Source organism: Sphingomonas floccifaciens (assembly GCF_042681125.1).
In the GTDB taxonomy this organism is placed as follows: domain Bacteria; phylum Pseudomonadota; class Alphaproteobacteria; order Sphingomonadales; family Sphingomonadaceae; genus Sphingomonas; species Sphingomonas floccifaciens.
In genome coordinates, this window is the sequence record NZ_JBHUFC010000023.1 from 109,230 (window position 1) to 166,900 (window position 57,671).

Annotated in this window: 45 protein-coding genes (1 of these 45 only partly in view); 17 read left to right on the plus strand and 28 right to left on the minus strand. The window is 64.6% G+C overall.

All coding sequences use genetic code 11. The features are described 5' to 3' along the window. Positions 1–16: 16 nt before the first annotated feature. Positions 17–3,547, minus strand: a complete 3,531-nt coding sequence (locus tag ACFSC3_RS18805; protein WP_380941651.1) for a MobA/MobL family protein — start codon at positions 3,545–3,547, stop codon at positions 17–19. Positions 3,548–3,970: 423 nt separating this feature from the next. Between ACFSC3_RS18805 and ACFSC3_RS18810 the strand changes: the two genes are divergently transcribed. After that, complete coding sequence (locus ACFSC3_RS18810; RefSeq protein ID WP_380941653.1) at positions 3,971–4,891, plus strand: hypothetical protein; 921 nt, start codon at positions 3,971–3,973, stop codon at positions 4,889–4,891. 82 nt (positions 4,892–4,973) lie between these two features. Here ACFSC3_RS18810 and ACFSC3_RS18815 read toward each other — a convergent pair whose 3' ends face one another. From ACFSC3_RS18815 to ACFSC3_RS18840, 6 genes are all read right to left on the minus strand, one after another. Beyond that, positions 4,974–5,981, minus strand: coding sequence for a hypothetical protein (locus ACFSC3_RS18815; protein ID WP_380941655.1), 1,008 nt, complete (start codon positions 5,979–5,981; stop codon positions 4,974–4,976). 232 nt (positions 5,982–6,213) lie between these two features. Then, positions 6,214–7,008, minus strand: a complete 795-nt coding sequence (locus ACFSC3_RS18820; protein ID WP_380941657.1) for a hypothetical protein — start codon at positions 7,006–7,008, stop codon at positions 6,214–6,216. After that, the gene (locus tag ACFSC3_RS18825) at positions 6,995–7,693 is read right to left on the minus strand and encodes a hypothetical protein (RefSeq protein ID WP_380941659.1); all 699 of its coding nucleotides are present in this window, start codon (positions 7,691–7,693) and stop codon (positions 6,995–6,997) included. Before ACFSC3_RS18825 ends, ACFSC3_RS18820 begins: the two co-directional genes overlap by 14 nt. 1,266 nt (positions 7,694–8,959) lie before the next feature. Further along, positions 8,960–9,613 (minus strand): TetR/AcrR family transcriptional regulator, encoded by a 654-nt coding sequence (locus ACFSC3_RS18830; RefSeq protein ID WP_380941661.1) that lies wholly within the window; start codon positions 9,611–9,613, stop codon positions 8,960–8,962. Between the two features lie 30 nt (positions 9,614–9,643). Then, entirely contained in the window at positions 9,644–10,411 is a 768-nt protein-coding gene (fabG, locus tag ACFSC3_RS18835; protein WP_380941663.1) for a 3-oxoacyl-ACP reductase FabG, read from the minus strand. After that, positions 10,408–12,129 (minus strand): class I adenylate-forming enzyme family protein, encoded by a 1,722-nt coding sequence (locus tag ACFSC3_RS18840; protein ID WP_380941665.1) that lies wholly within the window; start codon positions 12,127–12,129, stop codon positions 10,408–10,410. The genes fabG and ACFSC3_RS18840 overlap by 4 nt, the downstream gene beginning before the upstream one ends. A gap of 206 nt (positions 12,130–12,335) precedes the next feature. Here ACFSC3_RS18840 and ACFSC3_RS18845 point away from each other — a divergent pair, with 206 nt between their 5' ends. Next, positions 12,336–13,952, plus strand: coding sequence for a flavin-containing monooxygenase (locus tag ACFSC3_RS18845; protein WP_380941667.1), 1,617 nt, complete (start codon positions 12,336–12,338; stop codon positions 13,950–13,952). After that, positions 13,945–14,841, plus strand: coding sequence for an alpha/beta hydrolase (locus ACFSC3_RS18850; protein WP_380941669.1), 897 nt, complete (start codon positions 13,945–13,947; stop codon positions 14,839–14,841). Before ACFSC3_RS18845 ends, ACFSC3_RS18850 begins: the two co-directional genes overlap by 8 nt. A 1-nt stretch (position 14,842) precedes the next feature. Here ACFSC3_RS18850 and ACFSC3_RS18855 read toward each other — a convergent pair whose 3' ends face one another. From ACFSC3_RS18855 to ACFSC3_RS18885, 7 genes are read right to left on the minus strand one after another with little or no spacing between them, the layout of a single operon-like run. Continuing rightward, on the minus strand, positions 14,843–15,622 hold the full coding sequence (locus ACFSC3_RS18855) for an enoyl-CoA hydratase/isomerase family protein (protein WP_380941671.1): 780 nt from the start codon (positions 15,620–15,622) through the stop codon (positions 14,843–14,845). Then, positions 15,619–16,380: an SDR family NAD(P)-dependent oxidoreductase gene (locus tag ACFSC3_RS18860; RefSeq protein ID WP_380941673.1), complete on the minus strand. Its 762-nt coding sequence runs from the start codon at positions 16,378–16,380 to the stop codon at positions 15,619–15,621. The genes ACFSC3_RS18855 and ACFSC3_RS18860 overlap by 4 nt, the downstream gene beginning before the upstream one ends. A 13-nt stretch (positions 16,381–16,393) precedes the next feature. Further along, complete coding sequence (locus tag ACFSC3_RS18865) at positions 16,394–17,587, minus strand: lipid-transfer protein (protein ID WP_380941675.1); 1,194 nt, start codon at positions 17,585–17,587, stop codon at positions 16,394–16,396. Continuing rightward, entirely contained in the window at positions 17,584–17,997 is a 414-nt protein-coding gene (locus tag ACFSC3_RS18870; RefSeq protein ID WP_380941677.1) for a Zn-ribbon domain-containing OB-fold protein, read from the minus strand. Before ACFSC3_RS18870 ends, ACFSC3_RS18865 begins: the two co-directional genes overlap by 4 nt. Beyond that, on the minus strand, positions 17,997–18,527 hold the full coding sequence (locus ACFSC3_RS18875) for a MaoC family dehydratase (protein ID WP_380941679.1): 531 nt from the start codon (positions 18,525–18,527) through the stop codon (positions 17,997–17,999). The genes ACFSC3_RS18870 and ACFSC3_RS18875 overlap by 1 nt, the downstream gene beginning before the upstream one ends. Before the next feature lie 13 nt (positions 18,528–18,540). Further along, positions 18,541–18,966, minus strand: a complete 426-nt coding sequence (locus ACFSC3_RS18880; protein ID WP_380941681.1) for a MaoC family dehydratase — start codon at positions 18,964–18,966, stop codon at positions 18,541–18,543. Then, positions 18,966–21,470: a TonB-dependent receptor gene (locus ACFSC3_RS18885; RefSeq protein ID WP_380941683.1), complete on the minus strand. Its 2,505-nt coding sequence runs from the start codon at positions 21,468–21,470 to the stop codon at positions 18,966–18,968. Before ACFSC3_RS18885 ends, ACFSC3_RS18880 begins: the two co-directional genes overlap by 1 nt. A 184-nt stretch (positions 21,471–21,654) precedes the next feature. Here ACFSC3_RS18885 and ACFSC3_RS18890 point away from each other — a divergent pair, with 184 nt between their 5' ends. Then, positions 21,655–22,815 (plus strand): acetyl-CoA C-acetyltransferase, encoded by a 1,161-nt coding sequence (locus ACFSC3_RS18890; protein WP_380941685.1) that lies wholly within the window; start codon positions 21,655–21,657, stop codon positions 22,813–22,815. After that, on the plus strand, positions 22,812–24,161 hold the full coding sequence (locus tag ACFSC3_RS18895) for a spinster family MFS transporter (RefSeq protein ID WP_380941687.1): 1,350 nt from the start codon (positions 22,812–22,814) through the stop codon (positions 24,159–24,161). Before ACFSC3_RS18890 ends, ACFSC3_RS18895 begins: the two co-directional genes overlap by 4 nt. A gap of 421 nt (positions 24,162–24,582) precedes the next feature. Here the strand turns inward: ACFSC3_RS18895 and ACFSC3_RS18900 are convergent, their stop codons facing one another. Beyond that, positions 24,583–26,046: a benzaldehyde dehydrogenase gene (locus ACFSC3_RS18900; RefSeq protein ID WP_380941688.1), complete on the minus strand. Its 1,464-nt coding sequence runs from the start codon at positions 26,044–26,046 to the stop codon at positions 24,583–24,585. A 223-nt stretch (positions 26,047–26,269) separates the two neighbouring features. Here ACFSC3_RS18900 and ACFSC3_RS18905 point away from each other — a divergent pair, with 223 nt between their 5' ends. After that, positions 26,270–27,136: a LysR substrate-binding domain-containing protein gene (locus ACFSC3_RS18905; RefSeq protein WP_380941690.1), complete on the plus strand. Its 867-nt coding sequence runs from the start codon at positions 26,270–26,272 to the stop codon at positions 27,134–27,136. 53 nt (positions 27,137–27,189) lie between these two features. After that, positions 27,190–27,738, plus strand: coding sequence for a tetratricopeptide repeat protein (locus tag ACFSC3_RS18910; protein WP_380941692.1), 549 nt, complete (start codon positions 27,190–27,192; stop codon positions 27,736–27,738). A gap of 214 nt (positions 27,739–27,952) precedes the next feature. Here the strand turns inward: ACFSC3_RS18910 and ACFSC3_RS18915 are convergent, their stop codons facing one another. Then, positions 27,953–28,975 (minus strand): cupin domain-containing protein, encoded by a 1,023-nt coding sequence (locus ACFSC3_RS18915; RefSeq protein ID WP_380941694.1) that lies wholly within the window; start codon positions 28,973–28,975, stop codon positions 27,953–27,955. A 94-nt stretch (positions 28,976–29,069) separates the two neighbouring features. Between ACFSC3_RS18915 and ACFSC3_RS18920 the strand changes: the two genes are divergently transcribed. Then, positions 29,070–30,935 carry an alpha/beta fold hydrolase gene (locus tag ACFSC3_RS18920; RefSeq protein ID WP_380941696.1) on the plus strand — a complete coding sequence of 622 codons (1,866 nt, stop codon included), beginning with the start codon at positions 29,070–29,072 and terminating at the stop codon, positions 30,933–30,935. 78 nt (positions 30,936–31,013) lie between these two features. Beyond that, on the plus strand, positions 31,014–32,291 hold the full coding sequence (locus ACFSC3_RS18925) for an amidase (RefSeq protein WP_380941698.1): 1,278 nt from the start codon (positions 31,014–31,016) through the stop codon (positions 32,289–32,291). 37 nt (positions 32,292–32,328) lie between these two features. Here ACFSC3_RS18925 and ACFSC3_RS18930 read toward each other — a convergent pair whose 3' ends face one another. Further along, positions 32,329–34,683 (minus strand): TonB-dependent receptor, encoded by a 2,355-nt coding sequence (locus ACFSC3_RS18930; protein ID WP_380941700.1) that lies wholly within the window; start codon positions 34,681–34,683, stop codon positions 32,329–32,331. Between the two features lie 230 nt (positions 34,684–34,913). Here ACFSC3_RS18930 and ACFSC3_RS18935 point away from each other — a divergent pair, with 230 nt between their 5' ends. Then, the gene (locus tag ACFSC3_RS18935) at positions 34,914–36,191 is read left to right on the plus strand and encodes an MFS transporter (protein WP_380941702.1); all 1,278 of its coding nucleotides are present in this window, start codon (positions 34,914–34,916) and stop codon (positions 36,189–36,191) included. 175 nt (positions 36,192–36,366) lie between these two features. On the opposite strand, the gene hisD (ACFSC3_RS18940) is transcribed toward ACFSC3_RS18935, so the two are convergent. Beyond that, positions 36,367–37,671 carry a histidinol dehydrogenase gene (gene hisD / locus ACFSC3_RS18940; RefSeq protein WP_380941704.1) on the minus strand — a complete coding sequence of 435 codons (1,305 nt, stop codon included), beginning with the start codon at positions 37,669–37,671 and terminating at the stop codon, positions 36,367–36,369. Between the two features lie 78 nt (positions 37,672–37,749). On the opposite strand from hisD (ACFSC3_RS18940), the gene ACFSC3_RS18945 reads away from it, so the two are divergent. The 3 genes from ACFSC3_RS18945 to ACFSC3_RS18955 all read left to right on the plus strand — a co-directional run bounded on the left by ACFSC3_RS18945 (position 37,750) and on the right by ACFSC3_RS18955 (position 42,671). After that, the gene (locus ACFSC3_RS18945; RefSeq protein ID WP_380941706.1) at positions 37,750–38,808 is read left to right on the plus strand and encodes a LacI family DNA-binding transcriptional regulator; all 1,059 of its coding nucleotides are present in this window, start codon (positions 37,750–37,752) and stop codon (positions 38,806–38,808) included. 211 nt (positions 38,809–39,019) lie between these two features. Beyond that, the gene (locus tag ACFSC3_RS18950; RefSeq protein WP_380941708.1) at positions 39,020–41,386 is read left to right on the plus strand and encodes a TonB-dependent receptor; all 2,367 of its coding nucleotides are present in this window, start codon (positions 39,020–39,022) and stop codon (positions 41,384–41,386) included. A gap of 4 nt (positions 41,387–41,390) precedes the next feature. After that, entirely contained in the window at positions 41,391–42,671 is a 1,281-nt protein-coding gene (locus ACFSC3_RS18955; protein WP_380941710.1) for an MFS transporter, read from the plus strand. Here the strand turns inward: ACFSC3_RS18955 and ACFSC3_RS18960 are convergent. The 7 genes from ACFSC3_RS18960 to ACFSC3_RS18990 all read right to left on the minus strand — a co-directional run bounded on the left by ACFSC3_RS18960 (position 42,668) and on the right by ACFSC3_RS18990 (position 48,745). Further along, positions 42,668–43,420 (minus strand): HpcH/HpaI aldolase family protein, encoded by a 753-nt coding sequence (locus tag ACFSC3_RS18960; protein ID WP_380941712.1) that lies wholly within the window; start codon positions 43,418–43,420, stop codon positions 42,668–42,670. The two genes, ACFSC3_RS18955 and ACFSC3_RS18960, sit on opposite strands and share 4 nt — an antisense overlap. Beyond that, entirely contained in the window at positions 43,417–44,562 is a 1,146-nt protein-coding gene (locus ACFSC3_RS18965; RefSeq protein ID WP_380941714.1) for a cobalamin-independent methionine synthase II family protein, read from the minus strand. The genes ACFSC3_RS18960 and ACFSC3_RS18965 overlap by 4 nt, the downstream gene beginning before the upstream one ends. A gap of 23 nt (positions 44,563–44,585) precedes the next feature. Beyond that, positions 44,586–45,350 carry an SDR family NAD(P)-dependent oxidoreductase gene (locus ACFSC3_RS18970; protein ID WP_380941716.1) on the minus strand — a complete coding sequence of 255 codons (765 nt, stop codon included), beginning with the start codon at positions 45,348–45,350 and terminating at the stop codon, positions 44,586–44,588. Continuing rightward, a complete protein-coding gene (hisD, locus tag ACFSC3_RS18975; protein ID WP_380941718.1) occupies positions 45,347–46,672 on the minus strand; it encodes a histidinol dehydrogenase in 1,326 nt (441 codons plus the stop codon). The genes ACFSC3_RS18970 and hisD (ACFSC3_RS18975) overlap by 4 nt, the downstream gene beginning before the upstream one ends. A 434-nt stretch (positions 46,673–47,106) precedes the next feature. Beyond that, the gene (locus ACFSC3_RS18980) at positions 47,107–47,634 is read right to left on the minus strand and encodes a hypothetical protein (protein ID WP_380941720.1); all 528 of its coding nucleotides are present in this window, start codon (positions 47,632–47,634) and stop codon (positions 47,107–47,109) included. Continuing rightward, positions 47,631–48,071: a hypothetical protein gene (locus ACFSC3_RS18985; RefSeq protein ID WP_380941721.1), complete on the minus strand. Its 441-nt coding sequence runs from the start codon at positions 48,069–48,071 to the stop codon at positions 47,631–47,633. The genes ACFSC3_RS18980 and ACFSC3_RS18985 overlap by 4 nt, the downstream gene beginning before the upstream one ends. Before the next feature lie 17 nt (positions 48,072–48,088). After that, complete coding sequence (locus ACFSC3_RS18990) at positions 48,089–48,745, minus strand: hypothetical protein (protein ID WP_380941723.1); 657 nt, start codon at positions 48,743–48,745, stop codon at positions 48,089–48,091. Positions 48,746–49,233: 488 nt separating this feature from the next. Here ACFSC3_RS18990 and ACFSC3_RS18995 point away from each other — a divergent pair, with 488 nt between their 5' ends. After that, positions 49,234–51,471 carry a S8 family serine peptidase gene (locus tag ACFSC3_RS18995; protein ID WP_380941725.1) on the plus strand — a complete coding sequence of 746 codons (2,238 nt, stop codon included), beginning with the start codon at positions 49,234–49,236 and terminating at the stop codon, positions 51,469–51,471. Positions 51,472–51,742: 271 nt separating this feature from the next. Here the strand turns inward: ACFSC3_RS18995 and ACFSC3_RS19000 are convergent, their stop codons facing one another. The 3 genes from ACFSC3_RS19000 to ACFSC3_RS19010 all read right to left on the minus strand — a co-directional run bounded on the left by ACFSC3_RS19000 (position 51,743) and on the right by ACFSC3_RS19010 (position 53,195). Further along, positions 51,743–52,363 carry an SOS response-associated peptidase gene (locus ACFSC3_RS19000; RefSeq protein ID WP_380941727.1) on the minus strand — a complete coding sequence of 207 codons (621 nt, stop codon included), beginning with the start codon at positions 52,361–52,363 and terminating at the stop codon, positions 51,743–51,745. Beyond that, complete coding sequence (locus ACFSC3_RS19005) at positions 52,356–52,790, minus strand: hypothetical protein (protein ID WP_380941729.1); 435 nt, start codon at positions 52,788–52,790, stop codon at positions 52,356–52,358. The genes ACFSC3_RS19000 and ACFSC3_RS19005 overlap by 8 nt, the downstream gene beginning before the upstream one ends. A 201-nt stretch (positions 52,791–52,991) precedes the next feature. Next, complete coding sequence (locus ACFSC3_RS19010) at positions 52,992–53,195, minus strand: hypothetical protein (protein ID WP_380941731.1); 204 nt, start codon at positions 53,193–53,195, stop codon at positions 52,992–52,994. 570 nt (positions 53,196–53,765) lie between these two features. Between ACFSC3_RS19010 and ACFSC3_RS19015 the strand changes: the two genes are divergently transcribed. The 3 genes from ACFSC3_RS19015 to ACFSC3_RS19025 all read left to right on the plus strand — a co-directional run. Continuing rightward, positions 53,766–54,719 carry an SAM-dependent methyltransferase gene (locus tag ACFSC3_RS19015; protein WP_380941733.1) on the plus strand — a complete coding sequence of 318 codons (954 nt, stop codon included), beginning with the start codon at positions 53,766–53,768 and terminating at the stop codon, positions 54,717–54,719. A gap of 1,115 nt (positions 54,720–55,834) precedes the next feature. Then, positions 55,835–57,160, plus strand: a complete 1,326-nt coding sequence (locus ACFSC3_RS19020; RefSeq protein ID WP_380941735.1) for a hypothetical protein — start codon at positions 55,835–55,837, stop codon at positions 57,158–57,160. Positions 57,161–57,365: 205 nt separating this feature from the next. Further along, a protein-coding gene (locus tag ACFSC3_RS19025; RefSeq protein WP_380941737.1) for a recombinase family protein crosses the window boundary here: on the plus strand, positions 57,366–57,671 show its 5' end (the start). The gene runs 1,359 nt beyond the window's last position; the window shows 306 of its 1,665 coding nt (coding positions 1–306); the start codon lies at positions 57,366–57,368; its stop codon lies beyond the right edge, outside the window.

Below are 57,671 nucleotides of genomic sequence, written 5' to 3' on the forward strand. Positions count from 1 at the left end.
GCGTGACGCTTTCGCTTCAGTCTCCACGGTCGCGCCCAAGGGACGGCGACGAGGTGGCTGCCACCCCTGTCTGGTCGATCACCGCCCAGTCTTGTCGTAAGTCCCGATCGGCCGGCAGCGCCATCGCGGCAGCAACCAGAAGAGAGTAGCCGCAGTCGCTCGTCGCAAAGGCGCGAAGACGGTCGAGGGCGTCCTCGGACACGCCTGCGGCCATCAGCTTGCCGCGCTCGATCTTGAGCGACACCCGCCCCTTGACCAGATCATTCATCGGCGCGTTGAGCGCCGTATCGAATGCTGACCGGTTCGCCGACGACAGGCGCTGATAGAGGGTGTGCTGCCGGAAGTTTTCGACGACCTGCCGCCCCACTTTTAGACGCTCCGGTCGAGCATCCGCAGCGGCAGATGGTTCCACGTCGCGTGGCACTGCCGGGTCGGCGGACAACGCCCCAGACCGCCGACGCGCCTGCTGACGAGCGCGCTCCATTGCTGTCGTTTGTGGGCGGGGCTCGACTGTTCGCGGCGCCGGCGGCGTGGCGACTTCATCTGTCGTCCGGATCGTCCGAGCGTCATTGAGCGATACTGAGATTTCCTGGCCCTTGGGCTCCACGTCGTCATTCAATCGAACCACATCTGTCGACGCCGCCGGCACGTCGAGGCCTATCGTGCCGATGCTCGCTGGCGCTTGTTCGATTGTTTCCGTCACGGCTTCAGCGCGCGCCGCTTCTTGGTTAGGGTCAAGGTGTCCTGGCTCGCATACGCCAGCGGCTGGCAGCCCCTCCATCAGCGGCGTTTCAACTGACGAAGGCGTGGGATCAGGCGAAGATTTCAGGTGAATGTCTTCGGCTTGTCGAACCTGTGCTTCAACGACCTCGCGGGGCGGTGCCGCCGCATCGGAGAGCACCGAATCCGGTCGTTTCAGCACCCCGCTTAGATCCTCGCCGGCTCGATCCTTAGCTGAAGGCGGTGGCGACGCACGCCCGTCCGGTGAATCTTGTGTCGATGACGCAGCGGGCGCCGTCGTCCCAGCACTTTCGACCGGGCCAACAGTTGCACTCGACAGCGTCGACTTCACGTCTGCAATGGGCCGGCCCGCCGGCAGTTGTACCACTGACGCTGGCACTTCCCCTGGCCCCTGCCCCACATTATCACGCATCAAGTTTACTAGTGGCGGAGCCGCCTTTGGTGCCGACGCGGATTCGCCAGGACCTCGGGATTCCCCTAGCGGCAGCGACACGAGCGGCGATGATACCGGGGCCGCGGAAGCGACACGCTGCTCGCGGTGAGCGGCCCGCTGGGACAGGTTGAACTGCGCCTGTGCAGCCGGCAATCCGTCGCTGAAGGTCGGGTGATGTCGATAAAGGCGATAGTGCCGTCTGACGGTTCGATGCGCCGGGCCCGGATCGATCCCAAGCAGCGCCCCTTCGCCATGCACGGCGATATGGGCGAGCACCCGTCCGATCTCCTGCTCCTGTCGTTTGCCGGCCTCCTGAATCACGGCGTCGAAACGCTTGCGATACGGTTGCCGGGCCACCAGCGCGCGATCGGCGGCGCGCAGGCCGGTGGCCGCAAATCGCTCGCCATCGCCGCTCGACCGGACAAGGAATACGAAACGGTCTGCAGGGGTCGCCCACTCGGCCGATCGCTGTCGATAAAGATGCTCGGCGAGCGCCTCGAAATGCGCGTCGCCATCGAGCGGTTCGGGATGGCGGGCGGGCAGCAGCACAGTGTCATCCGCCCAGCGCCGGGACGCCGGACGGAGCGTCTCGCGAGTATCCCGCTCCGCAATCGCGATCCCGATCTCCTGATCGATTTCGGCCAGTCGCCGACGGATATCCACGACCTCGCGGCGAGCCATCGTCAGCGCATCATCGTGCGGCTCGATCGCCTCGTTGACCGCGTAGAGATGAGCCTCGGCGAGGTCGTTGCGGGCACGATAGGTTGCGACCGCCCTGGCCTCTGCGGCACTAGCCGAACCGTCCTCGATCGCGGCTAAAGTATCGGATGTTTTGGCAGCCAATCGTTCCGCGGCGGATCGCGCCATCTCAGCAGACAGCTCGCATTCTGCAATCGCCCGCAGCATCTTACCGAGGCGCTCTGTCGCCTCCCCATGCTCACGCCGCAGCTTGGCCAGGGCTGCGTCCTCGTCAGCCGTCGCGCTATCGTCAATCATGCGCAGGGCGGCACGGTGCAGGTCGAGTTCGGCGGCGATCTCCCGCTCGGCTTGCCGCTGACGGCCCGACCAGGCTTTGATCGCATTGCGCCGGTCGATATCTACCGCGAAACCGGCGTCGACGAGCGCCGCTGCGGCGCTGCCCAGATGCTCACCCGGCTCCTGATCAATGCCCATCGCCTCGTAGGTGCGCGGGTCGTAGCGGCGACGGACACCACGGGCGATCAGCCGGTGGTTGACGATCTCGGCATAGGCCTGACGAAGCGCCGCCACGTCAGCGGCCGAGCGCTGTTTGAAACCCAGACGTGGAAGCTCGACCTTTGTCTTCTCTCCTAGCCGAACAGCGAGATCGCCCGCCTGTAACTTGCCGCCTCGAAATTCCCATTGTCCATCGTACCGCTGTCGGCATGAGCCGGGGAAAACGAGGATATGTGGATGACGATTACGGTGGTCGTTGCGATACGTCGGATCGTGTGCCGCGATCGTGTATTTAAAGCCCAGCTTGTCGAGCAGCGCGCCAAAAGCATCGGCGATCGCGCGGTTGTCCAGGTCGCTGAGTTCTTCAGGAAAATCGGCTTCTATCTGCCATTGCAGCACGCCACCCCGTGGTCGGACGTAATGGACCAATCGATCCCTTTTCCTGGCGCCATACCGATCGATGTCCAACGCCTCGGCCCATAGCTGGCCGTCCTCATCCAGTTCGATCCGATGGACGTCGCGCGCCAGTTTTCTGTCGCCTGCCTGCGGTGCTTCTACCGCTTTGCGGAGCGCCTCTCGAACGAGCAAAGGCGTCGTGTCTTCGTTAGCGAGACGCACCAGCTCGGACGGCTCGCCGCAGGCTGGCCGAACTTCCAGAGCCGGCGCCGATGGTGTCGACGCCGCAGCGTTCACCGCAGTCCAGAACCGTTCACGTTCGACCGGATTCGGCGAGATATTGCTGACAACAAAAGCCGTTCGGGAATGACCAAGCGCGCTTTCGTCCGCATCGACGATGTAACGCTCGTTGACCGCGGCCCGGCCGCGACCCGCCGGTTCTGCCGCCGTTACATAGCGCTCGAAGGCCAGAGCGCCGTTCGGTGCCTTTCCCTGCGCCGGCCTGACCTTGCTGATCGATGAGTAAGCAAAGTGAAAGCTCGTCGCCCCATCGCTCGTGCTCGGTCGCCAAGGCGGTGGCGCCGGGAAGCTCAAGTCGATGTCGCGGCGTGACCACCCGGCTCCGCCGCGACGCCGATCCGATGGCGTGTCAGCCTTGACCCGCCGTCCCGGCTTCGCGCCAGCAAGCTCCTCCAGCGCCTGCCGCGAGATCATCGCGCGGATCGCGGCGGTGGCGTGAAAGAGGCGGTCGGTCAGCTGCACGGTGGGCTCACGGGAGTTCATGTCATGGCAATAGGATGACTCCACCGTGCTGCGCCGGCCAGCCCCGCTCGAAAATAATCCTACCGCCTTCCGGAGCGACAGCGGCGGACCCACGCGACAGGCCTGGCGTCGCGTCCACGATCATCGGCCTTTCCAGCCGATTGATCGATCCTTCGGGGTGATGGGCCAGACAGCGCCCCCCATCCGCCGTAGTCGGCAGCGACTACAGTATTGCGCAAATACCTGCCTCTTTCCTCCTTCACTCGCATGCGGGCAGCACATGCGCGCGTACGCGGGACACACGCGTCGTATGTGCCGCGCACGCTTCCCGCCCGCCTCGCGCGCGATCCCCATTTTGCAGGTTGGGTTACCCCGCAGGCCCTCCAGATCGCAGGCATAGCGATGGGGCTTGGCACTCCGCCGGGTGGAATTCGGAGGTAGCAGATGGACGAATTGAACACCAGCAAACTGTCCGCTGAGATAAGACAGGCCCTAAGCTGTGTGATGGCAGAACTGGTCTTGACGGCACAGGAAGATCCGCTCGCGATCGAGCGCATCGCCGACCTTGCGGATGGGCCGCCGCGCGACACCCGGCTGCTCGGCCGGATGCTCGAGATTCTGCCCACCGAGCTCGACGCGCGGCCGTGGCTCGATTGGTGCGAAGGTGGCGCGGCGCCAGCAGCCGGTAAGCCGATGTTCGACCCGTCACATGGCCAGAAAAGGTCCGCCCGAGGGGCGTGGAAGTCTGCCGTCCGTCAGCGTAATGCCGCGGCCCAGGACGTTGCGACCGCGCGTGAAAACCTCGCCCTCGCCGAGGCGAAGCACGAGCTCTGCGAGCAGGCGGTGAAGGACGCCGACGCACATCTCCGGGCTGCGGTATGCTACCGGCTTTTGATCGATGAGAGCCGGATGCTCAACGGGGTGTTCGCCATGGGGCCGGCCTTCACGCTGCTGCGCGCAATCAGCACGTATCAGCGACGGGATCCGGTGTTCGAGACGACGCTTGACGATGAAGGTCGCGCGTGGATCGAGGAGCAGATCGCCAATCGCGAGGACACCGCCCGGATGATCATGGAAAGGCTCGACTTCTTCGCCGGCGATGCGAAGGTGGAGCTCAAGCTGCACCACGCAATCTACAAAGTACTGGCGGAGGTATATGCCGAAGTCGAAGCCGGACGGGCCGAGGCCAAGAAGGCAGGCAGGCCGCTGACCCCGATTGAAAAGCGGACCTTTAGGAACCACGAACAGCGCCGCACCAGCGTGCGCCGCGAAGGATTGCGAAACGACTATTCAGCCGTGCTCAATGGCTTTTCGATAGGACCGTCGAATGAGCCAAACGACGAGCCGTTCGACACCGACGAATAACGCAGACGAGCGGTCGAATGAGTAAAGCCCGGGCGCCTCATAATGGCGCCCGGGCTTTACTCGTCAGGGTATGGCGCCTCCGTCAGGCAGCCCGCAATTCTTCTTCCCGAATGAAGCGCCGCGGCACCCTCATTTTGAATTCGGTATAGCCTTCATAGCGCGACTTCCCGGACGTGATCTTTGCATCGCCAACGATCGTGTCATCGCCGAGAAGCCGATGCGCCGGATTGCCAAGCGCGCGCGCCACGGCTTCGGCATCTAGCGCGCTGTCGACACGCAGTTCGGAGCCGTGGATCAGTGCTGTCGGCGCGGTCTTCCCCAGCCGGGCGGACAGAAGAATCCGCCCCTCCCACAGCACAACCGAGACTGTGTTGCGGTCTCCTGACAGGTTCTCGTTGACCAGGTCAATCTGCCGCCAACCACTGCGCAGTTGGGCGATTATCTCTTTGGAAACGCGGCCATGCGCAGCAATCGCGGCATCGGCGAGCGCATCGATCTCGAACACCGCATCGTTGGCATCTAGGCGCGCCTTCATACGCTGCCGCCGCCGCTGCGACCGGGCCATCGAGGCAATGTCTCCCGCGAAGGCACGCGGCGTCGAGCGGCCGATCACCAGCTTCTCACTTTGAAGCATCGGACTCAGCGTCTCGATCGTGGCATCGAATTGCACTCGGCGCCAGTCGAACACCGCCCAGAACGGGAGCGGTTCCATCTCGAAGCTGATGAGTCGCATGCCCGCCATGGCACGTTCGATCGAGCTTTCGACGCGGTTACGAACGCCCGAAAAATGGTCGATGAAAGGTTCACGCTGCGTCGTCATTTCGGTGATGCGGGCGCGAAGTGCGCTGGCAATACTGACGTTGTCATGACCTTCGCTGGATCGCTCATCGACCAGCAGGATCAAGTCGACACCGTTGACTGCGAAGCGGATGCAGACACCGTCGTTGTCATCGCCCAGAGTGGCCGGCGATGCGGGCGTCACGGTAGTGACAGTGCCAGTCTCGGCGGCAATGCGTGATGCGATTTCTCGCACTTGGCTTGTCAAATCCGTAAGCTGCTGAGCGTCACGTTCTGCGGTGTCGATGGTCACTGTATCGATCCTTCAAAATTTCATTCGAACGACATCGTTCGCTCCCATAATCCTGATCAAATCTTGTCTAAGTCTTACGCCAGGCCGGGGCTTTCCCAACCTGCCATAATGGGATTAAATCTGTTGTGCGGCGTGGCACTTCCGTCAGCTCGGTCACCAGTCCTGAAAACTCACCTGCCCAGCTCTGGTACGTCCCCGGAAGACGGCAGGCGGGCGCGGCGGCTCGCCGTGATCAGGGACGGTCCTGATGGGCGGCGCGGAGGCGCTCGACCGCCGGGGACGCCGCCTGCCGCATCATCTCGATGGCGTCCGGAACCTCCAGGGAGATCGATGCTTGCGACATGACGAGTTGATCGGTGTACCAGCCCTTTATCTCCAAAGCCTTGGTGTCAAAGATCATGACGGTGGGCAGCGCCGCATCGTTCCGCACGCGGTCGAACGTCCGATCGAGATCGACCGACCAGAACGCTGCCTGCCGACCGCAGGGGCATGCGAAATCCGCCTGGATCGGTGTTCCCGGAGGCAGGCCCCACCAGTCCTCTAGGAACGCGGCGGCCGCGTCGGATTCGCAATAAGGCGGGAGCTCGCCGTCATCGACCGAAGCTGGTTCCAACTGGGCAGTTCGAAGGTGCGCGACGTGCATCTTCGCCGCGTCGTGGATGGCGGCCGCTACCGCGATGGCTTTCGCCCGGGGGTCGTCCAGGTCGGGGACGGGGTCGGGCAAGCAGAGCGACAGGCTGGTTGGAACGATGAACTCCCGATGCAGACTGGAGCCCATCATCTCCATCGTGACGCCGTCGCCTTCGTCGTCAAACTGGACCTCGAGCCACCGGTGCCCCGTGAGCGGGTCTGGGCTCTTTGCGAACTCCAAAAGGATTTGGTTGCCGTCCTTGATGCGTAGCTCAGACTTTCTGCCGATGAGGCATTTCAGTCGGTCGAGCTGGGCGTCGATCCGATCGAGTGACTCCGATCTGGATGGGTCGCGACCCAGGTCGTAGAATTCGGGAATCATCTTATGAGTGGTCATTCTGGATGGCCTCGGCGACGGTATACAGTCCAGCATCCTCATGTGCGTGGTCACGGCTTGCCGGCGTGTCTTGAAGCCGAAGGATGTTCCGAACCTCGGGAAGCGTCCGGCTGCGGAGGTAGTCCGCGAACTCGACTCCGTCGTCTGCGTCGATCGTGTAGCTGTCGCGCGTCAGAACGGTGCCGTCGAGGTGCGGCATGACGACATGCACGTAGAACACCTGCGCGTTCTCGTCCTCGACCCGCGGCTTCCCAAACACGTGGATGGGGGCCGGTTCCAGGCGAAGCAGTTCGAGGTCGATACCCTCGGCGGCGGCTTCCGCGAATACGTCTGCTGCGGCAGCGGCGATAGCGCGGCGGCTGGCCGCGGCGTTGGGTGCGCGGGCAATTGCGCGCTGCATGTTGAGGATGAAGTTTTCCGCGAGGTCGGCGCGGCGTTCCGGTGTGTCGATCTCGTCGCCAACGACCATAGCCGTCAGCAGGTGATCCATCCCGAGGCCCGCCCTGAACTCGACGCTGAGGGTGGCGACATCTGACGGCGCACTGCTGCTTAGCCGGATGCTCATGCGATCGCCGATGAGCATCGACCGAAGCCCGGCGACCTTCGCCTTTTCCATTAGCTGGCATTCGAAGGCTCTGATGTCGCCCATCAGATCGTTCGGTGTGACGGCTGCGTTGTCGTTCATTGGTTTCATTGCTCCAGGTTGGTTCACTCCACCAAATTCGTTCTTCCGCGCAGAGCGTGGGTCAGGGTTGCGTCCGTGGATCGGGTGCACACAGGGTGAGCCGCACGGCGTATGTCGCGGCGATCGCGGTCATGACGTTCGCCTGCTTGGCGGCACTGCAATTCTGGGCGCGATAAAGCGCCCTCGTTTGCTCGCCGGCTATCCAGAATGGTTTGGATGATGCCTGACATAGGGCGAACGCTGAGCGATCGACGCTGACAGGAGATCGGGGCCAGCTCAGCCGCGCAAGGTTTCCTCACCCTTGGGGCAAAGTGTGTCGAGCTGCCGTTCTGCGAACATGTGACGCGGCAACACGGCTTCGCTCACGGCGGAGTGATTAGCGCGATCGGTGACACCGCCGGCGGCTAGGCCGCGGCAACCATGTTGTCCGACGAGCGGACGTGCTGTCGCTCGACTACCCGATCTTTACACCTTCCCGGTAAGGCTGTCCTGCACACTGAGAGGACCCGATGGACCAGTTACAGCCCCACCCCCTAGAAATCCTTGTTCGAAATGCGGCAGCCCTGAAGAATTGGTCTCACGGTCAGCGATCAGGAGAGTCATCGCAGGCGCTTGGCGCACTTGGCGAGATCCTTGCGGCGATCCACCTAAAGGCTGACATAGTGAGCCACGAGACAAATTGTTATGATCTTGTCGCTGGATCAACCCGGATCGAGGTGAAGACGAACGGCGGCCGGATGTCCGGCAGCAAGGATTGCGTGTTGGTAGCGCGCGTGGAGGTCGCGGCGAGCGCGGGTGGCGGCGTTTCCGTAGAAAGCATCTCTACCCGCCCTCACCCGGATCCTGCCGACGGGCACTCGCACTGGACCCGGCTCCCCAACTTCAAATCTTTCCGAGTGCTCTGAAGCAAAAAAGTTGTCGGAATCGCCCCGACGAGATCGGAATGAATGGAGTGCCGAGGGGCGATTTGCGCGTTCGTCCGACAGCACCCGAGGGCATTGCACCGCCTCAGTCGAATGAGCGGCAACGTCTGAGATTAGGCATGAGCTGGAGGGCAGCCTACGGCCGCGCGGAGGTGCTCGCTCTTCCCGTCGAACCCTAGAACCTCGACCCAGAACCGGTCGTTCGTCGCCAGTTCTACGACCACCAGCTTCGGCCATTCATTCATCCTCACGAAGTCGATCCGATGACGTTTAGGGGCCTCTCAGATCCAAAAGCCAATTATCCGGTCAGCAGCTACCGAAAGCCGCGTACGTCAGAACCAGATCAATATGGTGCCTCTAGCCCCGACAGCACCATTTCTGCAAAGACCTTCCCGACCTCTTCGGCCGGCTCTGACTTATCGGGTCGAAACCAGCGGTGGGTCCAGTTGAGCATGCCCAGGATACCATAGGCGACCGTGCGCGCGGAACCGACGCGGCGGAAGCTGCCGTCGGCATAACCCTGTTCGACGATATCGACGATGGACTGCTCGATGCTGCGATTGAGCGCACGCATCTGAGACGACCAATCCGAGCGCTTGTCGCTGACGTGGGTAAGGTCTTCGCGGATATAGATATACAGCAGCGGATAGTTGCTGGCATAGGAAATCATCATAGACGTGACGAGTTCGCGAAGCTTGCGGTTGGGGCTGATCGCGCTGCTGGCGATGCGGCGGGCGAGTTCGTCGTTACCCTCCAAGACCGAGCGCACGATCTCGTCGAACATCTGCTCCTTCGACGAGAAATAATAATAGAGCGTGGCGCGATCGATGCCGAGTTCGGCGGCGACCGCACTGACGCTGGCACCCTTGTAGCCCAGGCGGTTGAATACACGGATCGCAGCGTCGGAGATTTCCTGGCGCCGGCTGGCATAGGACACGCTGGCATCCTTGCCTGCCGCCGAGCGCCGCTTTCCGATCAACGACGTCTGTTCGGCCAAGCGATCAATTCCTTTGCATAGACGCCTGCGTTAACCGCGCGGCGCGCCGGCGACGTATAGGACCTGACCGGTGACGAAGGAAGAACGCGGATCGGCGAAATACGATACGGCGTGCGCGATGTCTTCAGGCTGGCCGGGGCGTTCGACATGGATCGTCTTCAGCATCTCGTCGACCATGGCATCCATCGTCATGCCCATCCGCTCGGCGACGGCGCGGGTCATATCGGTCACGACGAAGCCGGGCGCGACCGCGTTGGCCGTGATGCCGTAACGACCGAGCTCGATCGCCAGCGTGCGGGTAAGCCCCTGGACACCCGCCTTGGCCGCAGAGTAATTGGCCTCGCCGACCGCACCCAGCGCGGCGATGCTCGACAGGTTGACGATCCGGCCCCAGCGGCAAGCCCGCATATGCGGCTGCACCGCGCGGCACATCAGGAACGCCGACCGCAGGTTGACGCTCAGCACGCTGTCCCAGTCGTCGGTGCTCATCTTCGCCAGCGTCCGGTCGCGCAGAATGCCGGCGTTGTTGACCAGCACGGTCGGGGGCCCGAGGGCGTCGACGACCGCTGTAACTGCTGTCTCCACCGCAGCCTCGTCAGCGACGTTGGCCGCGACCGCAAAGCCACGCCGACCCGTCGCGCACACCGCGGCCAGCGTGGCGTCGCACGCGTCGCGATCGAGATCGATCACCGCGATGTCATGGCCGTCCTGCGCCAGCCGCGTCGCGATCGCGGCACCGATCCCACGCGCGCCGCCGGTGACGATCGCGATGCGCGTTTCGGGCGGAATAAAGGTCATTGTTCGGTCATCCCCAACATCGTCTGCGCCTTCTGCGATAGGAGGAACTTGCGCGCGCGGCCCGATGCGGTGGTTGGGATGTCCTCAGCGCTGACGATCAGCACGTGACGCGGCACCTTGAACCGGGCCAACCGCGCGGTAACCAGCGCCTGCATTTCGGCAGCATCCAGCGTTGCCCCCGGTCGCGCGACGAGGAAGGCGACGCCGACCTCGCCCATCCGCTCGTCGGGGATCGGAACGACCTGGGCCTGCACGACATCGGGGTGGGTTGTCAGCAGATCCTCGATCTCGGTCGGCAGCACCTGTTCGCCGCCGCAGCGGTAGGACTCCTTTGTCCGACCGACCAGCGTGATATAGCCGTCGGCGTCGATCCGCCCGAGGTCACCGGTCTTCAGCCAACCGTCGGCATCGAAGGCGGCGGCGGTCGCTTCGGGCTTGTTGTAATAACCGCGCGTGACGCCCGGTCCCCTGGCGACGAGTTCGCCCATTTCCCCGGCACCAACCTCGCCTCCGGTTTCGGGGTCGACGACGCGATAGGTGACGATGCGGTTGCCTATCGTCGGGTCGCCCGCTGGGCCGACATCGCGCTGGCGGCCGTTGGTAGTCAGCAACCGCGCCATGCCGTCATCGGGGCGGGTCACGGTGGTGGAGGCGGTCGTCTCGGTCATGCCGTAGCCTGTGGTGATCTCGGCGACTCCCAGAACGTCGTGGATCGCCTGCCACACGCGCTCGGGCGCGCGGCCGCCCGATGCCAGCACCGCGTACCACGACGACAGGTCGTACGAACCCGCTTCCGCGGCATCGATCACCGCCAGCGTCATCGCCGGCACCAGCAGCGCATCTGTCGCGCGATGGCGCTCGACGGCGGCAAGCGTCGCCGCAGCGTCGAAGCGCAGCTGCGGGACGATCGCCCCGCCCACAAACGGCACCGCCAGCAGCCCTTCGACATAACCGAACACATGGTACATCGGCAGCGAGAACAGGATGCGACGGCCGTCCTCAAATGCACGGGCATAGGCGGCGCCGAAGGCCGTGCGCATCAGCATGTCGTGGGTCAGTTGCACGCCCTTGGGCAGGCCAGTAGTGCCTGAAGTATAGATGATGTCGCAATCTGCGTGAGGATCGACCGCCAGATGCGCAAGCGCCGGATCGATCGGAAGGTCCAGCGCGGCGAAGGGTATGGCCCCGTCGCGGGACGGACCCTCCCCAGTCGCAAGGACGACGACCTGTTTCAACCGGGGCAGTGCCGCCCCGCCACCATCGGCTTCCCAGCCGGGCGCGATCTGATCGAGCGCGTCGAGGTAATCGACGTCGCGAAACCTATCCATCGTGACGAGAACGATCGAGTCGGATTGTTCAAGGAGGTAACGCAATTCGTCGCGACGATTGAGGATGTTGATCGGGACGGCGACCGCACCGAGCCGTGAGATCGCATATTTCAGCGCTACGAATTCGGGCTGGTTGCCCAACACCATCGCGACCTTGTCGTCGTTTCCAACGCCCAGCGCGTGCAGGCCGCTGGCGATCCGCCGTGACCAGTCTGCCATCTCGCCGTAAGTCCAGTTATGCCCGTCCGTGATGACGAACGGACGGTCGCGGAAGCCGGTTTCGACGGCGTGATCGAGCGTGGCGTGCAACGTCCGCGCGGTCCAGTCCGGGTAGCGCGCGCGGATCGCCGCCTGACGTTTCGCCACCGACATCGCAGGTCCGTCCGTCACGCCATATCCTCCACCTCGCCGGGCGGCTCGATCGGGCCGCTTCGACGATGGAAATTACGCACCGCTAGCACCGTTAGTCAATGATAGTGTTGAAACGAGGCTGAGGTGCTGCTTCAAATTCATCGATCGTCAGCCCTAAGGACATCAACGATAGTGTTGACGCCCTGATAGCATCGTGGCACTCTTCACAAAGTCAGGGAGGATGTATGCCAACGTTGGTGGACGCTGTGATCGTCGGTGCGGGCTTTGCCGGCCTCAGGAGCCTGCACACGCTGCGCGCCATTGGACTGTCCGCGGTCGTGCTGGAGGCGTCGGACGGCGTCGGCGGTGTATGGTATCACAACCAATATCCCGGTGCCCGCTGCGACGTCGAAAGCTTCGATTACTCCTATCGCTTCTCGCCGGAACTTGAACAGGAATGGCGCTGGAGCGAGCGTTACGCCACCCAGCCCGAGATCCTGCGCTACATCAATCATGTTGCCGACCGCTTCGACCTGCGTCGCGACATTCGCCTCGACACCCGCGTGGCGAGCGCACGGTTCAACGAAGACAGCTCGCGCTGGATCGTCACGGCCGAAGACGGTCGAGTCTGGGATGCGGAGCGGTTGATCCTGGCAGTGGGACAGCTCTCGACACCCAAGGACACATCCTACCCAGGGCAGGACTCGTTCGCAGGACGGATCATCTCCAGCGCGCGCTGGCCCAAGGACCACGTCGATTTCGCGGGCAAGCGCGTCGCGATCATCGGCACCGGATCGTCGGGGGTGCAGATGACCCCTGTGATCGCCGCCCAGGCCGCGCAACTGACCGTGTTCCAGCGCACCGCCAACTACTCGATCCCCGCCGCCAACGCGCCGGTGTCGGACGAAGAGGATGCCGCGGTGAAGGCGCGCTATGCCGAACGGCGCGAGGCCGCACGCAATTCACCGAGCGGTCTCGGTTTCGTCCCCGACACGCGCGCGGCGATCGACGTGCCCGAGGACGAACGCAACGCGGCGTATGAAGCGGCATGGCATCGCCTGGGCTTCGGGTTTGCGCTGACGTTCAAGGACATATTGCTCAACGCCGACTCCAACGCCACCGCGTCCGCCTTCATCAAGCGCAAGATCGCCGAACAGGTCGACGACCCTGCCGTGCTGGCGACGCTGACGCCCGGAGACTTCCCGTTCGGAACGCGGCGGCCATCGGTCGATAGCGGCTATTTCCAGGCGTTCAACCGCGACAACGTCCGGCTGGTCGACATATCGAAGACGCCGATCGAGCGGTTCACCGCCGATGGCATCCGCACCACGGCAGAGGATTTCGCGTTCGACATCGTGATCTACGCCACCGGGTTCGACGCCTTCACCGGATCGTTGCTGAAGCCCGAGATAGTCGGTCGAGGCGGGCAGACCCTGCGCGAGAAATGGGCGGCGGGGCCGGCCAGTTTTCTGGGAATCGGCGTTCATGGCTTCCCCAACATGTTCGTCATCGTCGGCCCCGGCAGTCCGTCGCTGCTCAGCAACGTGCTGTTGTCGTCGGAAGAACAGATCGACTGGCTGGCTGCGCTGTTCACCCATGCCCGTGACCGCGGCATAACCGAGATTGAAGCGACCGAGACGGCCGAGCGCGACTGGGTCGCGCACGTCAACGAGCGTGCCGAAGAGACGCTCTACCTCAAGACGCCATCTTATTATCTCGGTGCCGAAATGCCCGGCAAGCCGCGGGTGTTCATGCCTTATTCCGGCGGCGTGCGGGGGTATCGCCGCATCCTCGAACGCACCGCGGCTAGCGGATACGAAGGCTTCGCGCTGCGCACGGCCGAACAGTCGGCCGTTGCCTGACGGCGTCGATCCGGCCTTCGCGGCGCTGCTGTCCGACCCTCGCGCGGCGCTGCGAAGACTGGCCGCGCATGTTCCGCTGCGGGCCCTGCGCGCAGGTGCAAACGCCTTCATGGCCAGTGCCCCGCAAACGCCGGTTCACGCTGTCGAGGATATAACCGCATCTGGCCCGGACGGCACGATCCCACTGCGGTTGTACCGGCCGTCCGCCGCCGAAGACCTGCCGGTCATCCTGTTCATGCATGGCGGCGGGTTTATTCTCGGCAGTCTGGATACGCATGACGCGATGTGCCGGTCGCTGTGCAGCCAGACCGGAGCAGCGGTCCTGGCGATCGATTACCGACTGTCGCCCGAGGCTCCTTATCCCGCCGCGCTCGACGACATCGCCGCGGTACAGGCGATGATTGTGCGTGGCGGGGCCGGGCCGGCGCTCGATTCCACGCGAATCGCTATCGTGGGCGACAGTGCCGGCGGACATCTGGCGGCAACCGCCGCGCTGACGCTGCCGGTTCGCCATGTCGGGCTGATCTATCCGATGATCGACCCTGCCCACGCCACCGCGTCGGCTGACGCGTTTGCCGAAGGCTACATGCTGACCGGGTCTTTCGTCGCCTGGGCATGGCAGGCCTATGCGGGTCCCGCGAGCGGCGCGCTGACCGGCGTCGATCTGTCGCGCTATCCGCCGACCACGATCCTCACCGCGGAATACGACCCGCTACGCGACGAGGGCGAGGTGTTCGGCGCGCGGCTGCGCGCGGCGGGGTGCGATGTTGCGGTCGAGCGGTTCGGCGGCATGATCCACGGCTTTGTCGGCCTGCCTCAGCTCACAGCCCGCGCCGATGAGGCGATCGGCGCGATCGCCCGTCGCATCCGCGCGAGTTTCGCTTCCTGATCTACGCGAAGACCGGTCGCCGCTTCTCGACGAAAGCGGCGATCCCTTCGCGACCGTCGGGCCGACCCGCAGCGCTCGCGATCGCATCCGCCTCGCGCGCCAAGTGCGTTTCCAGCCCGGTGTCCGAACTCGACCACAGCAGATCCCGTGTCGTACGAAGCGCGGTGCGCGACGATCGCGCCAACCGCTGCGCGACCGTCATTGCCTCGCCCATCAGGTCCGCGTCATCGACTACGCGGGTGACCAGTCCGATCCGCGCGGCTTCCTCGGCATCGATCCGCTCGCCCGCCAGCGCCAGGCGTTGCGCGTGGCGCAACCCGACGAGGCGCGGGAGAAGCCACGTCGTGCCGGCATCGGGGGTCAGGCCGATCGCGCCATAGGCGGTGGCGAACTTGGCCGATCGCGCCGCAAGGGCGATGTCGCCCAGCATCGCCAGGCCGAAACCGGCGCCCGCCGCGGCACCGTTGATCGCGGTCACCAGCGGTGCGTCCATATGCGCCAGTCGCGTGATCGCGGCATGCAGCGGGGCCGTCAGCCGATGCATCAGCGCCGGCGCAGCATCGCCCGCTGCGGCAAACGCCGCGACGTCGCCGCCCGCACAGAACATCGCGCCTGCGCCCGTCAGGATCACGGCGCGGACCGTTGGATCGCCCGCGCAGTCGAGTGCCGTAGCCAGCAGCGCATCGGCCATCGCGACATCGATCGCATTGCCATGCTCCGCGCGGTCGAGCGTCAGGATGGCGACGCCGTCGCGGCGCTCGACCCGCAACGGTGCGCTCACCGCGGAGCCATCCGGATCGCACCATCCAGGCGGATCACTTCGCCATTCAGCATCGGGTTGGCGATGATTGCCGCGACCATCTGGGCATATTCCTCGGGCTTGCCGAGCCGCGACGGATGCGGAACCTGAGTGCCGAGCGAATCCTGTGCGGCTTGCGGCAGGCCCATCAGCATCGGCGTCAGGAAGATGCCCGGTGCGATCGTCATGACGCGGATGCGGTGCTGCGCGAGGTCGCGCGCGACGGGCAGCGTCATGCCAGCGACCCCTGCCTTGGACGCAGTATAGGACACCTGCCCGATCTGGCCGTCGAATGCCGCGACGGACGCCGTGTTGACGATGACGCCGCGCTCTTCCCCGTCGATATCGACGGTCACGGCGCGGGCGGCGAATTGCGACAGGACGTTGAAGCTGCCGATCAAGTTGATTTCGACCGCCGCGCGGAACGCTGCCAGCGCCAGTGGCGCGCCGTCCTTGGAGACCGTACGCCCGACCGGCGCGACGCCGGCACAGTTGACCAGAATGCGTGCGACGCCGTGCCGCGCCTCTGCCGCGGCGATCGCGGCGGCGACCGACGCCTCGTCGGTGACGTCCGCCTGTACGAAAACCCCGCCGATCCGCGCCGCGGTCGCCTCGCCGACGTCAGCATTGCGGTCGAGGATCGCGACCCGCGCGCCGGCGGCCGCCAGCATCTTCGCGGTGGCCTCTCCCAGGCCAGACGCCCCGCCGGTAACGATCGCGGCTACATCCCGAACTTGCATCACTCTCTCCGTTTCAGGCGGTCAGGATCACCGAGCCGCCGTTGGCGCCGAGCCCCAGCACTGCCGACATGGCGACCTTCGCACCTTCGACTTGGTGACCCTCGGCTTCGCCACGCAACTGCCACGTCAGCTCGCAGACCTGCAGCACCGCCTGCGCCGTCGTCGCTTCGCCAAACGACAGGAAGCCGCCGCTGGGGTTGAGTGGCAGGCGACCGCCGATGTCGAACTGCCCGTCGGCGAGCAGGCGGTCGCTCATTCCCGCTTCGTGAAAGCCGAAGATCTCGGGCCAGGCGAGCAGGTGCCATGCGGTATTGTCGGCCATTTCGAGCAGATCCACGTCGCCCGGCCCGACGCCGGCCATTTCGAATGCGCGTTCGACCGCGGTCGCGACCTCGCTCGTATGCTTCACTCCCGGCCGTACCGTGCTCGACACGGTCGGGATGCGCCGTGCGGGATCACCGAACTGGCCGGTCGCGGCGACGCAACCCGAAACACGGACCGCCTTGCGCCCGCTGCGCTTCATAAACGCCTCGCTGCCCAGCACGACGGCAGCGGCACCGTCGCTGACCGGGCAGATCTGCAGCAGGTGGAGCGGATCGGCGACCATCGGCGACGCCAGCACTTCGCCGACACTCGTCTCCTTGCGGAACCGCGCCAGCCGGTTGCCGCTCGCGTTTCGCCGCATCAGTACCGCGGCCTGGGCCAGCGTCTCCTCGGTCGTGCCATGCTCGTGCATGCGGCGGCGCGCCTCGATCGCCCAATAGGCGGGATTGGTCGCGCCCATCGCCACCCAGCGCAGGTAGTCGCTGTCGGTGATGTCGTCCTGGCTGCCCGGCGGGCGCGGGATGAATCCCTTTGGCATCCGCTCCGCGCCCATCGCGACCACGACATCATACTGGCCGCTGGCAATCATCGTATAGGCGGTCTGGACCGCGATCGCTCCGGCCGCGCAGGCGCCGCCGACGTTGACACAGGCCATCCCGTGTTCGGATACCGCCTGTGCGACCTCGTTGGCGTGGAGCCCCCACCCCATCCCGCCCTCGAACCGAGAGCTCGCCGCGACTAGCCCCTGCACGTCGCGCCAGCCAAGCGCCGCATCGGCCAGCGCCGCCCCGGTCGCCTCCAGCGCGAGTTGCAGCTGCGGCTTGTCGGGCCATTTGCCCCATGGATGCGCGCCCGCTCCCAGCACATAGACCGCGCGGGTCATGCCGCGATCTCGAACATATAGGTCTCCACCGCGCCGCGCGCCGTATCGGTGTAGAGCGCGTTCGTCACCAGCCGCACCGGCGTGCCGATGACGATCGCGTCGAGATCGAAGCCCGAGAGCATCCCCATCACCTCCACGCCCTCGCCCAGGTCGACCAGCCCGATCGCATAGGGTGCCCAATCGTCGATGCGAAACAGCGCCGGCGGTTGGTAGCGCTGGATCGTATAGCTCAGCAGCGTGCCGGTGGCGGGCAGCAGCGCGCGCTCCAGCGCCGGATGATCGCACGCCGGATTGCGGCACCCCGGCGCCTGCGGGAAATATACCGTCCCGCACCCCGCACAGCGCGATCCGATCAGGTGCGAGCCGCCATCGCCCGTCTCGAACAGCCCCTCGGCGACCGGCACCGCCATCACAGCGACAGGATGTCGCGGGTTTCGCGGAAGTAAAGCGTGGCGTCCGTCGTGTCGGTCACCGTCACCTCGTGCCGCACATAGCGCCGTCCACGCTTTTCATATTTGTCAGTCGCGCGCGTCGTGATCCGCACCGTCGCGCCGACCGGAATCGGTGCCAGAATCTCGCTGTCGTGGAAGGTGTGGATCGATCCGATTGCGAACGGCTTGGTGTGGTCGAACTGCACCGACAGGACGAAGTGCGATACGAGCACCGGCGGCACGATTGCGCCGCCGAACGGCGATTCGCCGGGAATGGTCCAGGTGTTCATCCGCCACCCCTCGTACCACGGATTGAAGTCCTCGACCGCGTCGGCGTAGAGGATCACCAGCTCGGGCGTGATGTGCAGGTCGCGTGACAGTTCGTCGCCGATCGCTACCATATCCCAATAGGTCTGCGATCCCTGTTCCAGCCCAGCGATGAAATCGCGGGTCTGTTGGATCTGGATCGGCGTCATCGGACGCAGTTCGTCGGTCGCCACGTCAGTCACAGCCGTTTCTCCCTCAGACATCGACGTCTACCTCGACCCAGCCGACCGTCTTCTTTTCGCCTGCTTCATTGTCGGTCCAGACATCGACGATGAAGCGATATCCATCGCCCTTGGGCTGCTTCTCGCGCACCACGCCGTGGGTGGTGATGACCTCGTTCGCCAGCGTCGATGCGACATATTTGCACACGATCCGCGCGCCGCTGAACATCGCCGCACCGAAGTGATTGACGCACATCTCCGCCAGATAGGCCGACGACATCTCGCCGGTCTGGATCGGTGCCTTCAGCCCTGTCCGCGCGGCGTAGACCGGATCCCAGTGGTTTGGATTGAAACGGCCCCACAGTCGCGATCCCATCAGCTGGATCGCCGCTTTCTTGGCGATCGGCTGAAGTTCGTAGCCGACCGGCGTTTCGCGGGTGATGCGATGTTCGGCGATCATCAGAACTTGCCCGACAGCTGGATCGAGATTTCGCGCCCCCGCGCGACTACGCCGCGCTGTTCGCTGATCGTACCGGGCACACTTGCTCCACCGGTACGGTCGGCGGCGTAGAGCAGATAGTATTTATTGCCCAGATTGCGCCCGATCAGCGAGATCGCCCAGCGATCGTCAACCTCTGCTAGCCGCGCGCTGGCATTGAAGCGCCAGAAGCTGTTTTGATAGGTCGCCGGTGCCATCGTCTCGGCCGCATAGTAACCGCTGCTGTAAAAGGCGTCGCCGGTCAGCGCGATCTTGTAGTCGCCGAGCGGGATCGACACTTCCGCACCGCCATTGCCCGCCCAATCGGGCGAGCGCGCCGGAGCCCGGCCGCCGAAGTCCTGCTGCAGCGTCAGCGCGGTGGCATTAACGAACGAGCAATTGGCCGGCGCCACCGCGGTCGCCCGGACCGTCCCGGTCGGGAAGGCATAGCCATAACATTGGCCGATGAAGTTCTTGAATCGGTTGTGGGTATAGGCGATCGCGCCGTGAACGCGGAAATACCGGCTCGGCTCGAAATTCAGCTCGGCCTCGCCGCCGCGTTGGCGCACCGTGCCGGCATTGTTGATCGTGTAGGCGACGCGCGCCGGGTCATAGGTATTCACCTGCAGATCGGAGAATTTGTAGCTGAACGCCGCCAGCGTCATCCGCAACTTGCCGTCCAGGAACAGGCCCTTGACGCCGGCCTCGTATCCCTTGGCCTTTTCGGATCCAAAATCGGCGTCGCCGATCCGCGTGCCCGTCTGCAACGGGCTGGTCAGCCCGAAGCCGCCCGACTTGAAGCCGGTGCGATAGGCGCCGAAGATCGTAAGGTCCGACGTCGGCCGCCACGTCACGGTCGCCTCGGGCGACACGTTGCTGTCCTCGAATTCGCCATGCAGCACGCCCAGCTGGGTCGATCCGGGATATAGCGTGGTTTGCGTGGCGAAGGTGCCGATGCCGTACAGGTTTCGCTTGTCGAACGTCTTGCGTTCGCGAGTGTAGCGCGCGCCGCCGGCGATCTCGATCGACGGGATCGGCTTGACGATCGCCTGGGCGAATGCGGACAGCGTGTTGCCGGTCTGGACGTTCAGATCCTCATACGTCACGAACCGGTTGGCGGCCGCGTTGTAGCTGCCATCGTTCAGCTTCACGTCGTTGTTATCATGCAGCCGCGACGTCTGGTAGAAGCCGCCGGCCATGACGTTGAACGGACCCGCAAAATCACTAGTCAGGCGCAGTTCCTGCGAGAATTGCTCCGCGCGCTGTTCGTTGAAGAACGCCAGCTGCGAATAGCTGGTCTGGTCGAGGCCGGAGAAGAACTTGTATTTGGTAAAGTTATAGCCAGTTGTCGAATCGATCGCTATGTTCCCGGGTTTCCAGCCGAGTTCGACCATCTGGGTCATGACGGTCAGCTTGCCGAACGCCTTCCCGTCGGGGTTACCGTTACGGAAGGTCGCGGCGATCGCCGGTGCCAGGTCGCCGATCGTCGTACGGTTGTCGACCACGCAATCGGCCGCCGGATCGGCTATGCCGTACATCCGTGGGTTCGGCCCCGAACACGGCCCGATATTCTGCGTCGCGGTGCCGGGGCCTGCATCCTTGTTGTGTGCGTAGAACGATTTGAACCGGAACGTGACATTGTCGGCCGGCTCGCCCTTCAGCGTCAGGCGCGCCAGGATCTCCTTGTCGCCGGGCCGCGTATCCGACGTGCCGGGCAACTGGGCCGCGCCGACCGGGGCACCGGTCGCGGCGCGATAGAAGGGGTTGGCGATCGGCTGCGCGGTGTTGCGCAGCCAGCCGTCGAGGTTGCGATACCGCACGGCCAGGCGCGCGCCGAACGTGTCGGCCAGCGGACCCGAGATCGCCGCTTCGGTTGTCAGTTCGTCGCCAACGAATTCATAGCTCGCCCGTCCGGATACCTCCAGCCGATCACCCGGATCGGCGGTCGCGATAGAGATGACGCCAGCGGTATTGTTCTTGCCGAACAACAGCGCCTGCGGACCTTTCAGCACCTCAACCTGCTGCACGTCGAAGATGCCCAGCTGGGCGATACGGCCGTCGCTGGTCTGGACGCCGTCGATCGCCACCGACACCGCCTGCTCGAACCCGGCCTGGTTGGCCGGCGAACTGATCCCGCGAATCGCGATCGATCCACCGCCGTTCGACTTATACGCGCCAACGATGACGGTCGGGGTCAGTTCGCCAATCTTGCTGAGATCGTTGGCGTTGTTGTTGGTCAGTTCCGCCTGGCCGACCACCGACACGACGACCGGCACGTTGTTGAGCGATTCGCTGCGGCGACGGGCGGTGACGACGATGTCGCCGGTCGTGCCGTCGTCCTGCACAGCGGCGTCGGGTGCCGGGGCCGCCTGATCTTGCGCGGTGGCGTTTGGCCCGGCGGCAACCTGAGCCCACGCCGGTGCGGCGACGAAGGCCAGCAGCGAGATTCCGCCTGCCAGGATTGCCTGCGATCGAACGCTCTTCATGCCACTCTCCCTGATCAGCTCTTCGCTATCCGCGCTGGCCTTGTCCGACCCGTCGCACCATCAAACTGACCAGCGCACACCAGCTTGTCAATGCCTGTGTTGACAGATTCAACGTTATCGTTGACGTATCGGCTCATCCGATAATGGTGCCGAAGCGTCTTCAACGAAATTAGGAGAGTGGGTCGTGAGCACAGCGTATATCGTCCAGGCGCTGCGGACGCCCGGAGGCCGGCGTCGCGGTGCCTTCGCCGACGTGCATCCCGCGGATCTGGGGGCGACCGTTCTCAACGCCATCGTGGACAGATCGGGAATCGACCCAGCGGCGGTCGAGGATGTTATCGTCGGCTGCGTCACCCAGGCCGGCGAACAGGCTTTCGCTATGGGGCGCAACATGGTGCTGGCGTCGCGCCTGCCCGACAGCGTTCCTGCGGTGACGATCGACCGCCAGTGCGGATCGTCGCAACAGGCGCTGCATTTCGCGGCACAGGCGGTGATGTCCGGCACCCAGGACGTGGTGATCGCCGCCGGGGTCGAATCGATGACCCGCGTGCCGATGGGATCCAATTTCCGCCTGCACGCCGACGCCGGGATCGGCTCCGGCCCGTGGAGCCAGGCGATCCAGGACCGCTTTCAGGTCGCCGAGTTCAGCCAGTTCACCGGGGCCCAGATGGTCGCCGACAAATATGGCCTGACGCGAGAGGCGATGGACGCCTTCGCGCTCGACAGCCATCGCCGCGCCGCCGCCGCGATCGCCGCAGGCGGGTTCAATGCGGAGATCGTGCCCGTCGCCACCGCAGCCGGGCTAGTGTCGCAGGACGAGGGCGTCCGTTTCGACGCATCGATGGAGGGGATCGGATCGGTCAAGCCGCTGGTCGAGGGCGGGACCATCACGGCGGCCAACGCCAGCCAGATGACCGATGGAGCGTCGGGCGCGCTGATCGTTAGCGAAGCGGCATTGGCGCGCTTCGGCCTCACGCCTTTGGCGCGCATCCACACGCTGACGGTGACGGCGGGCGACCCCGTTATCATGCTGGAGGAACCGATCCCGGCGACCGCCAAGGCACTGGCGCGCGCTGCACTGTCGCTGGACGACATCGACCTGTTCGAAGTGAACGAAGCCTTCGCCGCCATCCCGATGGCGTGGGCGCAGGCGACAGGTGCCGACCCCGCCCGGCTGAACGTCAACGGCGGCGCGATCGCACTCGGCCATCCGCTGGGGGCGAGTGGCACGAAACTGATGGCGACACTGGTCCACGCGCTGCATGCCCGTGGCGGACGTTATGGCCTGCAGACCATGTGCGAAGGCGGGGGCGTCGCCAACGTGACGATCGTCGAACGGCTGTGACGGCGCCGGTTGCCACGCCGTCCGCTCTCCCGGCGGCACCGAGCCCGACCTATGCTTGGTACACTGTCTTCGTCCTGACGATCTGCTACACGCTGGCGTTCATCGATCGTCAGATTCTGGGGCTGATGATTGGGCCCATCAAGGCCGAATTCGCGATCAGCGATACCCAGGTCGGGTTGCTCGGCGGCTTCGCCTTTTCCGTGTTCTACAGCATCGTCAGCCTGCCGCTGGGCCGACTGGTCGATCGCGTCGGGCGCTGGCGGATCATCGGACTGGGCGTGCTCTTCTGGAGTGTGATGACGATGACCTGCGCGGTCGCGCGCGGCTATCCCGGGCTGTTCCTGGCGCGGATGGGCGTGGGCGTCGGCGAAGCGACACTGGCTCCCGCAGCGGTTTCCGCGATCTCCGACTCCTTTCCAAACGACAAGCTCGGCTCGGCGATGAGCGTCTACGGCATCGGCATCTATCTCGGCTCGGGGCTGGCGCTATTGCTGGGCGGCGCGGTGGTCGCGTCGCTGGCGCAGACGCCGCTGGTCACGCTGCCGCTGTTTGGTGACGTCGCGTCATGGCGCGTGATCTTCCTCGTGGTCGGCCTGCCCGGCGTCATCGTCGGCCTGTGGGTGCTGACCCTGCGCGAGCCGCCGCGCCGCAAGGCGATCCTGACGCAGGAGGGCGCGCTCGCCGTACTGACCATCCGCCAGGTGATCGCCGAGATCGGCATGCGGCGCGGCGCGGTGGCCGGGATCGCTATCGGCCTGATGTTCCAGGCGATCGCGCTTTACGCGTATATGCTGTGGTCGCCCGAGATGCTGCGGCGGTCGTTCGGCTGGTCGGCGCAATCCACCGGACTGGTCATGGGTGCGATCGTCCTGATCGGCGGGACCGCAGGGATGCTGACCGGCGGCCGATTGAGCGACCGCGGCTTGCGTTCGGGGCATCGCGATGCGGCGCTATGGGTCGCCACAGTGAGCTCGGTTGTCGGCTTCCTCGTCTTCGCCACGTTGCTGTCTGCACTCGGCTCCGCAAACGCGACCGCGGGGATTCTGTTCGTCGGCGTGTTCCTGCTAGCGATGCCTGCGGGTAGTTGCTACGCGGCGGCGCAGATGGTGCTACCCAATCAGGTGCGCGGTCAAGCGATGGCGCTGATCCTGCTCGTCGCAAATTTCGGCGGGCTGACGCTAGGACCGTTGCTGCCCGCGTTGCTGAACGACTATCTCTTCGTCAGCGACGCCGCTCTCGGCCGCTCCTTGGCCATCACGCTGGCGCTGACCACGCTATCGGCGGCAGTCGTCTTCGACACGGCGCGGCGACCCTATCGACGCCACCATCACGAATTAAATGCCTGAGACTCACGATCACGCTCCGCAGCGTCAAATCTTGAATTGCAGACCGTGTCCCCAGGGAAGTTGCATTAGGCTTTTCCGCTGGCCGGCCAGACCCGTAGGCGCATCGAACTTTGCGGGGCCACTGCAAGGCGAGCGATCGCCGACGGATCTCTTACGGGCGCTAGCGACAGTGGCGCCCAAGGCGTAGTAGCTGTGTGGTTTCAGGCTCGTACGCCGAGGGCGGCTTCCGATGGTGTCTAATCACGCGTTACGAAACAAGCGCGGACGAGCCAACTTATAGCGGACCGCTCTTACTCGCTCCTCGGTCGAAATGTTCGACCGGTCATCCGCTCGACATGCCGGAAGCCGTCGCGCGACGCGCTTCGGCAGCGCGTCGCTTACTTTCGAGAATAACGCTGTTCCGCAAAACCTCACTCGACGATTAGAACGGATACGCTGGAGGCGTGCCCTTGATCGTCGTCCACTGCCAGTGGGTGAACTCCTCCCAGTTCGCAGGTCCGCCGATCGACGTGCCGTTCCCGGACGCTCCGACCCCGCCAAACGGATTCACCACGTCGTCGTTCACGGTCTGGTCGTTGATGTGGACCAGCCCAGCCTGGAGGCGGTCGCCAATCGCCATGCCACGCCCGACATCCCGGGTGATGACGGCGGCGGACAAGCCGTAATCGGTGTCGTTTGCGAGCGCCACGGCATCGTCGTCGGTGTCGAACGGCACGATGACCGCCACCGGGCCGAAGATCTCCTCGTTGAAGGCGGGCATGTCCTTTGTGACTCCGGTGAGGACGGTCGGCTTGAAGAACAACCCGTCCGACGTGCCGCCCGCCGCGACCGACGCACCGGCGGCCACGCTGTCGTTCAGGACCCTGCGAGCATGGTCGACCTGCGTCTCGTTAATAATCGGGCCGACTGCGACCTGCCCCGACATCGGGTCGCCGACGGGCAGCGCCTCGGCATGCGCCGCGAGACGTTTGGCGAACTCCTCAACGATGCTCGCTTGGACCAGCACGCGTCCCGCCGACATGCAGATCTGCCCCTGGTGCAGATAGCTCGCCCATGATGCGTTCTTCGCCGCCAGTTCGAGGTCCGCGTCCTCCAACACGATCAGCGAGTTCTTACCGCCGAGCTCGAGCGACACCTTCTTCAGATTCTCGCTAGCCGTCCTGCCGACCATGCGTCCGGCGGCAGTCGAGCCGGTGAACTGGATCATTGCGACGTTGGGATCGCGACACAGCGCCTCGCCAGCGTCGCCGCGTCCCGGCAGAACCTGGAGAACGCCCGCGGGCAGGCCCGCGAGCTCGAAGAGACGCGCGATCACGAAGCCGCCGCAGATGGAGGTGCGGGGATCCGGCTTCAGCACGACCGCGTTACCGACGGCGATCGCCGGCGCCACCGCGCGCATTGCCAGGTATAGCGGGAAGTTGAAGGGCGCGATCACTCCGACCACTCCGAGCGGCCGCCGTCGGGCGAGGCTCACACGCCCACGCTCGCTCGGCAGCACCAGCCCCTGCGCCTGATGCGGCATCGCGCCCGCCAGCTGGAGCGACTTGATCGTGATCGACAGCTCGAACTCGGCTTTGGGACGGACCGAGCCGCTCTCCCGCATAATCCACTCGACGATCTCGTCCCAGCGCTCGGTTGCAACTTGGATCGCCTTCGGAAAGACGGCGGCGCGGACGTCGGGAGTGTCGGCGGCCCAGGAGCGCTGCGCCGCTCGGGCGCTGGCGGCCGCGGCGGCGATGTCATCCGCGTCGGCGATGCCGATCACCCCCAGGTTCGCCCCGGTCGCCGGTTCCTCAACCTCCGTGGTCTTGGCGAGCGTCGACCAAACGCCAGTGAACACCTTGCCGCCAAGCTGGTCCTCGTTGATCAGTTTCGTGCTGTCCATCACCACCGCTCTCCTGCCTTTTCGACCATCACGGTGAAGTAGCCGTAGCCAAGTCGGCGACGCAAACACCATTCAGGTGAAAGCTCGATACTAAAACGGTATAATCGACAGCGTTTCTCGAAGTGCTCGTTCCGTAGAGTTCTCTGCGCACCATCCACGAGGCGGTTGGGCCAACACTCGCCGGGTATGCGACAGATACGGCATCTGTATTGGACGCCGCCGGATGGTGCCTCCTACCGTTGCCGGCATCGATACGCGGAAGAGCGGCGATGCGGCGGGACGTGGTCCCGATGACGAGAAGGCGGTCAAGGGCCGCCGGGGAGAGGATCGAATGCCCGCGTTGCTGAACGTCCAGCCGTGGAACTGGCAGGTGAAGCTGCCCTTGGATGACATGCGCGCGATGATGGTGGCCGCGATCGCGACCGACCGGCGTCGGTTCACGATCGGATTCGTAGCGTCGACGATCTACGCGCGTCTTCCAGCATTGATTCGTGAATTCCGCGCCGAGCTGCCGGATGTCGAGCTGACGCTTGTCGAGAGCACCACCTTGGATCAAATCGCCGCGTTGAAGGAGAATCGGATCGACATCGGCTTCGGCCGGATTCGCTTTGAAGACCCTGCGGTGCGCCGGACGGTCCTGAGGCGCGAGCCGCTCATTGCGGCGGTTCCGGCAAGCAGTTCGCTGGGGAAGGACGGCGCGGCGGTGCCGCTGTCCGCGCTGGCTCGCGAGAAACTGATCCTTTATCCGAGCGCACCGCGTCCTAGCTACGCCGACCAGGTGCTGTCGCTCTTCCACGACAACGGGCTCACACCCAACGTCATCCACGAGGCCCGCGAGCTGCAGATCGCGATCGGCCTCGTCGCCGCGGAAGAGGGCGTCGCCGTCATTCCCGATTCCGTACGCAAGGCGCGGGCGGATGACGTCAGGTATCTCGAGCTGGTCGAGCCCGCGCACTCACCCATCATCATGAGTCACCGTGTGGGCGACTTCTCCCCGGAGATACGGGCTTTCATGAAGATCATAGCCCGCAAATATGTCGACTGGGGCTATGCGGTTCCGGAGGCGCTTCTTTCCGATGGGGAACGCTGAGCCGCCTGCCGCCGGGCCGTGAGATTTTCTATTGGAACGTCGATACTTATGCATTGCCGAATGGTCGGTCGCTGCCGGTCGTGTCACACACCGGCAGTGTGCCGGGCTATCAAAGCTATCTGCGGTCCGAACAAACTCGCGACTGCAGGATCATACTCGACAATTACTGGCAGGGCCTGTTGGTCGCTCAAATGAGTCGCGACCTGATTGACGTTCTTAACGGTAAGCCGATGTCGCTCGCCCGGTCCTGCATCGATGACCTACTGACACCCATAGCCTATCGCGACGGGATCGGCCTGATGGTCGCAGCCTATCATCGCCTGGACGAGCGATCGTCCGAGTATGACCTCAGCGAGGACGCCTTCAACACGCTCGGGTACAAGTTTCTACGTAAGGACAAGCTGGACGAGGCGATCCAGTTCTTTCAATGGGCGATCGAGCGATATCCCCGGTCAGCCAATACTTTCGATAGCCTTGGCGAAGCCTACCGGACCGCGGGGCGGAATGCGGAACCGGTCGAAAGCTACCGCCAAGCGCTTAAGCTCGATCCACAGAGTAAAAGCGCCAAGGACGCCTTGTCGGCATTGATGGCAGGCACGTAGCCGCAAGGGAGTAGTTCGCGTTGACCCAGTTCCGGACATTCACGCCTCTTGCGCGCTACCGAACTTCTGCCTTTCGTTCATGTTCTGGCAGGGCTGGAGCGATACATGCCGCGGGGTGCACTAGAACATCCGGGCGACAGGCTGCAGTAGTCGAACAAACTGCCCGGATACTTCGAGCGCGGCTTGTGCCCGCCCTATCGGCAGGGCTGCTTCATCAGTAATCTACAAACTCCGGCATGGCGGGCGCATCGCCACCACGGACGACGAACGCGACCAAATCGACTGACGCAGTATTTCGCAGTGCGCGCGGTAAGCCGATCGGCACGCTCAGCGTATCGCCCGCACCCATGACGATCGCGCCGCCTTCCCAGCTGACCTCCAGCGTCCCGGCGTGGACGAAGATCACCTCGACCTCGCGTCGGGCATGCTGCGGCACATAAGCGCCGGACGTCAGGGTCAGGCGGCGAAGGTTGAAGCCGTGTAGCCACCAGCCGACGATCGGCCCGGCAACAAAGCCGTCGCCAGTTAATTTCGGAGTGATGACCGGCGCCTCGGCCACGCCGTTGGCAGCCAGCGGCGAATTTTGATTCCCCTCCATCGCGTCGGCTGCAACAACGCACTCGCGCAGCTTGTCCATCGGCGGCGTCTTCAGCTCGCCCGCGACATCGGTGCCCGTGGCCTCGGCCAGCTCGACATCTTGCAGCGCATATTCGCCCTGCGACGTATCGATCAGCCTCCCGCCCTTGGCCAGCTTCAAGCCATGGCCGGCCGCCGCCTCGAACACCGCTGGTGCCCACGTTACCTTGCCGGGATCGTCCTCGCCCAGCACGGTCCACAGAAAGCCGACGCCCTCGTCCAGCTTCTCGAAGCCGCGGAACATGTGGATCGGCACCGATGCAACGTCGCCCGGCCCGATATCGATCGACCCGTCTTCCTTATTGGGGCCGAACGGAAGCCGCCAATGGCCGGAATGGACGACGAACACCTCGGCGGTGTCGTGGCTGTGCTGAGAATTGACGCAGCCGAACGGCTGGCGCGCAGCACCGATGTTGAAGCCGTGTCGCTCGGTGATGTGAACATGCTGGTCGGCGCTCTCCGACACGCCGGCGCCGATGATCGTGAAGTTTTCCTTCTCCGTCGAACCCGGGGTGCGGGTGTCGATGAACGCGGTGCGGCACGGCACCAGGTCCGCATAGCGCACCAGTCTCGCCTTCATGGCTTCCTCAGTCCAGTTCACGTCCATCTCCGGGTCTCAGGAAATGCTCTTGCATCCGAATGCAGAACAGCTAGACCAACTACGATCCGCATGCAAGGCGACAGGCGAACCTCCAGTGACTTCCCCGATCCGGCCACCGCTGACAACGCCGCGCGACGTCGCCGCCGTGCCGCTGGTGATGCTGCCCGGTACGCTCTGCGACGCGCGGCTGTTCGCGCCGCTGCTAGACCGGCTTGCGCCGCGGGACGTGCTGGTACTCGCGGTCGATGGCGATGATCCGGAAACGCTGGCCCGCACGCTGCTGGACAAGGCACCGCCTCGCTTCGCGCTGCTCGGCTTTTCGCTCGGCGGCCTGATCGCGCTGGAGATGGCGTTGCTGGCGCCAGCTCGGGTGGCGGGGCTGGCGCTGATCGACAGCAACGCACGCGCGCGCGCCGCCGATGCGCCGCCGCACCCCGGCCCGCCGGCCGCCGCGGTGGCAGCGGCCTGGCCGCGGTCGATCGCGCCGGCGCGGGCCGACGATGCCGACCTGCGCCACCTGCTGACGGCGATGGCCGAGGACGTCGGCGCCATCGTCCATGCCGCGCAGGAGCGGCTGGCCGGCGCGCGCAGCGACAAGCGCGACCGGCTGGCGCGGCTCATGATGCCAGCACTGGTGCTGGCGGGTGCCGAGGACGCGATCTCCCCGCCGGCGCTGCAGCGGGAGCTGGCCGACGGTCTGCCCGACGCCACGCTCGCGCTGATCGACGGCGCCGGCCATTTCGCGCCGCTGGAAGCGCCGGACGCCGTCGTCGGCCATGTCGCTGGCTGGCTGGCGCGTGTTGACCACGCCGCTACACCTTTCCCCACATCCCCGATCCGCACAGGAGATCCCATGACCAAGACCACGCCGCCGGAAGAAACCGGCACCGTCCTGCAGGTCGAGCGCCGCGATTTCACCCAGCTGGTTCCGACCGATCGGGAGCGGGTGCAGGGCATGCGCGGCTTCGACCCCATCTACACCGACATCGTTGACTATATCGTCCGCTGCACGCACCGCATCTGGGACGAGCGCGACGTCGGGCTGATCTACAGCCACTACACGCACAATTGCGTCGCATACACGACGATGGGGACGATGTACGATCGCGAGACGCACATCCGCGACACCATCCAGCGATTGGTAGAATTTCCCGATCGCCGCGGCCTGGCGCAGCAGGTCATCTGGCGCGGCGACGATCAGGAGGGTTTCTACACCAGCCACATGACGCACGGGCAGGGCCGCCACAGCCAATATGGCATGTACGGCAAGCCGACCGGCCGCACCTTCCTGACGCGCACCGTCGCCGACTGCATGATCGTCGAGAACAAGATCTACAAGGAGTGGATCGTCCGCGACAATATGGGGCCAGTGATCCAGCTGGGCCTTGATCCCCATGCCTATGCGCAGGACATCGCCGTCCGCAAGTTCGAGGCGGGCGAGCCGATCATGGAGGTAGTGGAAAATCGCCGACTGCTCGGCCAGTACCCGCCGGAAACCGAAGCCGACGTGTCGATCGCGCACAATGACGGCGAAGCGCAACTGCTGCGCGACCTGCACCACATCTACAACAAGCGAATGTTCGGCCGCATCCACGAACTCTATGCGCCCAACTGCCAGTGGCACGGGCCGCTGATGCGCGAATATTATGGCGTTGCGGCGGTGCTCCAGCAGACGATGCGGCTCGTCGCGCTGATCCCTGACGGCTATTTCGTGCCGCAGCACATCTGCTCGGTCGACAGCGAAGAAGGCGGCACCAAATATGCCGTGCGCTGGACGCTGGACGGCCATCATCTCGGCTATGGCCCGCTGGGCGCGCCGACCGGGCATCCGCTGTTCGTAATGGGCGTAAACCACTACCATGTTCGCGACGGCAAGATCATCGACGAGTGGGCGGTCTATGACGAACTGTCGATGCTTGCACAGGTGAAGCTGGCCGCGCTGCAACGCGCGGCAGGCTGACCGGCACCGCCGCGGGTGTCCCTTATCCGCTCGTATGTTGCCGCCTGCAATGCGGGCACGGCGAGCGCGGAGGCTACGATGCGCGACGGGCTTGCGCGCATTGCCGCGCATGACGGGGCGCTGGCGGCGATGCTGCGCGTGCTGCCCGGCGCGGCCGAGGCGGCACGGGCGTGCGACCATGCCGCCGGCCCGCGCGGCCCGCTGCACGGCGTGCCGATCGTCCTGAAGGACAATATCAACCTTTACGGCACCCCGACCACTTCGGGGTGCCGGGCGCTGGCGGGGGCGATGCCGCGGCGGACGGCACCGGTGATCGAGATGCTGACGGCGGCAGGTGCGGTGATCGTGGGCAAGGCCAACCTGTCCGAATTCTCGTTCGAGATACGCTCGCGCAGCTCGCTGGGCGGTGACACCCGCAACCCCTTCGCACCGGACGTGACGTCCGGCGGGTCGAGCGGCGGCACCGCCGTCGCCGTCGCCGCCGGCTTCGCGCTGGCGGGGATCGGCACCGATACCGGCGGGTCGATCCGCGTCCCGGCCGCCTATACCGGGCTGGCGGGCCTGCGGCCGACGTGGAACATCGTGTCTACTGAGGGTGTGGCCCCGCTAGCGCCGTCAACGGACACGGTCGGCGCGATCGCGCGCTGCGTCGAGGATGTCGCGCTGCTGTTCGCCGTCCTGAACACCGATCAGCCGATGCAATTCGCTACAGTTGCAGGCCTGCGCGTCGGCGTTGTCCGACAGCTGTCAGGCACGGTGCCAGAGATCGCGGGCGGCTTGGCGACGGCGATTGAGGCACTGCGATCGGCCGGAGTCGCGGTGGCCGACGCTCCTGCCCTGCCCGACGCCGTCATCCCGGCCGGCGACCATATCGTCGACGAGGAGTTCGGCTCGGCGTTCGACCGTTATCTGCGTGACAATTTCCTGCGCGGCACCGCGCCCGTATCGCTGGCCGAGCTGATCGCCGGGGGGCAGTTCCTCCCCGATTACGATGCCGTGCTGCGCGCGCGTGCGAATCGCCGCGACCCGGCGGTGCGCAGCGCCATCCTGGGCCGCCACGACCGGCTGCGCGACGCGCTCGACCGGATGATGGCGGAGCACCGGTTCGACGCGCTGCTCTACCCGCCCTCGGCCGTCCTGCCGGTATCGCTGGACAATCCGAAGGGCGGCTGGGCGCCGGAGCTGGCGGCGTGCAGCGGCTGGCCGGCGTTGGTCGTGCCGGCTGGGTGTGCGCCGGATGGCCGGCCGTTGTCGGTAGAACTACTCGGCCGCGCCCATACCGAGCCGACCCTGTTCGCGCTGGGCCGAGCAATCGAGGCGGGAACCGGCCCGCGGCCGATCCCCCGATTCCGGTAAAATCCCGACCGGTCCTGCGGCCGGCCGGGACGTGCAATCAGAACTTCACACCCGCGCGGATGCCATAGGTCGCGGGCGGGCCATAAGACACCTGCACACGCTGCGCACGCCCGACCACCGCGCTCAGCAGCACCGCCTTGTCGGTGACGTTGTTGCCATAACCCTCGACGTAGAACTTCCCCTTCGCCTCGGTCCAGCGCAGCGACACGTCGAACTTGTCGTATGCGCGCTGATAATCGAGCACGGTGTTGTAGTCGGTGGTGAAATAGCTGCTTGAATGCAGCCAGTTGGCATAGGGGGCGAGCGTGCCGGCTCTGCCCAGGTCGATGTCGTAATAGACCGCCAGCGTGGTCTTCAGCCGCGGCGACTGGGGCACGCGCTTGCCGGCCAGGTCGAGCGACACCGGATCCGCCCCGTTCGACGCACCGAAAAAGTTGTTGCCGCTGATGTAGCGGGTGTACTCGGCGTTGAGATAGGCGAGTGTCGCGTCGACGTGCAGGTTCGGGAGCGGCAGCGTCCGCAGCGTCACCTCGCCGCCATAGCTGCGCGCGCGGCCCGCGCTGCCGAAGTATGAGACCTGCGGCGTATAGACGTTGATCTGCAGATTCGAATAGCGGTTGTAATAGAGTGCCAGTTCGGTCTGCACGCGGCCGTTCAGGAACTGGTTCTTGATGCCCGCCTCGTACGCGTCGACCTTTTGCGGAGCGTAGGAATTAGGGATCGCGGTGCTGCCGCCGGTGTCGTTGACGCCGCCGGACGCGAATCCGGTCGAGGCGGTGGCATAAACCATCGTCGCACGGGTCGGCGTGAACTGCAGACCGGCGCGCCAAGTGACGCTGTCGAACGACGGCGCGCCCGACGTGACGCTGTACGGCGTGGTGAAGGTATAGGTATTGGGAATGCCGTCGGCGAAATCGGCGAAGTCGAACGACTTCTTCTCGTGCGAATAGCGGATGCCGCCGATGATGCGCAGCTTGTCGGGGATCAGCGCATAGGTGCCCTGCGCATATGCCGCATACGCGTTCGTTTTCAGTGCGGCATCGGCGCGGAAGCCGGGCACGGTCGATCCCGGCGCATCGATCTTCTGCTGGTACGTCTCGAAGATATCGTCGTTCAGGTAATAGCCGCCGACGATCCACTGGAACGGCGTCGTGCTGTTCGACACCAGCTGAAGTTCCTGGGTGAAGGTCTTCGCACGGGTGTTCGGCTCCTGCTGGCCAGAACCGAAGCCCTGGGCAGGCGCCTGGAAGATCACGCTGCTCTGGTCGTTGTCGGCGCTGCGATGCGCACGAAAGAAGGTGTAGCCGGTGATCGAGCGCACCGTCGCCGCGCCAAGATCATAGCTGACCGTGCCGGACACGTAATTCTCGCGGATGCGCTCGAACGGCTGATAGTCCCAGTCATTCGTATAGGCACCCGGCGTCACCGCAACGCCGATGTCGACCCCGTTGACCAACACCGAGCCGTTCTTCACCGACGGGTTGACCGCATAGGGCACGCCGTTGATCGACTGGTATCCGGTCTGCGGGTTGATGAGCGTGCCCGCGACCTTGTACCCGTACGACCCTGCGCCGGCATCGTCGCGGCGCCAGAAGCCGCCGTGCAGCTCGACCTCCAGCCGGCTGTCGGGCGTCCAGCGCAGCGAGGCGCGGCCTGCATATTCCTTCAGGTCGACCATCTCGACGCCGGAGGTGCTGCGGACATAGCCGTCATGATCCTGATAGACGCCCGCGACGCGCAGCGCGAGCGTATCGGAGAGCGGCGCGTTGACGAACCCGTCGATCCGCTGGGAATTGTAGTTGCCGAAATCGACGTTCAGACCGCCCTCGTAGCGGTCGGTCGGAGAGGCGGTCACAACGCTGAGATTTCCGCCGAACGTGTTGCGCCCGTACAGCGTGCCCTGCGGACCACGCTGCACCTCGACCCGCGCGATATCGAACAGCGGGATGCTCTGCTGCTGGGTGCGGCTCTGATAGACGCCGTCGATGTAGAAGCCGATGACCGGATCATTCTGTGCGCTGACTAGGCTGGTGCGCACGCCGCGGATCGCAGGGAAGGAGTCCGCCCCCTGGCTGCCCCAGGTAAACCCCGGCGCGATGAATTCCAACCGGCTGACATTGTCAGCATGCAGCCGCTGGAGATCGGCGCCGCTGACCGCGGTGATCGAGATCGGCACGTCCTGCAGCCGCTCGGCACGGCGCTGGGCGGTGACGACGATGTCGCCGGGCAGGACGTCGCCGGTCTGGTCGGTCGATGACGAGGATTGTTGTGTCGCGTCGGTGTTCCCCGATGCCGGGATCGGCGACTCTTGCGCCAGCGCGGGCGCGCCCGCCGCAGCGGTGATGACGATCGCAAGAACCGATGCGGTTCGAAGCCAGTGCGTACCGATCATTAAAACCTCCCTCTGAACAGTTCCGGGTGACCTCACCCGACCCCTTTGACCATATTAAAATGCATGCGAATGCATTCTTACACAAGCTGATTGCTTTGAATCTAACGTCATTCGCGGCAAAAATTGTGGTTTTGTGTCCGATACGCCACATTTTCCCATCCCAAGACTCGCTAACAGGTACTTTACATCCGCATGCGAATGCAATCTAAGCGACTGGGAGGAGCAGGGTCATGAGTGTCGACGCAGCCGCCGCAACGGGAACCGCCGTACCGCTGACGCGGCAACGGCGCCTGCTCATCTTCGCTGCGTTGATGATCGGTGAATTCCTGTATGGCTGGGCATGGAACAGCGTCGACGTGCTGCGCCCCTTCCAGCGCAGCGCCCTGGGTCTTAGCCTGGTGCAGGCGGGCTCGACCTATTCCGCGCAAGGCGCGGGCGCCCTAGTCGGTGCGGTGCTGATCGGACAACTCGCCGACCGGTTCGGCCGACGACGCGTCTGGGCGACGATCATCTTCGGTTATGGGCTGGCGCTGCTATCGGGGCTGCTCGTGACGAGCTACCCACAATTGCTCGCACAGCGGTTCGTGCTGGGGGTGTTCACCGGGGGCGTGTTCCCGGTCGGGGTCAGCATCTACGTCAACCTCTTCGAGGAGCGAGTGCGCGGGCGGGTCGCGGGCACGCTGAACGCCTGTTTCAGCTTTTCGATCGTGGCGCTGGGCATAGCGCTGGGCTGGCTGGGCGGGCACGACTGGCACCTGCTGCTGTGGCTGGGCGGCATTCCGCCGCTATTGCTCGCCGGCGCCGTGCTGGCACTGATCCCGGCCGAGTCCAGCATCGATCGCCACCATGTACGCGGCGAGACGTTGCCGGTACGCGAACTGTTTCATCCCAGCGTGCGCCGCCAGACGCTGCTGCTGGCGGCGATGACCGGCCTGAATTTCTTCGGTTATCAGGCCTATAGCGGGTGGCTGACCACCTATCTGACCGAGACGCGCGGCCTGACCGCGGCGGTGGCGGGCGAGCTGGTGGCGTGGCAGTTCGCCGGCAACATCGCCGGCGGCTTTGTCTGGGGCTGGGCCGCGGACCGTTTCGGACGGCGGTTCAACGCGATCGGCTTCCTGATCGCCTCAGCCGCAATCCTGACCTATCTCGCGATGCCGGGCAGCGTGCTGCTGTTTCGGGCCGTCGGGCTGATCTATGGCGCGACTTTGTGCTCCAGCGTGATCTGGGGGCCGTGGCTGGCAGAACTGTACCCGGCCCACCTGCGCTCGACGGCGGCGTCGATCTTCAACTGGGGGCGGATCATCAGCTTCTTTGCGCCGCTTATCACCGGCTTTCTGGCGGAGCAGTATGGATTGACCACCGCGATGGCCTCCGCCGCGGTGGCGTTCACGCTGGCGGCAGTGATCTGGCTGAGTCAGCGCGAGACCCTGCCGGGTCGTTCGGTGGACGAAATTCCGGCGCCTGCGTCGATCGACCCGTCCTTCGTGACGTCGTCGAAGGAGTGAGAATGTGTTGATAACGGGGTGACGCCCCCCGTCGTGCCGGGCTGGTCCCGGCATGACGAATAATGCCGGTCAGGAACGGAGCCTCGCACCGATCCCTTTCGGGACGGCTTGGCCCGACTTGAGATGGTCTTGATCCAGACGGCGGGGCGATCCGGCTGGATCGCCCCGGACGTCGTCAGGCGGTCGCGGCCTGGTGCAGCCGGTCGACGCGCACCTGCGCGGCTTTCATGTGCCCGTCTAGTCCCTCGCTGGCGCTCTGGCGCGAGGCAGGGGGGCCGACCTTCAGCACCGCCTCGTCGTCAAGCCACTGATGCGTCGCGATCTTGACGTAGCTGCCGACCCACAGTCCACCGGTATAGCGACCCGCGCCCATCGTCGGCAGCGTGTGGTTTGTGCCGACCGTCTTGTCCGAATAGACCACGCTCGCATTCTCGCCGATAAACAGCGAGCCATAGTTGCGCAGCTTCGCGGCCAGGCCGTGCGCGTCGCTGGTGTGGACCTGGAGATGCTCAGCGGCAACATGATCCGAATAGGCGATCATCGCCGCCTCGTCCGCACACAGGACGATCTCGCCGTAATCGGCCCAGCTCTGCCCGGCGATACCGGCCGTCTCCAGTGTCTCCAACTGGCGCGTCACCTCGGCGGCGGTCTGCTCGGCGACGGCGCGGTCGGTGGTGATGAGGCCGACGCGGGTGCGCACGTCATGCTCGGCCTGCGCCAGCAGGTCGGTGGCGATCAGGCGCGGATCGCCGCTGGCATCGGCCAGCACGAAGATCTCCGACGGGCCGGCCAGCTGGTCGATCCCGACCGGGCCGAACACCTGGCGCTTCGCCTCGTTGACGAAGGCGTTGCCGGGGCCGACGATCTTGTTGACCTGCGGCACGCTCTCGGTGCCGAACGCCATCGCCGCGATCGCCTGTGCGCCGCCGATGCGGAAGATACGGTCCGCGCCCGACAGGTGGCAGCCCGCGATCATCGCGCGGTGCGCGTTGGGCGGTAGGCAAGCAACCACCTCGCGACAGCCCGCGACCTTGCCCGGCACGATCGTCATGATCGGCGCAGACAGCAGCGGGAAGCGGCCGCCCGGCACGTAGCAGCCGACCCGGTCGATCGGGATGACGCGGTGGCCCAGATGCAGGCCGGGCAGCGGCTCCACCTCCAACGGCAGGATCGTCGCCAGCTGCGCCTCGGCGAAGCGGCGGACATTGTCGATCGCGAATTCGGTATCGGCACGGGTCTGCGGATCGAGTTCGGCGACCGCGGCCTCGCGATCGGCCATCGACACCTCGAAGACGTCGACATCGGCGCGGTCGAACTTCACGGAATATTCGCGCACCGCGGCGTCGCCTCGCGCACGCACATCGGCCAGAATGGTTTCGACCAGCCCGGCGACGTCCTGCTGATCGCCAATCGAGTCGCGGGCCGGCGCCTTGACATAGACGGCGGTCTGCTCGAACCCCCTGGGTGTCACGTCGGTCATTCGATCCTCCTTTGCAATGCCACGACGTGGCGTCGGTAGACGCATATTGAATTCGAATGCAAATGTCACGGGGGTGAAGTGGCGAAGTCTGGCAAGAAGAGTGACACGGACACGGGCATAGCGGCGCCGATACCCTTCGGCGGCATCCGCCGGGCGACCTCCTACGACGTCGCCAAGCTGGCCGGGGTGTCCCAGTCCGCCGTGTCACGCTGCTTCGCACCCGGTGGCAGCATCGCCCCGGCCACGCGCGAGAAGGTGATGAAGGCGGCGACCGAATTGGGCTATCGACCCAACGCCTTGGCGCAGGCGCTGATAACCCGGCGCACAAATCTGGTCGCGGTGTTCATCTCGCGCCTCACCAACCTCCATTATCCTGAGGTGCTGGCCGAGCTGAGCCGCCAGCTGACCGACCGCGACATCCGCGTACTGCTTTTCGCACTGACCGCGGAGAGCGAGATCGATCAGTTGCTGGAACAGGTGTGGCGCCACGATGTCGACGGCATCATCTCTGCCGCGCGACTGGACGACGAACAGATCGCCGGCATTCGGCGGCACGGCATTCCGATCGTCCTCTACAACCGAATCGCGGGCGAGCACCTGACCCCCAGTGTATGGTGCGATTCGGCGGTCGGTGAGCGCGAGCTGGTCGATCGTTTGCTTGCCGCCGGGCACCGCCGTTTCGCGATCGTCGCCGGGCCGGCAGACAGCGCCGTCGGCGAGGAGCGCCGCCTAGCTACGCTCGCCCGACTTGTCGAGGCTGGCATCCACGACGTACCGGTCACCCGCGGGGATTTCAGCTATGCCAGCGGGCGCGATGCGGTGGCGACGCTGGCACGCGCCTCGACGCACACCGACGCGTTCGTCTGCGTAAGCGACGTGATGGCGATCGGCGCGATCGACGGCTGCCGTTTCGACTTGGGGCTGAAGGTGCCAGAGGACGTATCGGTGGTCGGTTTCGACGGGTCGGAGCCCGCCGGTTGGATGAGCTATCAGGTCACTTCGATACGCCAGCCGGTGCGCCGGATGACGGCAGCGGCGGTACAGATGCTCATGGAACGGATCGAGGATCCCAATCTGCCGGCCGAGCGTCGGTCGTTCGTCGGCGCGTTCGTCCCGGGGCAATCGGCGCGGCTTTGACGCGACTGCTCATGCATTTCAGGGCCCCGAATTGGTGACCGTCAGCAGCTCAAGGACGCCACCTCATGCGCTCAAATATAACGAAGACCGCCATGCCGGGGCATAAACGTTTAATGCATTCGGATGCAATTATTGCTGGACAGTGACACCCGCGGTGGATAGCCAAGGCGTCTTCACGGGCGGGACAGCCTGAAACGTTAAGGGGTCGGGCATGAGCAAGCGGGTTCTGGGCAGCGTTTCCTTGACCATTTTGGCGGCATTGCTTGCAATGCCGGTCGCGGCGCAGACCGCGCCGATCGACGCTCCTGCGGGCTCCGCCGAACAGTCGCCCGCGGCCGCCGACAAGGTGGCCAGCGCACCGACCGAAAGCGACACCGGCGGGCTGGGCGACATCGTCGTCACCGCGCAGCGCCGCACCGAGCGGTTGCAGGACGTGCCGTTGTCGGTGACCGCGGTCAGCGCCGAGGATCTGAACCGCATCCGCATCACCGACGCCAGCCGGCTGCAGCTGCTGGCACCGGGACTGACCTGGGGCCAGCAGGGGTCCGACTCCTTCCCCGCGATCCGCGGCGTCCGTACCCAGCTGGTCAGCGCGCAGAGCGATCCCGTCATCGGCTTCTACCTCGACGGCATCTACCAGAGCCGCACCCAGCAGCAGAGCATCCCGCTATTCGACGTCGCCCGGGTCGAGGTGCAGCGCGGGCCGCAGGGCACTCTGTATGGCCGCAACACCTTCGGCGGTAATCTGAGCGTCACTACCAACGCCCCGTCCAAGCGGTTCGAGGCGGGTGCGAACGGAACGCTGGGCAATTACGACCTGCGCCAGTTCGATGGCTATCTGAACCTGCCCATCAGCGATTCCGTTCAGCTGCGCATGGCCGGCTATCACAGCCAGCATGACGGCTATGTCCGCTCGACCGCCGGCTTCCGCCTGCTCGACGAGGATCAGACAGCGTTGCGCGGCGCGATCGCCATCACGCTGACGCCGCAGATCCAGATAGACATGCGTGGCGGCTATTGGGAGCGGGACAATACCGGTGGCGGCGCCTATGGCTACCGGGTCGGCGGCACGCTCATCAATCCGGCGACGGGCCTGCGCTCGATCAATGGCCAGCCCTTTGCGGTCAACCCCAGCGCGCGCAACGGCAGCAACTTCGTCAACGGCGTCGACATCGGCGTATCGGTGACCGACGATCCCTATACCAACTCCTGGGACTACAAGCCGTTCGAGCGCCTGAAACAGGCCTATGGCAGCGGTTCGATCGCGTTCGACCTCGGCTTTGCGACCCTGCGCTCGATCACTGGCTATACCGACTTCGAGGCGTATCGCAGCGCGGATCTCGACCAGACCAGCGTCGTCTTCCCGGCCACCGGCACTGCGGGCGGGTTCGCCGCGTCGGGCCTGCAGGCGGCGCACACCTACACCACCTCGGTCACGCAGGAAGTGCAGCTGGCCTCGGCCGGATCGTCGGCGTTCGAGTGGATCGTCGGCGGCTATTACTTCCACGACAAGATCACCGAATATTACCAGCAGGTCTACACGACCGGCACGACCGGCGGTACCGAGTCGCGGACCGACATCAATACGAAGGCCTATGCCGCCTATGGCCAGGCCAGCCTGGCGATCGTGCCCGACACGCTGAAGATCATCGGCGGCGTCCGCTATTCGGACGAGAGCAAGGGCTATCTCATCACCAACTTCACCGCGCCGGCGGGGACGTTCAACTTCAACACGCAGACCGCCGCGCGCGCGACTGGCGAGCCAAGCTTCAACAAGGTCACGTGGAAGGGCGGGGTCGAGTTCACCCCCACCCGCCGGATGATGCTGTACGGCACCGTGTCGACCGGCTTCTCGTCGGGTGGGATCAACAACAATTCCTCGAATGCGGCGATCCCGTTCAGCTATGCGCCGCAGACCGTCACCGCCTATGAGGTCGGCAGCAAGAACACGCTGCTGGGCGGGCGCATGATCCTGAACCTGTCGGCCTTCTACAACGACTACAAGAACCTGCAGATCACCATCCTGGATCAGCGGACCAACCTGTCCTACTATGCCAGTGCCGGCGCGGCGCGCAGCTATGGCGCCGAGGTCGAGCTGCGCACGCTGCCGTTCCAGGGGCTGCACGTCGACCTGACCGGCGCGCTGCTGGATGCGCAGTTCACCGCCTATACCCGTCCCAACCCCTTCTACACCGCAACCAACGGCGATCCGCTGACGGTGAACCTGGCGGGCAAGGACGTGCCGATGTCGCCGACGTTCAAGGGCACGGCGAGCGTCTATTACGATCTGGAGCTGGGCGGCGGGTCGCGGATCACGCCGGCGGCGAACGTGCTGTATTCGACGTCCTATTACTCGACCGACTATAATACCCGGATCGACAAGCAGGACGCCTACGCCCTGCTCGACGCGAACCTGCGTTGGACCTCGGCATCGTCCAGCCTCTATGTCGAGGCGTTCGGCACCAACCTGACCAAGAAGGCGGTGCTGTACAGCTCCACGGTCGGCAACAATCAGCGTATCCAGCAATCCTATGGCCCGCCGCGCGTGTATGGCCTGCGGGTCGGCGTGCGGTACTAAGCTGATGTCGTCCGCCATACCCCCGGTGGCGGACGCAAGCCGCGACACGCTGGTCGAGCCCTCCCCGCTGCACGAGGACGCGACCGGCCGGCCGCCACTGGCACGCGCCGTGGTGGCCTTCGCCTTCTTGATGGTGGCGGAATTCTTCTACAGCTGGGCGTGGAACAGCGTCGACGTGCTGCGCCCGTTCATGCGCGACACGCTGGGGCTGACGCTGACCCAGGCGGGATCCGGCTATTCCGCGCAGGGTGCCGGCGCGCTGGTCGGCGCGGTGGTGATCGGGCAGCTGGCCGACCGGTTCGGCCGGCGCGCGATGCTGGCGCTGGTCATGGTCGGCTATGGCGCGACGCTGATCGCGGGCAGCTTCGTCAACGGCTACCCGGCCTATCTGGCGCAGCGGGTGGTGCTGGGCCTGTTCATGGGCGGCATCTTCCCGATCGTCGTCGGCATCTATGTCGGCCTGTTCTCGCGCAGCGTGCGCGGGCGGCTGGCCAGCCTCATCAACGCGATCTTCTCTAGCGCGATCACCATGCTGGGGCTGGCGAGCGGCTGGGTGAACGGCGACTGGCGGACCCTGCTGCTGGCGGGGGGATTGCCGCCGATCCTGCTCGCCGGCCTCGCCTTCGTCCTCATCCCGAAATCGGCTGACGTGCGCGCGCGCGTCTCCGAAAAGACGGCGCGCCTGCCGGTGCTGGAGCTGTTCGCCCCCGGCTTGCGCGCCCGCACCGTTCTGCTGGCAGCGCTGACCGGCCTCAATTTCTTCGGCTATCAGGCCTATAGCGGCTGGCTGTCGACCTATCTGCGCGATGTTCGCGGGCTGGATCCGACCGCGATGGGGCACCTGGTCGCATGGCAGTTCGGCGCCAATATCGTCGGCGGCTTCGTCTGGGGTTGGGCCGGCGACCGGTTCGGGCGGCGGTTCAACGCGCTCGGCTTTCTGGCGGCGGCGGCGGCGATCCTGTTGTACCTGCATGTCGAGACCGACGCGCTGCTGCTGGGTTCGATCGGCGTCGCCTATGGCTTCATGCTGTCCGCCAGCGTCATCTGGGGGCCCTGGCTGACCGAACTGTATCCCGCCCATCTCAAATCGACCGCGGCGTCGATCTTCAACTGGGGCCGGCTGGTCTCGTTCTTCGCGCCGCTGATTACCGGCACGCTGGCGACGCAATTCGGACTGGGCGTGACGATGGGAACGGCCGCCGCCGCCTTCACCGCCGCCGCCTTGATCTGGCTATGGCTCCCCGAAACGCACCCGAACCCGCTGCTGCCCGGACGGCGCGTCTAGCCCCGCGCCGCTACGACCAGCGCCCCGGCGCCGGCGAGCATGAAGCCATGGTCCGACCCCAGCAGGAACAGCGTCGCGCCGCGCGCCCGCCATTGGGGAATATCGGCCGTGCGCGCCAGGAACATGCCGACCGGCACACCGTGGCGCTGCCCCGCCGCGCACACCGCCTCGACCGCGGCGACGACGCGCGGATCGTCCTGCGTCTCGGCCCCATAGGCGACGGTCAGGTCGACGCGGCCGACGAACAGCGCGTCCAGGCCCGGCACCGCCGCAATCGCATCAATCGCATCGATCGCCCCCGGGTCCTCGATCTGCGCGATCACGACCGTCCGCTCGGCCGAGGCGGCCAGGTGCGCGGCCATCGTCCGCGTCGTATAGCCCGCCCCGCGCGACGATCCGGCATAGCCGCGCCCGCCATGGCCATAGCGGCTCATCGCCACCAGCGCCGCCGCCTCCTCTGCCGACCGGATATGCGGCGCGACGATGCCGGTCGCGCCGCAGTCGAGCGCATTCAGTACATGATCCGGGGTAACGGCCGGAACGCGCACCAGCACGTCCATGCCCCCTGCCCGCGCCGCCATTATGCAGCCGTCGATCGCGATGCGGTCGAACGGCGCATGCTCGGCGTCGAGGCACAGACAATCGAGATCGGTCAGCGCCAGCACCTCGACGACGATCGGCGACGGCGTCTTCACGAACGTGCCGACGATCGGCTCGCCCGCGGCAAGCCGCTGCTTCAATCCGCTCATGCGCGCCACAACCGCTCGCTGGCCCGCGCCGCGCCCTCCGCCAGGGTCGCGAGCTTCGCATAGACGATCTCGGGATCGACCGCGCCGAACCCGGCGAAGGTCGAGAAGCCGCAGTCGGTGCCGGCGATCACGCGGTCGCGGTCGACCAGATCGGCGAACTGCGCGATCCGCTGCGCCACCACCTCGGGATGCTCGATGAAGTTGGTGGTCGAGTCGATCACGCCGGGGATCAGCACGCGATCGTCCGGGATCAGGTCGGCGAGATCGCGGAACGCCTGCCAGTCATGCTGGTGGCGCGGGTTGGACGTTTCGAACAACAGGCCCTGCGGTTTCGCCTTCATCAGCACCGGCAGAATCGTCCGCATCTCGACGTCGCAATGATGTGGCCCTTCGTAATTGCCCCAGCAGACGTGCATGCGGACGCGATCGGCGGGCACGTTGCGCAGCGCGTGATTGAGCACCTCGACATGGCGCGCGATCAGGACGAGATAATCGTCGTCGCTGCGGTCCTTGTACATCATGTGCCGGCCCAGCCCCAGATCGGGGCTGTCGAGTTGCAGGACATGGCCGGCGGCGACGATCGCCTCATATTCCGGCCGCATTGCCTCGGCCAGCGCCTCCAGATACGCGTCCTGCGATCCGTAATGACGATCCGGCTGGAACAGCGCGATCACGCCGGGCGAGGCGGCGTTCATGAAGCCGCCCGCGGGCCGGTGCGCGGCGATCGCCGCGTCGAAGCGGGTCAGGTCCTCCTCCAGCGGCACCAGCGTCTTGGGCGCGATCGGCCCGACGCAGCAGGGCCGGCGATAGGTCGGCGTACCGCCACTGCTCGCCTGCCGCTTCAGGAAGGAGGGGAATGCCTCCAGATCGGCGGGCGGGGTCCGCTCGCTGTCGCCGTCGAAGCCGGTGATGCGGTCCTTGATATAGGTGGCGTAGGAGATCTTGGCCATCTCGCCATCCGACACCAGGTCGATGCCGCACGCGACCTGCCGCGCGACGCAGGCATCGACCGCCTCGGTCAGAACCGCGTCGAACCGTACGGGATCGACGGGCTCGCCACGCTCGTGCGCGAAGATCAGGTCGGTCACCTCGGCGCTGCGCGGCAGCGATCCGACATGGGTCGTCAGGATATGGTCGGGCATGGCGGTGCTTTCGTTGAACGGTTTCAGTCGGCGGTCCAGCCGCCATCGACGATCAGGCTGGTCCCGGTCACCATCGCCGAGGCATCGGAGGCGAGATAGACGGCCGCGCCCATCAGGTCCTCGACCCGGCCCAGCCGCCCCAGCTTGATCTTGACGAGCACGCTCGCCTTGAAGCCCGCGTCCTCGAAAAAGGGGCGGGTCATCGGCGTTTCGATGAAGGTCGGCGCGATCGTGTTGGAGCGGATGCCATGCGGCGCCAGGTCGAGCGCGAACGCCTTGCTCATCCCCTCCAGCGCCCATTTGGAGGCGCAATAGAGCGAGCGATTGGGCCCGCCGACATGCCCCATCTGGCTGCCGATATGGATCAGCGAGCCGCGAATGCCCGCCGCCAACATGGCGCGGACGCACGCCTGCGACACGAAGAACGCCGCCCTCACGTTCAGGTCCAGCACCGCGTCGTAATCGGCGACGGTCACGTCCTGCATCGGCTTGGGCCGGTTGGTGCCGGCATTGTTGACCAGCACGTCGAACGGCGCGGCAACTTCAAAGAAGGTGGCGACGGCGTCGGAGTCGCCGACATCCAGCACCGCCGCCGCAGCATCGCCGCCGGCATCGCGGATCGCCGCCGCGCCCGCCTCGATCTCGGCTTCCGATCTGGCGGCCAGCACCACCTGCGCGCCCTGTTCCGCCAGCGCCGCCGCCAGCGCCAGGCCGATGCCGCGGCCGGCACCGGTCACCAGCGCGCGGCGACCGTCCAGCCGGAACGAGGGCGTGCGCGGCAACGTCACGCCGGCTCGACCACCGGTTCGGCGCGGCCGGCATAGGGCACGTTGCGCCCGCCATAGCGGCGCACGCGAACATTGGCCTGCTCGCCATGCCCGGCAAAGCCCTCCAGCGCGCAGAGACGACTGCAATATTCGCCGATCATCGCCGATGCCGCATCGCTGGTGACCCGCTGATAGGTGCAGGTCTTCAGGAACTTGCCGACCCACAGCCCGCCCGTATAGCGCGCCGCCTTCTTGGTCGGCAGCGTATGGTTGGTGCCGATTACCTTGTCGCCATAGGCGACGTTGGTGCGCGGCCCTAGGAACAGCGCGCCGTAATTGGTCATGTTGGCCAGGAAGTAATCCGGATCGCGCGTCATCACCTGGACATGCTCCGACGCGATGTCGTCGGCGATCCGCAGCATCTCCTCGTCCGAGTCCGCGACGATTACCTCGCCATAGGTTTCCCATGCCTTGCGAGCATGATCCGCTGTCGGCAAGATGGTGAGCAGCCGGTCGATCTCCGCCATCGTCTCGCGCGCCAGCTTCTCCGAGGTGGTCAGCAGGATCGCCGGGCTGTCGGGCCCATGTTCTGCCTGGCCGAGCAGGTCGGTCGCGCAAAGCTCGCCATCGGCCCCGATCTCGTCGGCGATCACCAGCGTCTCGGTCGGGCCCGCGAACAGGTCGATGCCGACCCGTCCGAACAGCTGCCGCTTGGCCTCCGCGACAAACGCGTTGCCTGGCCCGACCAGAATGTCGACCGGGGCGATCGACTGGGTGCCCAGCCCCATCGCCGCCACCGCCTGGATGCCGCCCAGGCAATAGATCTCGTCGGCGCCCGCCATCGCCTGCGCCGCGACGATCGCGGGGGCCGGCGCGCCGTTGAACGGCGGCGCACAGGTTGCCACCCGTTTCACGCCGGCGACTTTGGCGGTGATGACGCTCATGTGCGCGCTGGCGAGCAGCGGGTATTTGCCGCCGGGCACGTAGCAGCCGGCAGCGTTAAGTGGGATGTTCTTGTGGCCCAGCACCACGCCAGGCAGCGTCTCCACCTCGACATCGGTCATGCTGGCGCGTTGGATCTGCGCGAAGTTGCGCACCTGAGTTTGTGCAAACTCGATATCGCGCAGGTCCTGCGGGTTGAGCTGATCGATGCACCCCTGGATTTCGGCATCGGTCAGGCGATAGCTGTCGCGGTCCCAGCGATCGAACTTGACCGACAGCTCGCGCACCGCCGCGTCGCCGCAGGCCTCGATATCGGCGAGGATGCCCTCCACTGTGTCGCGAACCGTTCGATTCTGCTCGACGCGCGCGTCCTGTGCCAGGCCCCGTTTAAGATGGCGCACCCTCGTCCTCCTCTTTGCATCCGAATGCAACATAGAACGAGGTTTTCTCTTTTGCAACGCGCCGACGTGGTGACGGCAGTAGGAACGAGGCTAGTCATGACAGGGCTCCTCCTGGTGGAACCCCGATGCTCTGCCTGCCTACCGTCAGGCTCAATCCAGGCGCAACGCCCGTTCCATAACCTCCACCGCACTCCGCCCGCCCCTCGCGCGCAGCGAGTTCGTGCTTCCACTAGAAGCAGTGCTCGGCCCCCTTGCCTCACCTCCTGAACGATCGTCTGTTTATGCCGATCGCTGCCCGAAACCGGTCAGGCGGCTTTCCACCCAGAATTGCCGAAACCTTGATGTTAAACCTGCCACCTACCTGGGCAAACGCTTGTCGCTGCCGCTGACGGCTAGCCGCCAGCCCAGCCTTCTTACAGCCGCGAGCGTACCCATCAGTTAAACTCTATGACGATTGCATCGTGCTTGGTTTTCAAATGACCGGCTTCGACCGTCGGATCGGCCAGCCGTTTAATTGCCCACGCCCGCAGTTGGTTTCGTGCCCCTGCAGTGGTCGCTCGCTTCACATAAACAATCGCGCTGGGGTTCTCATCACACGGCGGAACGCCGTCGCCGCGGTGGTGACAGCGGAACCCAATCATGCCCGCGCCAAGTATCCGTCCATCCTTCGCGATGACCACCGCGGCCTTGTCTGCGCAGTTGTGCGGGCGACAGGTCGCGACGAAGCGGTCGCCACCGGGCAGTATCCGCTCATCCTCGACACCGCCGCTGATCCCGATTGCGAACTGCCGCGCCAAGGTGTCGTCGAAGTAGATCGGCTGGCGACGTTCGCCGAAGAAATCATGGATTGCCTGTTCGGACGGCGGACCAACCGCCGTGGTTGTGGAGCGGGCCATCGGCGTCGTGGTCACCAACATGCCGCCTGCACAGCACGCGACCAAAATCTTGCGCCCGACCTTCATCGTGAAGCCTCCATCGCGGCACCCTGCGCGTCCCGCTCGATCCACCACTCCAGCGCGAAGCTGATCGCCATCGCGGCGATGGGCAACGTTAACGTCCGTCCTTCCTGCGCTAGGGGCAAGAGCGCGAACTCCGCCTCGAACAGCTTGAAGACCAGCCGCCCGGCGCACACGATCGCAACAATCCGGCTCCAGGCGAAGAGGCCATCGAGCAGGGTCACTTTTATGCGCGACCCGGCCGGGCGGACGAGCGCCCAGATGAGTGCGAGAGCCGGGGCTGCAACTGTCGCAACCATCCCCGCCGACTGGGAAACGTTGGCGGCTGCCAGCCGGCCGGCGATCAGCGGAATTGCGATCCAGATGGCCATGACCGCTACCAGACGGGAAAATACCACCCTGCCCGCAGCGTTGCCGATGAGAAAACCCGTCAACAGCGACATCGCACTGCCTCCGCCGGTCAGAATGCCGAGCGTCGGGCAGGCGGCACCTTCGCATCGACGGCCGCCTTCACCAACTGCCGCCGCCGCCGATCGACGCCTTCGCCATATCGCAGCCACAGCGACTGCGCCGGGAAGGACACGGACAGGTTCGGCAACGATGGCGACGACATGATAGTGCAGTCGGCATCGCCGATTGTGCACCACTTAGGCTCATACCCACCCGGCTGAAGCGTGGCCTTGCCGTACTTTGCGGCGACCTGGGTGCGAAACGCTTCGCTCGCCTGACGGTCCTGCGGAACCGTCAAATAGACGACCGCCACCAGCGAACCCGCCGGCCATTGCGCGAAGTCGATCGCCAGATACTCGCGGCCCGGGCCATGAGCCACGATCTTCGACACGCCCCGAGGCTTGCTTCGCATGAGCCCGACACCCTTCAGACGGACATTGGCCTCCGATACCACCTGCTGCTCGAAATCCTGCGTCTCGTCGATGCGTTCGACCATATACCCGGCACGCGCCAATGCCGACCGCGCCTCAGCAGGGGACATGCCTAACTTCACCCCGGCGATATCCATCGTCGCGGGGCCCGTCCGCGGCAGATCGGGACGTTCGATAACAGCCGATGCCTGCGCCGGACCTATCGCAACCGCGGTCAGCGCCATCAAAACGTGCATCACCATCGGATCCAGCCCCCCCCGTTCGCGGGCGCCGCACCGGCGGCGTCGCTTCGTTGATCGAGGCGACGCCGGCCTTGGTGACCGGATGTTCGAAACTCGCCGTGGACGAGCGCACGGACCTTTAGCCGGGAGGCCTGGACATGCGTCCGTGCCACCCGGTCTCAAGGAGACCGGCGGTCTTGCGACCGATCCATCGGCGAGGTTTCGACGCCTCGGCCCACCTGCTGGTGGGCACGACGACGGTAAGACGCGCTATCCGTGAAGCCAAGAAAAATCAGGCTACTGGCCGCCCGCACGCGGCATCAGAACCTTAACCTTTAATCGGATAGCCTGGCGGGGTTCATCGTCCGATGGACCGGGGCGTCGAAACCCCGCCGATGGTAGAGAACGGCGCGCTTCCGGGTACGCCGCTGGTCGTCCGGCGCCTCGGTGCGGGCGCGCTTCCGTCTGCGGAAGATCGCCGCCCGGCAACGGGAGGGCACAGCGTGAAGACGATCACCAATCTCAGGACAGCAACGGCTATCGCCAGCGCCACCATGCTCGCCGCGTGCGGCGGAGGTGGCGGCGTCGCGTCGAACGGTTCGACGGCTCCGCCGATCGCGGCACCCGCTCCCACGCCAAGTCCTTCTCCCGCACCGGCCCCTGCGCCGTCGACCAGCTACACGCCGACCGCCGAGTATACGGCTTCGAAGCCGCTCGTCGGCATGAAGGCTCAAGCGGCCTATGGTAAGGGGCTGAACGGCAAGGGCGTGACCATCGCCGTCATCGACAGCGGCATCGACCTGACCAACCCCGAATTCACGGGTCGCATCTCCACCGACAGCAAGTCGTTCGACGCGAGCTACGCCCGCTGTGGCACGTGCGCGCCCGAGACGATCTCCTTCGGGCTGCAGGACGTTCAGGGGCACGGCACTGGCACCGCATCGATCGCAGCGGCGGCTGCCAACGGCTCCGGCATCCAAGGCGTCGCGCCAGGTGCCACCATCCTCGCACTCAAGGTAGCGGGTCCAAATCTCGACGCGGTCTCGCCGACATCAACCCTCACCGAGGGCGGTCTGAACGGCAGCGCTATTCCAGCCGCCCTGAACCATGCGGTCGACAAGGGAGCATTCGTCGTCACGATGTCGATCAACGGCAGCCTCGCCCCCGGGGCGGCGACCGAAGCCCGAAGCGCGATGGGCCGCGTCCGCTCCAGCAACATGCTGGTCGTCGAATCCGTCCGCAACTTCAGCGGCGACAGCCACTCGGGCCAGATCAGCGAAAGCCTCGTCGGCACAGATCTCGCCGGCAAGGACTGGTACCTGTTCGGGATCCGCGTCAATTCGAACCTTCAGGCTCATCCCGACAACGGTAGCCCTGGCGCGCTCGCAGACCGCACCCTCGCCGTGGTCGCGGACGGCGTCGAGGTGACCCGGATCGGCGGCGGCACCGAAATGGTGACCGGCAACAGCCTCGCCGCGCCGGCTATCGCGGGCGCTGCCGCACTCCTGAAGGAATATTGGCCGCAGCTGGGCGGCAAGGAGATCAGCCGCATCCTGCTCGATACCGCCAAGGATTTGGGCACGCCCGGGGTCGATCAGGTATATGGCGTCGGCCTGCTCGATCTGGAAAACGCCTTGAAGCCGAAAACGGCCTCGGTCCCGGATTCGTCTTACGCCATAGCCTCCACCGCTGCCCGGTCCTTGGTGTTCTCCGGCGCTTTCGGGTCGACAGACGGCGCGACCCGCTGGGCTGGGTTCGCGGGGCAGACCGTGGCGGTCGACCCATACGGACGCGACTTCGCCGTCGACATCGGCGCCGCGGGCCAAGCTCGTCCTGCACAATCCTTTTCGCTCTACGGCACGTTGGCCGGTCCGACACAGGCGTGGACGCTCATCCCGAACAATCAAGCGGGCGCAATGACCTGGACCGATCGCAACGTCGGTCCATACGCTGCCGCGGTGACCGGGCCGCGAGCCTTTGGCTTCCGAGCATTGGAGCATGTGGTCGTCAGCGGTCAGGTCGGCGGAGGCATCGAAACGAGCGGACTGGTTACAGGATCGCTGCTCCGCCCGCTCGGGATCGCGACGTACGGATCGACTCTCGAGGTCCACTTCGGTCGCTGGACGCTAACAACCGCCTCAGCCGCATCCAGCCGCCGCGGCGCAGCATCGCGCACTCAGCGCGCGGTTGTGACGACGCCGATCGGCGTGGCGCTGGGCTTGGCGAGCGCCCGAGAAATCGGGTCGGCGCTCGGTCTTACCGGCATCGGGGATTACGCGATCCGTGGTGCGAACAGCACGTTCACGTCGGTGAGCTGGAACGGCAACCTCGCCGGCTTCAGGCTGGTCGCAGAAGCGATGGCCGGGCGCACGGTTGTCGATGCGCGCATTGCTCGGCTCGCGTTCGAGCCGATCATCTCAACCGGCTTCCGCTTGCAAGCCGATCGCCGGCTGCTGGGCGGTCTGACCTCGTTCGGCCTAACCGCACCGCTGCGGGTCGACCGTGCTCCGGTGTCGTTCTCCGGCCCAAAGGGTTTCGACCTGTCAACGCTCGCCGTTACCGACGTCATTCGCCGATTCGACCTCGCCCCGAACGCGCGCGAGCTCGATTTGGAAGTAGGCTGGGCTAAGGACGTACATCAAGCACGGGTGACGGTAGGCGCTGCCTATGGCGCGAACGCCGGCCACCAGCGCGGAGTTACAAACGCGGCGGCGTGGATGCGGCTATCAACTGCACTCTAAAACGTCGGAACATCCGCCATGGCTGCCATCGGCTTTTCGCCTCGTCTCTACGGGACGGACGCTTCTCTGGGAACGATGGTGTCGACCGCCATCACATCGACCGTTCCCATCGCCCTATACCAACCGACCAGCAACATCAGCACCAGCGCGAGCGCCAAAGTCGATCCAGTGGACTAAGCGCCCCACGGTGGAAAGAGGAACCAGAAAAGGCAGAGGAGCCCTGCCAGCAACCAAAGAAACGCCGACCACGCCCGGCGCAGCACCCGTAGGATCATCGATCGATCGTCATCAACTGAGCCGGGTAAGGCTGAGCCAGTTCGGCGGCGAGCGCCCCTTCCAGCCACCGCTGTTCGTCCTCGTCAGCAAGGATCACCGGCATCGCTTTTGGATGGATCGGGCCGACGATTGAATTGGGGTCACACGTCAGGAATGCGAAGGTAATTCCGGCGGTGGAGAGACGCCAGATGCCGGCGAAGCTGAAGATCGGACGGCTGGGCACGTCGAACCAGTGCAGCGGCAGCCTGCCGTCTGGAGCACGGACTTGACCATACTCGCTGAACTTCGTCACCGGCACCAGACAGCGCTGCGATGGCTTGTCCAGCATCGACCGCCAGAACGGCGAGGACAAATTGCGGACGTTCGTAACGCTCTTCGTCAGCAAGACCGGCTTGCCCGTCACCTTGTCGATCCGCTTGCCCGGCACCTGCGTCGGGACGCCCCAGGACATAACGTCGAGGATGCGTCGCCCTTCCTCTTCACGGACGACCCACGCCGGCTTGTCCGGGAACAGCTCGTCCGGCGGGTAGGTCTCGTCCTCAGGATACGGCACTTCGATCCCATATCGCCGCGCGAGATCTGCTTGGCTGGACGACATTCTGTACCTGTTACACATCGCTCGAGGCTGCCTTTTTGGGCTTGTTCGAGTCAACCTGGTCCACGGCGCGCCTGAGCTTTTGGCCCACGTCGGGCGTGATCTCGATTCCAGCCGCCCGCCCGATCGCGTTAATGCTGCTCGTCAAGCCAGTCAGCCGAGCCGAGCCCGCCATTGTCTGCCCGCCACGGGTCGGCGCGTCCTCTTTCGTCGCGAGTTGCCAAAACTCGACGTAAGGCTGCCGATCAAACCATTCCCGGCGGCGCTCACCGACAGCGTAAAGATAAGCCAGCGCGAACCTCAATCCGAGCGACGGATGCACCTTTCCCCGCTCGGCCTCGCGCACGGCTTCTTCCAGCGCGCACAGCGCCTTGAAGACCAGCTGCCGCTTCGGATCGCCTTTCCTGAGAGCCGCATCGGTAACGAACAAGCGCATGCTGATATTCACCGGCCCCCCGCAGCGCTCGCATCGAGCATCGCCACGAAAGGCTTCCCATGTGGTCCCCAAGCTAGCCTGAATGCGAACCGAGATCAGAGACGCGCGGTCGTACTCGACGCGCCATACGCAGTAGCGACACGTCACGACCGGGTTCGCGTCTAACTTTGCTTGATCGCCGATGTTCTTTGGAGGGCCAACCACACCAGCGAATTATGCGAAGACAGGAAGCGGCAGCTGTTCGCCTTGCGATGCCAGCACGGCCCGTGCCTGCTGCGCGGCACCAACCGCCTGGCGGTAATGAATAGTTCGGCAGCGCTCGGCCTCGTCGAAGCCGACCGGCGCCCATTCCTCGCCCGGGTAGCAGGCGTCGTAAATCGCGCGGGCAGCGTCGCGCAGCCGGAGATCATGCTCCATGCGAAAGCTCCAATGATATCGAATCGCCGCAAACCGCGACGAACCAATAAGATAGAACGTTTCGAGAACAGCGAACAAGGTGATCCGGCACAAAGCTCGTACTTGTTCGGATGTGAGATCAACGTCAGCTAAGCCCACATCGTTATCGCCAGCTCCGCCTCGGCTTCGGAAATCAGAGCGAAGGGATCGCCCGGAGCGATGATGAACCGGGTCGCGATCCACGCACCACGGACCGATTTCCTGGGGATCGACGACAAGGATGCCGTAATGTCCCTCCGTCGTAACGTCCGCACCGAAACAGCGTTTTCGAATGCAAGAGGTGCGAACGGCGCTGCCAGTTTCCGTTCAAAGTGACGTTTATGCGCTGCTGTACCGGATCGCTGGAGTCGAGGTCCAATCGCAATGTGCGGGCTTGAGTTGGCAAGAACCTTCTCTCACTCGCCGAGCAGCACCCTTTGACAAAATTAAACAATTCCAGCGCCGAAGAGCAGATGATCCGCACCGAAGCGCATCAGGTTTCGCGGTCTGGGTTACCCAGTCGATCCCGGCAAAGCGCCCGATGCCGCGCGCATGTCCACTGGAAAACCCTCTACGCCATCGGCCGATCGCCGATCCTTAAATAGTCCGCAGCCAGCGGATCTGAACAAGCCCCCGCACGCTACCGCGCGAGCATGCTTGATCTCAGGTTCGGCGGCACCGGCCGAAGCACCATCTAATCGACCGGCACGGATGCGCGCCTCTGATAATAAAAGCCTGGCTCGACGCTTAGATCAATTCTATACCCGGCCTGAAATCGCCGAAATGTGCTTTTCGCTCGTGTTGAAGCATTTCAACCCGATCAAAGTCGTGATGGTCGAACCGAGCGCAGGCAGGGGCGCTTTTTATAATATTCTCCCCGCCGGAAGCATCGGCATCGATATCGAACCCAAATGCGATGGCGTACAGCAGGGTGACTTTCTCACCTTTGACATTCAGGCAAACAAACCGCTGGTATTTGTAGGCAATCCGCCCTTTGGCAATAAATCAAGACTGGCAGTCGACTTTTTCAATCGCGCTGCATCTCTGGGGGTAGGTATCGGAATGATACTACCTCGCACATTTAAAAAGGCTTCGATCGAAAATTGCCTAAACCCGTTCTTCCATCTCGTCCTAGAAGTGGACATCCCCGATCAAGCATTTATTTTCGGAGAGAAGCCCTACTCCGTACCAACCATCTTCCAAATTTGGGAAAAACGCTCTTACAAGCGTGTGCTCCGGCCAAACGCGACGCATCATCCCGATTTCAAATTTATGCCCCAAGGCAAGGGCAATTTTGCCATTCGACGCGTTGGCGGCAAAGCAGGCTTGATCCATCATGACCTTTTCGCCTGTGACGATACGAACTATTTTATTGAAGGTGATGAGCAGATTATGCGGCAACTCGATCTGACGGGGGCTGCAAAAAATGTAGCGGCCGTTTTCAGCCTTGCAAGAAACGAGATTGTATCTCTTTACTGCGACTTTCTGGCGCAACAGAAAAATTAATCTAGGAAGCAGCGCGCTGGACAAGATCCGAGCATGGCTGTTTGCAAAATTGATATAAACACGACCACTTGACTTTTATAATTGCATTGGACTCTTCCGCAATTATCCGAGTTACTCCGCAGGTAGCGATCTGTGAATCATGTACGGTGACCTCGACGATACCCCCGCTGGCAACGCGGAGTGAATTGCCGCTAACCAGGTGTCGACGGCGCCGCTAATTTAACGGCGACGGTGAGATTTCCGCGTAGCTCCTGTTTCATCGAAAGCTCCGGCTAGGATCTTATCGATGAACAGGACGAGCTTCTCGTGTTGCGTGGTTACCGGATTCGAGATCCACCAAGACGCTTCTGTGATAGCGGCTAACCGCTGGATCGCTTCGCTACCACGGGGTGGTGGATTGCTGTAAGTGCCCGCCCCTTTCGTTAAAACTCGAAATGCGTTTGCGCGCATTTTTGTCGCTGCAACAACCTGCTTATCGGATCCCACCAAGGCGGGAAGATCTGCGCCTGCCGCCGTCGCGGCTCGCGCGTCTGCACTATCCCGTTCAGTATCGCGCCAGCATGATTTACAGGGTTTTCCCGTTAGCCATGCCGCGTAGCGCTCGAGCTCGTCATTTGAGCTTCTGACAATCCTGATCGTCTCGACGTGTCCGCACGACCGCAGGATCTCACAGTTCCGATGTGGCATAGCTTCGCTTGCTTAACTGACCTTTGAGGTGATCGATCGCGATCGAATACATAGGGCGAACAAGCAACCTGCTGCATCCTTATGTCACGAGTGCATCGTCAGATCAGGTAACCTGAAACTTGTTTCATTACGACTTAGTCCGACATGAGCGGCTGTGACGCTTGGCCGGTTGACTGATTGGGATCTTGTTCAATCGAACAATTGGCGCTTTTTGACGCTCGCAAATCATGATATCTGCGAATCGTTGAGCCGCTTTGACGACGCGAGCGCTCAACCGGATTTAGCGGTGCGGCCTCGACGCATCGGGCGAGCAGTGGGGCGCAGTCATCCCCCAGTCAGCAGGGGCTGCCCCCTAGTGCAGCCCGCCCCTAGAACGGGCGCCTTCCCGGATCGCGTCAGGCCGCGGTCCATACCGAAGGTGTGGCCGCATGACTAAGAAAGCCGTTCTCAAGCCGCGATCGCATGGTCCTCGCCATGGATTAACCAACCCTCTCTCCGCGGAGGCCTCGATCCGCAATATCACGTCGCGTCGCTGGACCGATGACCAATTGGTCGACGCGACGCTGACGACGATCGAAGCGTACTCGACCCATGGCCCTAACCGACACATGCGCAGGGTCGCGCGCCGAGACAAGCGCAAGGCGCCTGCCCCGTCTTCACCAAGCCGCGACTGGTCAAAAACAGATCATAGGAAATATGTCGAGGACGCGCTGTCGCCGAACCGCAATCAATATGCAAAAGACGACAATCGATACGCCGTGGACAGGCATAAGTTGCTCAGCTTATGGTTTCCCTGTGATGTCAACGATCACGTAGTATCGCTTGATGAAGTACGAGGATCTCAACCGGAAATTCATCGAGCCCTGATGGACGGAGAATTGAACCGAGCATATCAACTGAAGAAGAAAACGGGCCACGTAGACGCAGATTTCAGGCGGATGCTAGAGCGACAGGCGCGCCTCCTGCTGATCGACGAGGCGCATCAAAGAATGTGCAAGATCCGTGGCTGGTCGATCAATCCCTACGGCCATCGCTTTTCGGGTTTCACGCACTGGAAAACGGTGAGCCACATTCTGCTTTCCACGGTCGCGTCGCCGGCGACGATGGTCCAGAGGTTCGCTGCGGATTATATTAACAGCGACATCAAAGTTGATGACATCAACGGTGATGAGCGCGCCCTGCTCGCGGATTTGGCAGCCCGCAAGATGCTCCCGCCTGACTGCCAAGGCGAATATGCTATCAAAATCGCAAGACTGGTTGGCGCCCGGGTCGACCCTGTTACGCTGACCCCGAAGCTCTTGCTGTGCCTGCGCAGGCTTTTCTCGATCGTTGATGCCGCTGCCGGGCTCGACAGCGCCGCGGTCAAGGATTTCGCGCAGCTGAGCCCGGTAGAGCATCGACTGGATCTCTCCCCTTCCGAGGCCGCGACATTCGTAGCGAATGAACTGATGGTCGCGCTTGCCTCGGTCAAAAGCTACTGCGCAACGCTCAGTGGAGAAGGAGCAAGTGACACGGCGCCGCCATCGATCAATGCCGTGACGTTCGCCGCGACAATGCTGCGCGCCGAGCACAAGCCCGACAAGGAGGCCATGAACCTCGGTGTCCCCCGGTATGGAAGCGGCGGTATTGACCCCGACCATCGTAGCGGACGTAAGCCCCTCAAATCGCTGCGGCGCAAGTTGGAAGATAATCCCCTGGTCAAGTCCTACGCTCGCAAACATCTCTCCGTTAACGCCGCGAAGTATTTCAGCTGATGCAGTCCTTCGTTTTGGATTACCCCACAGGCGTGACCAAGGTGGTCCATGTGGGCCGGCATGCGCGATGCCGAACCACATGGACCAAACGATCCGCCGCCCAGCTGCGCCGAATGTCTTCGCGCGCTCGTGAAGTTGCTGGCGCGGCAAGCCGCGCACGAACAGGCGCGCCTGCTTACTTTACCTTCCACCAACGAGAAGCCTGATGTTTAACCAATCGATCAAGCGCATTGCTGTGTACGGTCGGCACTCGACCGCTATGCAGAATGCAAGCTCCAGCGCTGACCAGGTTACATCCTGCGCGAAGCTGGTGGACTATCTGGGCGGCGCGGTTGTCGACACGTGGGTCGATCCCGAACAGTCCGGCTACCGCCGTGATCGACCTGGGCTCAAGCGGCTGATCTGCGCGGTAGAAGCCGGCGAAATCGACGTGATCGTGTGCGAAGCGCTCGACCGATTGGCACGCGATGCCGAAGACGTCGCGTGGCTGGGCAAAAAGCTCAGTTTTCAC

Excerpts from the sequence above, each read along its gene's own strand:
- ACFSC3_RS18805 (WP_380941651.1), bottom strand. The coding sequence starts at position 3,547 with ATGAACTCCCGTGAGCCCACCGTGCAGCTGACCGACCGCCTCTTTCAC.
- ACFSC3_RS18810 (WP_380941653.1), top strand. The coding sequence starts at position 3,971 with ATGGACGAATTGAACACCAGCAAACTGTCCGCTGAGATAAGACAGGCC.
- ACFSC3_RS18820 (WP_380941657.1), bottom strand. The coding sequence starts at position 7,008 with ATGACCACTCATAAGATGATTCCCGAATTCTACGACCTGGGTCGCGAC.
- ACFSC3_RS18825 (WP_380941659.1), bottom strand. The coding sequence starts at position 7,693 with ATGAACGACAACGCAGCCGTCACACCGAACGATCTGATGGGCGACATC.
- fabG (WP_380941663.1), bottom strand. The coding sequence starts at position 10,411 with ATGACCTTTATTCCGCCCGAAACGCGCATCGCGATCGTCACCGGCGGC.
- ACFSC3_RS18845 (WP_380941667.1), top strand. The coding sequence starts at position 12,336 with ATGCCAACGTTGGTGGACGCTGTGATCGTCGGTGCGGGCTTTGCCGGC.
- ACFSC3_RS18860 (WP_380941673.1), bottom strand. The coding sequence starts at position 16,380 with ATGCAAGTTCGGGATGTAGCCGCGATCGTTACCGGCGGGGCGTCTGGC.
- ACFSC3_RS18865 (WP_380941675.1), bottom strand. The coding sequence starts at position 17,587 with ATGACCCGCGCGGTCTATGTGCTGGGAGCGGGCGCGCATCCATGGGGC.
- ACFSC3_RS18870 (WP_380941677.1), bottom strand. The coding sequence starts at position 17,997 with ATGGCGGTGCCGGTCGCCGAGGGGCTGTTCGAGACGGGCGATGGCGGC.
- ACFSC3_RS18880 (WP_380941681.1), bottom strand. The coding sequence starts at position 18,966 with ATGATCGCCGAACATCGCATCACCCGCGAAACGCCGGTCGGCTACGAA.
- ACFSC3_RS18885 (WP_380941683.1), bottom strand. The coding sequence starts at position 21,470 with ATGAAGAGCGTTCGATCGCAGGCAATCCTGGCAGGCGGAATCTCGCTG.
- ACFSC3_RS18900 (WP_380941688.1), bottom strand. The coding sequence starts at position 26,046 with ATGGACAGCACGAAACTGATCAACGAGGACCAGCTTGGCGGCAAGGTG.
- ACFSC3_RS18905 (WP_380941690.1), top strand. The coding sequence starts at position 26,270 with ATGGTGCCTCCTACCGTTGCCGGCATCGATACGCGGAAGAGCGGCGAT.
- ACFSC3_RS18925 (WP_380941698.1), top strand. The coding sequence starts at position 31,014 with ATGCGCGACGGGCTTGCGCGCATTGCCGCGCATGACGGGGCGCTGGCG.
- ACFSC3_RS18930 (WP_380941700.1), bottom strand. The coding sequence starts at position 34,683 with ATGATCGGTACGCACTGGCTTCGAACCGCATCGGTTCTTGCGATCGTC.
- ACFSC3_RS18935 (WP_380941702.1), top strand. The coding sequence starts at position 34,914 with ATGAGTGTCGACGCAGCCGCCGCAACGGGAACCGCCGTACCGCTGACG.
- hisD (WP_380941704.1), bottom strand. The coding sequence starts at position 37,671 with ATGACCGACGTGACACCCAGGGGGTTCGAGCAGACCGCCGTCTATGTC.
- ACFSC3_RS18950 (WP_380941708.1), top strand. The coding sequence starts at position 39,020 with ATGAGCAAGCGGGTTCTGGGCAGCGTTTCCTTGACCATTTTGGCGGCA.
- ACFSC3_RS18955 (WP_380941710.1), top strand. The coding sequence starts at position 41,391 with ATGTCGTCCGCCATACCCCCGGTGGCGGACGCAAGCCGCGACACGCTG.
- ACFSC3_RS18960 (WP_380941712.1), bottom strand. The coding sequence starts at position 43,420 with ATGAGCGGATTGAAGCAGCGGCTTGCCGCGGGCGAGCCGATCGTCGGC.
- ACFSC3_RS18965 (WP_380941714.1), bottom strand. The coding sequence starts at position 44,562 with ATGCCCGACCATATCCTGACGACCCATGTCGGATCGCTGCCGCGCAGC.
- ACFSC3_RS18980 (WP_380941720.1), bottom strand. The coding sequence starts at position 47,634 with ATGAAGGTCGGGCGCAAGATTTTGGTCGCGTGCTGTGCAGGCGGCATG.
- ACFSC3_RS18985 (WP_380941721.1), bottom strand. The coding sequence starts at position 48,071 with ATGTCGCTGTTGACGGGTTTTCTCATCGGCAACGCTGCGGGCAGGGTG.
- ACFSC3_RS18990 (WP_380941723.1), bottom strand. The coding sequence starts at position 48,745 with ATGCACGTTTTGATGGCGCTGACCGCGGTTGCGATAGGTCCGGCGCAG.
- ACFSC3_RS19000 (WP_380941727.1), bottom strand. The coding sequence starts at position 52,363 with ATGTGTAACAGGTACAGAATGTCGTCCAGCCAAGCAGATCTCGCGCGG.
- ACFSC3_RS19010 (WP_380941731.1), bottom strand. The coding sequence starts at position 53,195 with ATGGAGCATGATCTCCGGCTGCGCGACGCTGCCCGCGCGATTTACGAC.
- ACFSC3_RS19015 (WP_380941733.1), top strand. The coding sequence starts at position 53,766 with ATGTCCACTGGAAAACCCTCTACGCCATCGGCCGATCGCCGATCCTTA.
- ACFSC3_RS19020 (WP_380941735.1), top strand. The coding sequence starts at position 55,835 with ATGACTAAGAAAGCCGTTCTCAAGCCGCGATCGCATGGTCCTCGCCAT.